Source organism: Vibrio sp. VP6, assembly GCF_028823755.1.
In the GTDB taxonomy this organism is placed as follows: domain Bacteria; phylum Pseudomonadota; class Gammaproteobacteria; order Enterobacterales; family Vibrionaceae; genus Vibrio; species Vibrio parahaemolyticus.
This window is the reverse complement of record NZ_JAPEID010000002.1, coordinates 229,263-275,366: the sequence shown is the minus strand read 5'-3', so window position 1 is coordinate 275,366 and position 46,104 is coordinate 229,263. Positions and strand designations below refer to the sequence as shown.

Genomic DNA, 46,104 nt, shown 5'->3' with positions numbered 1-46,104 from the left:
TGATTAGTAGGAATTCTTGGATTAGATAGAATTATTGATAGAAAATCTCGGCTTTGGCACCGACCAAATCGAGTTCAGAACCATGAAAATTAGCTAGGTATTCCGCGACTAGGTTATACCCCACCCAATACCCCATGTACTTCGGCCAGCGGCTTTCATCGCTTCCCAAAAAATAAGCATCAAAGTTGTAATCCAAGCTCGTTAACTTATCTTTCATCTCTGTGTAAAACGGCCGCCAGTCGCGGTCTTTTATCAACTCAAACAAACTCGGAATTATGCCGCCGTTGACCTGACGTTCAAAATGACAAGCCAAGCCTTCCATGATCAACACCTCTCCCAGAGTGAGTCCATTTTCTCCCGCTCGCATCCGAAACAGATGATGCAATTCATGCGCGAGCACTGCCGCCAGTTCGTTTTCAATGACGGTTTTTATATCCGTGCGCTGGGTGTCTAGCAAGACTTCAACTCGATAAGGGCTCAAGCAGTAACCACCAATGCCACTTTGCGGCGCATCACCGTGACCAAACGGACTGATGGTGACATCAATATTGGTCAGCTCAAAATGATCGGCGAGTTGCAGACTCAGGCTATTCAGCTGTTCATACAAATAGTCAGCAACAGGAGACAACGCTCCCGTCGCATTTAATAAAGTCACACGATAAGTCATTTATCTTCCTTGATAATTTAGATGATGTGGGGCGAGTTTACAGTGTAAAGAGTGAGCAGCAACGGATTAGGGAAAAGTTACATGCCTTTAAACAAACTTTGAGAAGCGCGGCTCACTGGCAACTTAGTTTCACCAACATAAACAAACATTCTTCCTGCAAAGTCTTTGTTTACTTTACTGATTTTAGACACTTGCACCACGCTTGAGCGATGCACTTGCCAAAACTGCTCTGGGTTGAGCTGCCCAATCAACTCTTTGAGCGATGTGCGGATCAAATATTCTTGCACTTCCCCCTTCCCTTGCTGCGCATACACCGAAACGTATTTTTCTTCCGCTTTGAAATACAGTACATCAGACGTCGCGATGAGATGAATATCGTCACCTTGCGTGGCTTTAATCCACTGTAAGTATTGCGGTGTTTGAGGCGCAGACAACTGTTGCAGTTGTTCCAACAAACTATTCATCTGAACATGGCTGTTGTCGCTTCCTCGTTGGCTGAGTCGAGCTTTGACTCGTTCACAGGTCGTTTGCAAACGAGCATCGGAAATGGGTTTGAGCAGGTAATCTGCCGCGTTTTGCTCAAACGCTTTAATGGCATAGTCATCATAAGCAGTAACAAACACGATCAAAGGCGGGTTGGCCAAACGATTGAGTTTTTGCGCCAAACTCATGCCATCTAACACGGGCATACGAATATCGAGAAAGGCAATATCAGGTTGGCTTTGCTCAATGGCGAGCAAGGCTTGTTCGCCATCAGCTACCTTGGCAACGATGTCCAACTCCGGCCACACTTCCGCGAGGCTTTTGTCGAGATGATGCCGCAATAACGGCTCATCATCGGCGATAATGGCAGTAAACCCTGTATTCATTTCACTGTTCCTTACTTATCATTGGCCAACTCAAACGCACACTCACACCGCCTTCGGAAGATTCACTGATCGACACCTGACCTTGGCCAGCAAATAAGGCATCCACACGCTGTTTAAGGTTACTCAATCCAATCCCCGAACCAGAGTGATTGCTGACGTGACTCAACCCCACGCCAGTGTCTTTCACTTCAATTTGCAACAGCTGTTTCTCTTGCTTTATCAGCAATTGGACTTCACCACCTTCACGTTTTGGCTCGATGCCGTGAATAATGGCGTTCTCAACCAAAGGTTGCAGCATCATCGGAGGCAACTCTGTATTTCCTAACCCTTCTTGCACCTCGATTGTGTAGCTTAAGCGCTCGCCTAAACGAATTTTTTGAATACCCAGATAAGCGTCAATCAAGGCGATTTCATTCTCAACCGTGGTGTGCTCTTCACGCGAGCTTTTTAGCGTTGCACGCAATAACGCCGTGAGTTGATCCAACATTTGTTTGGCTTTATCGACGTCTTGCGACATCAACGCGCTGATATTGGCAAGCGTATTAAACAGAAAATGCGGCTCAATTTGGCTTTGCATCTGCTTGAGCTGGCTGAGTAAAAGGGCTCGCTCTTGTTCGGCGTTTTCACGTTTGATGCTCTCTAGCTCACGCTGTGCAATGGCTTCTTTTTCGCGTGAATGAAAATAAAAATAACACATACCGCTAAACAGCAGGCCCATCAGTAAGACAGGCAACATGCCCGAAATACCGAAGTATTCACCGAGCCAAAACTGCGCATTAATTACACCAAACAACAAACACGCGGTCAGTGATAGCGCAATTTCTAGCATGCGTGGGATGGTAGGAAACAACTTGTCGATCAACCACGAGAAGAACAGCGCAGAGTAGCCAAAACCAAAGCTCACCAGCACATGCACGTAGTACGGACCGCCCCAAACTGAGAGCGTCATTCCCGAGATAAACAAACAAAACAACGTGGTGACAACCACACTGCGCTGCCATCCACTTGCTACCATTGACTTAGCTGAACACATTTAAAATTTCCCTTTGATGTTAAATACAATCATATTCTTATCGTTGATTTGTGCGTAAGCAGAATGGTCGTCTCCGGTTAAAAAGCGTGCGGCAACTTCCACTTCTACACTTTGATCGCCAGTGTCAATCCATTGGTAATTCAGCCATTGCGTCACAATCACACCGCCATCTTGCGGCGAGTACATGACGTCCAATGTTGGAGTGATATCACTAAGCCACTCCAAATCCACTCTTCCGCGCCACGCTGTCCACGCTTCGAGATCCCAGCGCCAATGCAACATGAGATTGTGCTGAACAATATTGGCGTGTTGAAACCCTTGGGCGTAGCTAGTAGCAAGTAGAGTCGTATCCGACGATTGGGAGAGCCATTCACCACGTGCGATTGCTTGCTCCCATTGGCTTTTCGACCATGCTCGGCTGTCATACCAATATTCGGCGATCACATTGTGTCCGGCTTGGTTCGCCCAATTTAATCCCACCAACGCTTGGAAAGCGCTGCCTTGTTCTTCCACCGTCACGGGTTGATAACGATCGCTCGGCTGCCCTTCATTTTTAAACTGATAGCCAACGCTCTGCTTTTGCCACAACAACGAGCTGTGCATGGCTATAGATTCATCCAACACGGCAATGGCACTCGCACCCAACAAACCCCGACGCACATCATCGTAATAGCCTATGAGTTGGTACTCCGTATCGCCCACCAACGCATAACGGCGAATCCCAAACCCACGCTGCTCCGCGGCTTGATCAAGCGCGCTTTGCTCCTGTTGCCCCCAACTCGAGTCCGTTGCAATCGCCGTCCATACACCTGACATGTCGTAATACGAAAGTGAAAATACACCCGCTCCCTCCTCTGCCACCAAGCCAACCGGATTTTGTCGATATGGTTTGAACAAATCTAAAGGTCGATAGCCATAACCTACGCCCCAATCAACGCGCAACTTGCCCGCGCTAACATCCAAAGTGGTATCACCAACTTGCCATTCGCCCTGCCACGCCAGTTCTCGGATAAGAAGTTGATTATCCGCTTCGCCCCACCATTCATGCTCACCTTGCTGATTGAGATACAAACCTTGGCTGTACAAGGTGAATAAGCCACTGATGTTTTGATAATTCACTTGCACATCAAGTAAAGCGTTGAGCGAGTGACGCGCGCTTCCTTGCGCCTCCATAAACGCGCTATCTCGCAGCTTGGCGGTTTCGTAACTTACCGCCCAATCCCATTCAAAACTCCACTCATCATTGGCCGCAACAGGTGCAACCATCCATAATGAAGCGGCAATGAAGCTAATCGCAACGCTGTTTACATTGATGATGGCGTTAAAGAATCGCACTTTCATAAAACATCCTTGATGGCGTTAATAACCTTAAATTACAGCTCCGATGTATTGGCTTTCGGCAAATAACTCGGGTTGTAGAATTTGTTATCCAACTGCCAAGGGACGATTTCTTGATACTCAATCACCGTCTTTTTGCTCGGTTGAATGCTGTCGAGCAGGGTCATCTCACTGACGTAATCTTCGCCGCGGTTGGTCGCTCGTCCGTATTGCGCTTGCTTGGCAAGCTTGCCCGAACGCAAATAAAGATCCGCTTTGATCGGGAACGCATCTTGCTCAGACAACCACAAATCGATCTTCTGATAACTCGCCCCCTTGGTCTTGGCCGTTAGGGCAAGGCGATAAACCGCGATGCTCTGTCCATTTATCGTGAGGGTTTCCGTCGCTTTCCACTCGCCTTGGTAATCCTGGCTCCACGTCAACGTTGAAATATCACCAATTGAGGCTTCACCAAGCAGCTTTTGCATTGGCGTAATACGAATTGGGCGGCGGCTCTTTGGCATTTGCAGCCAGTAGTTATCGCCCATCATCAGCATCTTCTGCCCCGCTTCGACCGCCGATTTGAACACCACCAGCGATTCACGGTTTGGCCGCGTGTACACATGGTAGAGACGCGTTTTATCCAACTCTTGGTCTTGATACAAACGCACCAGCGACACCACTTTAGAAGAATCATCTTGCAAGCGGTAGCTGTCGGCTTTCTCAATTAATTGCGCAACTTGTTGTACATCCGGCGCTTGTTCAGCAGCACTCGCAACGCTGCTGACAACCAATAGTGTGATGGTTAGCAATGGTTTGAAATTAAACATAAATCAGTGCCTCCGTAATTGGCTTGTTCACGCCTTTACGCGCCGAGAAAAACGCCGCGACCAAACAAATCAGCAATACTGATAACCCTGCAGCAGCCACCAGCTCCCAAGAAAAGTAAATCGTCAATGGGTAGCCTTCTGTGCGCCCTGGCGGTGGCGGCATTTGTACGTCCACCATCATCAAAAAAATGGTCACCAGCGCGGTAAACAAGGCGCCGATTAAACTGCCAATCACCGCGAGTAAACCCGCTTCGCGTAAAAATCCGGCGATGATTTCTCGGGGATAACTGCCCAATGCGGACAAGGTACCGATTTCACGTGTACGCTCGGTCACAGACATAGTCATGGTGTTGAACAACGCAACAAACACGACCAGAGCCATCACAGCGCCCATAATGCCGAAAATACGGTCGTACAAATCTTTCACTTTTAGATAGAAAAACGCACGCTCTTGCCAAGGCGTAATTTCAACCTCTTGATCACCAAAGCTCGGTTTTTGTTTGTTTAGAATCGTCGCGACTTGCTGTTCAACCTTGTTGGTTAAGCTGGTGTCGAACAGAAATACTGACAGCGCACTGACTTTGTCCGACCCCAGCAGAGACTGAGCACTGTTGATGTGTACGTAAAGTTGGCGTTTATCCAGCTCAGGCACACCAGTTGAGTAGATACCGCGAACTTTAAAGTCGTAAGCGTTCAAAGCGCCATCTGTCGTAGTAGCAAGTAAGGTAATCCAATCTCCCACGTTGACGCTCAGATTACTGGCGAGATCCACCCCAAGCATCACTTCTGGCTCAGAAGCGTCGTAGCGAGAGGCATGAATGTTGGAAAGCGTCTGCCCATCACGCACGTCCAAAAACGGCCCTTTCATATCGAACTCGCGTTCGTTAACGCCGATACCAATAAAAATCGAGGACTTGTTGCCGTTAGAGATCAAACCGCTGAATTCCACTCGTGGCTGTACGCCTCGCACCTCACTCAAACCAATCAACTGTTTGGTGATCGCATCTGCATGGCTCAAACCATTGCTCAATGGCATCTCTTCTTCTTTAGCGAAATAACCCGGCGTGGTTAATGTCAGATGCCCCGTGTCACGCGCTGTGGATTCTTTCAAACTGTCGTAGGTATAAAGGCCAAAACCACCTGCGCTGGTCAGCGCAAAAACGGCAATGGCGATGATCAGCATCGACAACAAACTGCGTCGGCGATTACGTTGTAGGTTCAGCCAAGCAAGGCGAACCGAAACGGGAATCAACTTGCCCATGAGACCTCCTTCACACTGGCGTGCGTTTGGATGATTTTGCCGTCCACCAGCTCGATGGTGCGATCACAGCGTGATGCCATGCGAGGGTCGTGAGTGGCGACAATGAAGGTGGTACCAAACTCGTGCCCGAGCCCTTTCATGATATCGATGACTTTGTTTGCGGTTTGGCTATCGAGGCTTGCTGTTGGCTCGTCGGCAATCACTAATGCAGGTTTGTGAACCAAAGCGCGAGCAATCGCTACCCGTTGCTGCTGACCACCAGACAAGTTATCGGGCATGTGATGGATAAATTCGCCCAGCCCCACATGTTCCAACATTTGTGTGGCAAGTTCGGTTTGTTCAGTTTTTGAAAAACCGTTGAGATGCAACGGATAAGCGACGTTCTCCAAAGCCGTCATCACTGGCACCAAATTGAATTTTTGAAATATAAAACCCAGCTTTTCACGGCGCATTTTCGCAGCCTGCATTTGTCCGTTCGGGTAAGGTTGGCCAGCAAACGTTACCTGACCTTGATATTGAGAATCCAGCATGCCAAGCACATTGAGTAAGGTACTTTTTCCTGAGCCGGAAGGCCCACACAGCGCCACCATTTCACCGGCAAACACCTCACCAGAGACTTCTTGCAACGCGCGTACGGTTTGGCTGCCAAGGGTGTAATCGCGACTAAGTTGACTGAAAACGATCATGACGCCTCCTTAATGTTTAGCCAGTAACGCTTTGGCAGTTTGCGTTTCTAAGTGAGCGCTATCGAAACTTTCCATTTTCGCCAACCATTTCTGCGCTTGCTCCATGTCCTCTGCACGCAGCGCTGCTTCAATGGCGTAAAGGTAAACCCAAGCCGTTGCCGCGAACGGTTGTTGATTGAAGCTCGGTTCATCAAGCAGAGTCAGGTACAGCTCGTACCCACGCTCAAAGTGATTAAACATATCCGGAAGCGAAGTGTAAGTGGTGGCCGCCATCGCAGTGGCCAATTGATATTCTGGTAGCCCTTGTAAACGCTGCTGCTCTTGAATCGGCATAGGTTGGTTTGCCATTAAATCCAAACCTTTCTGAATGGTGGCAAGCCCGCGTTCAGTGAACTTCATCTTGTTCCATGGCATAAACGCATCGCGCCCTTGCAAGGTTTCACTGCTGCCAAGGTAAACCAATGTCACAGGCGTAGCGCCTTGCTTTTGAACTAATTGTGAAAGCTCGTCATGTACAGTATCCACCAACCCCGTGTCGCCCTGTGCGGCTTGGTTAAAGCGAGTTAGTAACTGCTCAGTAGGGTTTGCCAACGCCAAGCTGCTACTCAAGGTAAACGCAGCCAATGCCGCGCCGAGCAAGGTTGTGGCTCTGGATAAATGAAGATTGAAAACCATCATGGTGACTGTCCTTAGTTGAACGTGATTTGATGGTTTCAGATTACGCCATAGCTTCATAGTCAGCTGTAGGATGCGACCAATGGTATTTTTAGGGAGTAAATGGGCGTGAGCGGCGATAAATGGTTTTGAGTGAAAACACAATAACATCCGAGCGAGTTATCAATTATTGCTGGATTCAACACTAAGTACGATAAAAAGAGTGGCGAAAATATCAAGGCTGGTGTATTTATCCTCTTCACAACATTCCCAGTCGACGTACCACAACAGATGATGCTGCACCTCCTTTCTCGCACTCCTTTGCGCCGCATCTGTGAACAGGCCTGTTGTGCTTTCACTTTCAACAAATCTAAGAAAGCCAACATACCCGACCTATTGGATTCTTAGCATCGGAATAGTTTGAACTCTCTTGAGTTCTGGTTGTTTTCGCTCTTTTGAGAGCGTTTTTAGGTTGTAGTAAATGAACAAGCGTTTCTTTCCAAGAATCGATTTGCCACTTTTGATGGCGATAATTCCGATCATGTTATTGAGCTCGCTGACGCTATGGAGCGCCAGTGGCTTCGATGAATCCATGCTCTTTAAACACTTAGCCCGCTGCGCACTGACACTGGTGTGTATTCTGGTGATGTCATCCATTCCAGCAGCCAGTTATCAACGCTCGGCACCGTACTTGTATTTTGTCGCCGTGTCGTTACTGCTGGCCGTCGCTCTGTTTGGTGACAGCACTAACGGTTCACAACGATGGCTAGATATCGGCTTTTTTCGTTTTCAACCTTCGGAATTAATTAAGCTGTCGATTCCGATCATGATAGCTTGGATGCTGCATCTGGAAGGCGGCAGACCTGACTTTCGTAAAATCACGCTTTGTTTGATGATTACCTTGGTTCCCGCCGGGTTGATCGCTCTGCAACCCGATCTGGATGGTGCGATCTTTACCGTGATCTACGCACTATTCGTGTTATTTTTCGCGGGTATGAGCTGGAAAATCATTGGCGGATTTGTGGTGAGCGTTCTAACGCTCGCCCCGATTCTGTGGTTTTTCGTGATGGAAGCCTACCAAAAAAGCCGTGTGACTCAGTTCTTACACCCAGAATCTGACCCACTTGGCTCTGGTTACCAAATCATTCAGTCGCTGATTGCGATTGGTTCAGGCGGTATGAAAGGCAAAGGTTGGATGAACGCCACACAAGGAACACTGGGCTTTATTCCAGAAAGTCATACCGACTTTATCTTTTCAACCTATGCGGAGGAATGGGGGTTCATTGGCTGTGTGGTATTGCTGGCGCTATACCTATTTATTACAGCACGGGTGATGTTGCTAGCATGCCAATCTGAGCACTTTTTTAGTCGCTTAGTCAGTGGCACCTTGGCGATGAGCTTCTTCCTCTACGCCTTTATTAATACTGGAATGGTGAGTGGATTGTTGCCAGTAATGGGAAGCCCGCTCCCATTCTTTAGTTACGGCGGAACAGCCATGCTGACACAGGGCATCTGCTTTGGCGTAATCATGTCTCTGTGTTACTCCAAATACCGTAATACTTAGCGCTACTCGCAACATTCAGCACGATCAAAAAAGGCTTCCCTCGGGAAGCCTTTTTTACAACAACGAAAGCTAAAAATTATAGCTCAGCGTTGTGGTATACCTGCTGAACGTCGTCACAGTCATCTAGAAGGTCTAGGAACTTCTGGAATTTCTCTGCGTCTTCACCCGCTACTGGCGTTTGAGTTTGAGGAACGAAAGTGATTTCTTCCACATCAATTGTCAGATCAGGGAATGCTGCGTTTAGCGCTGTTTTCGTTTTGAAGAACTCAGTGTGAGGAGCAAATACTGTGATCACACCATCTTCTAGTTCAACGTCAGTTACGTCTACGTCTTCCATCATTAGCGTTTCAAGAATCACTTCATCGTCTTCGCCTTTGAATTGGAATACCGCTTGGTGATCGAACATGTGAGACACAGAACCTTCCACACCAATTTTCGCGCCAACTTTTACAAAGCATTGGCGAACATCTTGGAAAGTACGGTTGCCGTTGTCTGTTAGACAGTCGACGATCACGCTTGTGCCACCAGGACCAAAGCCTTCGTAGCGTGCAGGTACGTAGTCTTCACCACCGCCGCCGTTTGCTTTGTCTAGTGCTTTTTCAATAACGTGCGCAGGAACCTGGTCTTTTTTCGCTTTTGCGATTAGGTGTTTCAGAGACAAGTTCATGTCTGGGTCACTACCACCGTTTTTCGCACACATGTAAATTTCTTTACCGTATTTGGAATAAACTTTAATTTTTGCGCCTGCAGTTTTCGCCATAGAGGCTTTGCGCACTTCAAAACTTCTTCCCATCGGGATGTCTCTCTAAGTTCAAATTTAATGCGAAGGATTTTAGCAAAGAGTGAAACATTGTCCATTTCACTCTGCAAAGGAATGGGGAGGAAACCTCATTCGCCGCTACGGTTTACACCGAGCCACGGTTCGCATCATGCGACACCCATTACTCGTTTGTACTTTTCGACTGCCTGTTGAAAAAAGACTTTTTCATCAGCATCGTTAATCTTAGACAGCTGTTCTTCTATTGCTTCAGGACCAGATTTGGCCTCTCTGAGTTTCCAAACCAAAAACGACGCTTGTTTATCCAGTTCGATCTTGTTTTTTTCATCAGGCGGCAACAGGGATAGATTAAACGACATTCACAGCCTCAAGGTACTTTAAAATACTAGCCGCGCACTATAGCATACAGAGTTACAATTGCAGAATAGAAACGCACTTAACTTGATCAATTTCAAGTTACTCACTTGGGTGTGGCGATATTTTTGAGGGCTTTTGGCAAATATTGTTCAAAGATTTGCTGTAATCGCGCCTTCGTCACAGGCTTAGCAACAAACTCGTTCATGCCCGCTTCAAAGCAACGCTGCTGATCTTCTTTCACTACATTGGCAGTTAATGCGATGATCGGCACGTGAGCGCCCCACTCATTCATGTCACGGATCTGCTCTGTCGCGATAAACCCATCCATCACTGGCATTTGGCAATCCATAAAGATGAGATCAAAGGCGTGCTCGCGGCATAACTGCAATGCTTCTTCACCATGGCTCGCGACACTGACTTTAAGCCCTAGCTGCTCCAGCATAATGCGAACAACCCTCTGATTCACTTCCGTATCTTCGACAATCAAAACCCACGGCTTATCTGGATTTTTGTTCGTTGCCTCGTTCGCCTCTGTTCGAGGAAAATCGAGCACATTGAGCGGATCGGTATATGTTGGAAGACCGCTCACCACTGTTAAAGGAATGGTGAAATCGAAACAGCTTCCCAAGCCAAGTTCACTGGTTAGCTTGATGTCTCCACCCATGATGTGGACGAGTTGGGCACAAATCGCCAAACCTAACCCTGTACCACCATATTTGCGAGTTGTACTGCCATCGGCTTGTTGAAAGCGTTCAAACACCGCTTGCTGGTGCTCTTTGGCAATACCTATCCCCGAGTCCACAACGCGAAAGCGAACTTGGGCGATATCGTTGTTTTGCTCGTGCAATGAGACAAGTAATTTGACATGACCACGCTCGGTGAATTTGACCGCGTTGCTAAGTAAGTTATTGAGCACCTGCTTCAGACGCCCTTCATCTCCTTGTACTTCAGCGGGCAACTTAGGGTCGATATCACTCAGCAATTGCAAATTCTTTTGCTGCGCTTTTACTGTGTGTAAGCTGATCACATCATCTAATAACTGGCGAAAATGATACGTCTCGCTGGCGAGTTCCACCTTCCCCGCTTCGACTTTGGAGAAATCGAGGATGTCATCAATAATGGTCATGAGCGATTGCGATGAGTTATCGATGATCTCCACAAATTCTTTTTGCTGCGGATCGAGCTTAGTATCACTAAGCAGCGACGCCACACCAATAATGCCATTCATAGGGGTGCGAATCTCGTGGCTCATGGTCGCGAGAAACTCACTTTTCTTGCGATTGGCGACTTCCGCCTTATCTCGCTCGGCTTCTAACTCGGCTTGATGCTCTCGCACTTTTTGCACGCTTCGATTGTATTTTTGCGCCAACAAGCTGACTTCATCAAAACACCAACGTTTGGGCAGCGTGACCGTACTCGGCGCATTACCGCCGCTAAAATCACTCACCGCACCGGAAAGCAACTGCAAAGGATTCACCAATAAACGGAAGGCAACCCACAACACCCCAACCATCAACAGCAAAATTTTTATCGCTTCTGTCGTGAGTAGAAAAAAGAACTGTTGCCATAAATCTTGATAGACGGCGCTAAGGTCAGATTGCACAGTCAGCTCTGCAAGCTCAAACGTTTTTTCACCCACACTAAACTGCATCGGCCAACGCCTCTCAACCACATCTTGCGTGATTTCTGTTCCGAGCTCGATGATAACTTCGTCTTTGGTAGCAATGCGTAGGTAATCCACCGAAGGCAAACGCATCGCCCCCAGCGCTTGGGTGAGTAACAGCTCACGGTCTTCAACCCACAAACTGGCTGAAAAGCTGGAGAGGTAGCTCGACTCCACTTGTTTTAAGTCGGTGTCGAGATGGGACAACTCTTCTTGAAAATCACGATATAAACTGATGGCAGAAATGACTAACGTAAAGATCAAACTCAACGTTAAAACCGCCAGCATAAGCTGGTTACCGATACTAAACCGGCGTTGAGTTCGCTCTTTTACATCCATATGAAATCACTCCGATAATCTTGCGCTACTCTAAATATAGTCGTGAGCAAATAATAATCGAGGATAGGATGAAAGGACTTCTACGTGTATTGGCTTTTAGTTGTATGGCTGTCAGTGCTGCGACCGCCGCTGAAGAGGTGAATTATTACGTTATCGCCGACCAAGCAAGGCCATTTCAAATCGAACAACAAGGACAACAACATGCCGGGATCGTGACGGATATTGTGAACGCGATTTTTGCCAACTCAGATTATAAGGTGAATTTTCACACCTATCCGTTTAAGCGCATGATTTCATTATTAGAAGCGGGTGGGGAAGAAAACTGGCTGACATACGGCAGCCCTGATTGGGGCCGAGTTCAGTCAGAAAACTTATCTAAAGAGCCTATTTACACTGTAAAACACGTGTTGGTATCCAGCAGTGATGCGCCTTTTAAATTCAATACCATGCAAGACATCAAAGGTCGTTCCATCGTGTTGCTGCTAGGTTTCGACTACCCAAACTTAATGCCGTTTTTTGAAGATAAAACGACGCCGCATATCGCGTAATTCAGAGAACGCCAGGCGATACGGCGTTTGTCGAGATGGAATCGCGGGTGATGTACAACTTAAAACGTCTGGAACTGCCACTCGAACAATTTGAGATTCAATCTTTTAGCGCTGTGATCCCCGACTATTCGATCTATCTGGCCTTTTCTCCAGAGATGAAACCTGAAGTACAACACTTTATTAATCAACGCCTGTCGGATCTAAAAGCCTCGGGAGAGATCGATAACATCGTCAAACACTATCTTTAACGCGCCTAGCCCTTTTACTGGTGCAGCTTTTGAGATCCCCACTAAAACGCCAGCCTTCTCAAGCTGGCGTTTTTGTCTATTCGATTTGATACACGCCAGAAACGATCATTCCGTTTGATCAACAAAATTGGGATCAAACATGTGCCCTAATTTGTTTGCTTTGGTTTTTAGATAGTGTTGGTTGCTTGGATTGCGACCTTCTTGCAGTGGCACACGCTCAACGACATTGATGTACGCGTTTTTCAAAGCCGCAAGCTTACGGGGGTTGTTGGTCATCAGACGCACTTCGTCAATCCCTAAATGCTCTAACATCCCTTTGCAAAACGCATAGTCTCGCATATCAGCAGCAAACCCTAAACGCTCATTCGCCTCAACGGTATCCGCACCCTCATCCTGCAAGTGATAGGCGCGAATTTTGTTGATTAAACCGATGCCACGTCCCTCCTGACGCAAATAGAGCAGCACGCCGCAGCCCTCTTCGACGATGTTTTGCAACGCACGATTTAACTGAAAACCGCAATCGCAGCGGGTACTAAATAGTGCGTCCCCAGTGAGACATTCAGAATGGAGCCGAATCAATGGCGCAGGCTGAGACGTCGGGTCGCCATACACCAGCGCGAGATGCTCCTTCCCTGTAGCCGTCTCGATGAAGCCGTGCATCATGAATGTGCCCCACTGAGTTGGCAGCTTGGCTTTGTCGATGAACTTAACCAAATTGTAAGGCTCGACATGTCGCAGCTCTGCGCGTACGTTCATCAGAATTTCTCCTAGGTGGTTCAAACCTTTACCGTCTCCCCCATCTCCCCAAAATGCGTCCTTGTGCGAATGCTCAGTAAGGCAAGCATTGCCCGTGCGCATCAGTTTCTGAGCAAGTTTCGGGTTTTGGAGGAATTTTTCTCGCACAATGAACGCCATGACTGAGAGCTTCATGTTGTCCCACTCACTGCGAACGAGATGCTCGTACTGACGGCTTAACGCGAACGCTTCATCCGGCGATTGGGCTTTCTGAATTTTGGTTTGCAGTTGGGCATCAACAAATTTCTGAGCTTGATAGTAGTGTTCGCTGGTGGGCCAAGATTGGGAAGATATTTCGACGGGGGCATGACAGAAGTTGGAGAGGAAGCCGTGCGGCTCATCGGGCTCGTAGAAAAGGATCTGATCAACCATATTCGCGCTCCTGCTTAGGTGATATGGATAGTCAACAAAAGGCATATCATACTGATATATCTTTTAGTAACGCCTCTACCATTTGTCAAACCATAGTAAGCAAGCAAAATGACTTCAGACTGAATAAAAATAAGGTTGGAGAACAAACAAAACGAGCAAGAAACTTCGGTTAAATGATGGGGTTAGCAAATAAAAAGGGCAGCCAGTTGGCTACCCTATGGAGTGGTACACCGAATTGAGAGAATCAGTGAATCAAGCCAAGTTCTCTTGCTTCTTCAATGCTTAACCCGCTTTCGCGGATTTCACGCAGTGCCTCAATGCGACGTCTGGCTTCTGCTGATTTCATTGTTTTCTCTGGCTTCACAACGGTTTCTTCTTCTTCGGGTAATTCCCACTTGTGAGCGATGTTGGTCATCTCTTCATGGTCGATAGAATTAATGGACATATTTCCTCCGAACACACCATGTTTTGGACAGCTAATCTATAGCAAACCCACTGTGCGGAGGTAAGAAAAACAGTGAGGAAATGTGACCCCTCCCGACCTTTCATCAACTCGTTAATAGATTCATCACTTACCTTTTGCCAAAGGCCAAATTTACGATTAAATTTGAAAAATTCCCCCTAAGAAAAGTGTGCTGATCCAGCTCTCACTTTTGCCTTTTTTTATCACACTCTCGCAACCAAAATTCGACTTTTTCTTTCATTCAAGTTTCGAGTCACTTCACCTATTCGGTCGATTACGCTTTCTTCTCATTTGCACATACGATAATGATAATAATTATCTTTTGTATTGGTTGAGTGTTTTTAATGAGTGAGATTAATTTAAGTCACGCCTTTCACAGCGATCCGGTCATCCAGATCCGAGATTTGTGCGTGGACTACATCACCGACAATGGTGACTTTAATGCGGTGAAATCGGTCAGCTTTGATATTGGAAAAGGCGAAGTATTCGGCCTTGCTGGGGAATCTGGATGCGGAAAGAGTACCATCGCTTTTTCGATCAATCGTCTGCACAAGCCGCCCGCGTTTATCTCTGGTGGACAAATTCTGTTCCAAGGTAAGGACATCTTACGTTTGTCCGATAAGGAGCTAAGCGCGCTGCGTTGGAGCGAAATCGCCATGGTATTCCAAAGTGCCATGAACTCGCTTAATCCGGTACTGACCATTCAAGAGCAGTTTGCAGACGTCCTACGTCATCATCAAGGACTCAGCAACGAGCAAGCCAAAGATCGCGCCGAAAAACTGCTCGATTTGGTGAACATCCCTCGAGATCGACTGGGTGAATATCCGCACCAGTTCTCTGGGGGAATGCGCCAAAGGCTGGTTATTGCCATCGCGCTGTCTTTAAACCCTAAGCTCATCATTATGGATGAACCAACGACAGCGCTTGATGTGGTGGTGCAGCGAGAGATCCTGCAACAAATTTATCAGCTGAGAGAAGAATTTGGTTTCTCAGTTCTTTTCATCACTCACGATTTAGCTTTGATGAGCCAACTGTGCGACCGCATCGCCATCATGCGCCATGGTGAGATCGTAGAAGTCAATCACGCTTACGAGATCCGCAATCACCCACAACACCCTTACACCCAAAAATTGTGGGCCTCGTTCCCCAATATTCACGATGTTCACAAGCAGCCAGAGCAACAAGGAGCACCAGCATGAGTCAACCGATCATTCAAATGAAAAACGTGATCAAAGAGTTCACTGTGGGCGGTGTCAGTTTTGATCTTTACGCTGGGCGAACATTGGCTCTCGTTGGCGAATCAGGCTGCGGTAAAAGCACGTGTGCAAGGCTAATCACAAAGGTTTACCCAGCGAGCGAAGGGGAAATTCTATTTAACGGCACCAACATCAATGACATCACCTCACGACACGATATTCAAGATTATCGCAGTAAGGTACAAATGGTGTTTCAAGACCCTTTTGGATCGCTGAACCCGACCCACACAATTCGTCATCATCTAACTCGCCCGTTGAAAATCCACAAGCAGGTGCAGCATGACCGCGAGATCCCGACTCGATTGGACGAACTTCTCAAGCAGGTGGAACTGCCAGAAGAGACGTTAAACAAGTATCCGCACGAGCTCAGCGGCGGTCAGCGTCAGCGAGTAAACCTCGCACGCGCACTGGCCGTCGGTTCACAAATAATTTTGGCCGATGAACCAACATCGATGCTGGATGTGTCAATTCGCTTGGGCGTATTGAACTTGATGCAGCGTATGAAACAAGAGCTTGGGATTGGCTTTTTGTACATTACCCACGACCTCGCCACCGCGCACTACATCGCTGAAGAAACAGCGGTGATGTATAAAGGGCAAATCGTTGAATGGGGTGACACGAACGCGATCTTGAAAAATCCACAGCACCCATACACTAAGTTGTTGATCTCAGCCGTGCCCGATCCTGATCTGCCATTTGGAAACTTGGTGAAAAATGAACCAAACTACTCAATAGACGCCGATGAGATCCGTCATCGCAGCAGTGTTGTGGTTGATGAGTATAATCAAATTGGTCCGAATCACTTTGTTAAACAATGGATTGAGGCTGCATGATGGAACTGACCTCCTGGCAAGATCAAATCTCGCATTGGCATGAAACTAGGAAGCATGATCAAGTAAACGTGTTAGAAGCGATCTTGTACGAAGCTCCTGATACCGTGTTTGGTCCTGAGCTGTCTGATCAACAAAGTAAAGCCATCGCCTGCTGGCTAGATGGATGTTTGAGAGTATTTCAACACGCCAGGTATCAAGACCATCACAAAGCTTACCAAACTCTGCTCTATGCAAGCGCGAAGCTCGAACAAGCGGCATGCCACCCCATGAGTGATATTCTGCTTAAAGATTGGTGCTTAAAACGTTTACAGCATTTGACCGTATTAGCGTTGGAATTTTGCAATCAACAGCAAGATCAAAACCAATGGCAACAACAGGCCAATAACTTGATCGAATCACATGTCGCCTTAATGCGATCACTTAACTGGAACGAGGCAGGGAAACATGATCAAGGACAGCGCCATTAATACGGAAGAATGATCAAGAGTGTTCAGGAAAATTAGGCAAAAAAAAAAGCGAGTTTCTTGAGGAGAAACTCGCGAAGTCTATTCAGAATGAATGTAACAATATGAGCCAATCTATTAATCATCAGAAAGGACAAAAGGTTGTCTATTCGAGATAAATCTTAGTCTTCGTTCAGACATCTAATGTCAGTGGTTTGTTAGAGTTGAGTCTGTTTTCTATCATCGAAAGACATTGTTACATTTTAAATCAATCAGTCACGGCTATTACTCACCCTTGCTTGCGCGAGATCATATTAAATCGCCATTTCATCCAAAGCACGGAACACCATCTCATCCATGTGACCATCAAACACTTGTCGGCAAACTTTACGGCGCACCGCTAAACCAGCAATCAAACGTTCAATCGTGAGATGTTTAACCTCGTTTTGAGTGTTAAACAGCTCTACAGTTTTGCTCAGAGTCTCATAAGGAATCGGGTCATCCCCTACTCTCAGCCAATCTAGCTTCTCAATGTACTCAGAACACTCTTCTTTGATTGAGGCATACGAGTGCCCTGTCATTGCAGACAACGCCGTTATACTGCGTTCTAGCGCCTCTGGAGAGGTGTATTTCGACAGAGTAATGGTGATCTCATCTGCGTTGATCTCGACAAGGTGCTTTCTTTGCTTCACTCGACGCCCCAAATTTCCACGCGGAGACGGGGCTTTGCGTTGAATAGGCTCAAATTCGCCGTCAATGATGCCTGAGAGCGCTTCAAGCTGCTGTCGGGTTACCATTTCATTACGAAGCGGGTTTGGCAGCGTAGGCGCCATGTTGCGCTTGCCTGCGTTGGTTGTACGAGCACGTGAGTAACGCAGCACCTCTTCGACGTCACATTTGATGTCGATCTGGTAATCCATCACTTTATCATTCTCGATCATAGTTTCGATCGTTAAGTGATAGCCCCATAAGTTCACAACAAAAAGATCGTCTGTCCCTTTGCCGTCTGACAAGCGTTTCAGCTCACGGATCAGATCCATTGAGAATCGACGCCATTCAATGTTACGTGCAAGCTTCTGATTTAACTCGCTCAACAGCATGCAATCTGTGTGTCGGCGCACCATACGGCTACGGAAAAACGAATACAGCTGGAACACCAACGTATGCTGTTTCAGGATTTCTGGTGGGAACAAGAAGAAATAATCGCGTGTTAGTAGTTCTTCGTAGAACGACGGTTCCCACACCAAGATGTATAAGTTGGGTTTAATACGAATTTCGCCATCACTGCCTTCAACGGGCGCTTCTTCTGAAGCCGTGATGGTACGGGCTAAGAAGCGGAAGCGGTCACTCTTAAAGCCTTCGGGCATATTTTCACTGAGCCATCGGCCAGTGAGTTCATGCAGTTGGAAATCGGTAAACTCGATACGATCGATACTGTCACGGATGGAATCACGCGCTGGGCCACTGTCTTTTTTGCCACGTAATGACAAAATATCGGTGATGTAGAGCGGCGTTTTATTCGGAACGTGCGCGGCATCCATTTGATATTGATCTTTATGATGATCATGGTATTGCACAGTCAGAGTAAACAACGCAAACAGCGTCATCAGATCATCGACTGTCATGATATTTTTGGAAGATCGCGTTTCAATCACCGCTTTGGTGCCTGAGATCGACACCATGGATTTCTGATAGCTTTTACGAGTGCGAGGTGGTGCGAGTGCTTGGTCAATGATCCCCGCCCAATTTGTTGGTGAAACGACAAATTGATCCGCTTCATCCTTCATCATTGGTGGCGTATTTAAGCCGTGCTCATTCAACAAGCGCTTGTTCACTTGGGTTTGTGCGAGTGCCTTAGAACGTTTTTGCTTTTCATTCTGACGAACTTTGTCAGTGACTAAGCTTGTTGCCCCCAAAACCGAAATGAGCTGGTTTGGGTTTACAAACTTATGCAGCATGGTTTTGCCTGCTAGGCCTTCCTCAAAACGTACTGGAGTCTGGGTAAACAAGCCGATATTGACAGCCGCTCGTAAACGTTGCTGAAGTGCAGCACGAGTCAGTTGACCGTCTGTGGCTTCAACAATCTCAGTTGTTGAAACAAGCCCATCTTTGCTGCTGAAACCTCGCAATGAGATCAGATTAAGCAACTCTAAGATGCTTTTGGTCACCCCTTTGAAATGTTGGTACTGCTCTACCCAATCAGCAGAGGATTCATGTACCTCAAAAAGATGGCCATCCTTATGGCTTCTTGGTGCTTTAATCAGAATTTTTTCATCAGCCGTCATTTTAGATCCAGATCACACTAGCCGTAGTTGTGCTATGGTTCCGAAGAATAAAGAAAAACAGATCATAAATAAAGAAAAAATCTTGTTTTTTAAATAAGTGATCTTTTTGATTATTCTGATCTTAATTGATTATATGATCTATTGATCTGGTTATTTTTACAAACCTAAGTGACTGTTATTAAAGAGTATTTTTTTGATATGTTTCGGAACTATGATCATAGCTTTATCGAAACGATGATCAACAAAACCTTGAAAGCATGATCACTTCATTCCGCAAGCATGATCATTAAGTTCCTGAAAAGATGATCAAAACAATCATGAAACGATGATCATGATGTCTGTACAGGTTATCCACAGAAATCCGTGATTACCTCGATCTTGATTTGTCGATCCTCTGCTATTGTGAGTGTTTCGAGGTTGCGGATCAATGATCAAGCTAAGGTTATTTCGTCTCTCTTTACCTTCAATTGTTGCCAAATTAGCCAAACGATTAAAATGACGTCAATTTGGGTCCTTCGCCTCAAAGATTGCATGATTATCAGAATTAACGGAAGCATGATCATGAAAGACACTATGTCTTGTTTGCCGATACTGTATTTCATCGTTCCGAAGGTTGAGAGGCGCATTTATGCTTCAATCCCCCATTCCGTCTGCATTCAGCCGTAAATAGCGCATTAAAAAGCATGCTTCCGAGAAACCTACTTGCTTGATCATTTTTCCGAGAAATGGATCCATGTACTCAAGCCTTGATTTACCTTCATTCGTCCATTATCTGCCATGATCATGCTTTCGTATTTACAGTTATCTTCGAAAACATGATCAAGAGTCTTCCTTGATCATGGTTCCGTTCTTATTCGTTGTCTTCTCGCTGATTTTGCTTCGGATGCATGATCAAGGTCGTGACGCGACACGATTTCCTCTCTTTTCCTCCACAATCAGTATGTAAAATGATTTAAGTCGATTGAAATCACATAATCCGTAATTTAGCCCACTTATATAATCGTTCCGGATAAAATAGATTTACATTGTAAATAAGTGACAATGTAACACTTTTAATTTTGATAAGAACTAACCTCTTTTATTTGGAATAAATCGATTAAAAATTGATATATTTTTCTTCTTAAATCATAAAACAGCCAATTTTGATGGTTTTTTATGTGATGGTTGTTCAAAATGAATGTGCACCTTTTTGTTGTTTTTGAAGTTTACTGCTGTACAATTGGATGCAGATATCCTTCCAACGGAATTTGGCATGAAAAGAGAAAAAACGATTGAAAATCTTCAAGAGTTAGCTGAGCTGACGCAACAAGTTCAAGCTGACCGTATTGAGATTGTTTTGGAAGAGCGAAGTGACAACTACTTCCCACCAATGTCTAAGGCGATGATGGAGACTCGCTCTGGTTTAACTCGTCGTAAACTGGATGAAGCGATCGGTAAGATGGAAGCCGCAGGCCACCAATTTACTAAAAACAACGCGAATCATTACTCCATTACGTTAGAAGAAGCACACATGCTGATGGATGCGGCTGAAGTGCCAAAATTCTATGAGCGTAAGAAGAATAACGGTAATAAACCGTGGATTATCAACGTACAAAACCAAAAAGGTGGTACGGGTAAATCAATGACGGCCGTACATTTGGCTGCTTGTTTGGCGCTTAACCTAGATAAACGCTACCGCATTTGTTTGATTGACTTGGACCCTCAAGGTTCATTACGTCTGTTTTTAAACCCGCAAATCAGTGTGGCTGAGCACGACAACATTTATTCAGCGGTAGACATCATGTTAGGCAACGTGCCTGATGGAGTAGAGATCGACCGCGAATTTTTACACAAGAACGTGCTGTTGCCGACGCAATATCCGAACTTGAAGTCAATCTCCGCATTCCCAGAAGATGCTATGTTTAACGCAGAAGCGTGGCAAACGCTGTCTGAAGACCCATCACTTGATATCGTTCGTCTATTGAAAGAACAGCTTATCGACAAGATTGCGAATGACTTCGATATCATCATGATTGATACCGGTCCGCACGTCGACCCTCTGGTTTGGAATGCGATGTACGCGTCCAATGCACTGTTAATTCCTTGTGCGGCAAAACGTCTAGACTGGGCATCTACGGTTAACTTCTTCCAGCATTTGCCTACGGTTTATGAGATGTTCCCAGAAGATTGGAATGGCTTAGAGTTTGTTCGTCTAATGCCAACCATGTTCGAAGACGACAACAAGAAGCAAGTTTCGGTATTGACGGAAATGAACTATCTGCTTGGTGACCAAGTGATGATGGCAACCATTCCACGTAGCCGTGCATTTGAAACGTGTGCAGACACCTACAGCACTGTGTTTGATTTAACCGTAAGTGATTTCGAAGGCGGCAAGAAGACACTTGCAACTGCTCAAGATGCGGTTCACAAAAGCGCATTGGAACTGGAGCGCGTATTGCACTCTAACTGGCCGTCATTAAATCAGGGGTAAACAGTAAATGGCTTTGAAAACGTCTGAATTAAACGCGAAATTATTTGGTAAAACGAATAAACGTCGAGTAGCGACTCCACAAGAAGCGCAAACGGCAGCAAAAGAAAAAGCGCAAACCATCGAGTTGGCAGTGGCGGGTGAGGGCACGGTTCAGTTTGAATTAGTTCGTATTCCCGCAGATAAAGTGGCAAGCGAGACGCGTGTGTTCGCGGACAATGCCCGTGAACAATCATTCTTGAATGAGCATGCTTTATCTGATGTTTTGGTGACACTGAAAGAGCGTGGTCAACAGTACCCAGCTGTTGGTCGTCGCACTGACGATGGCAAAATTGAAGTGCTAGACGGTAGCCGCCGTCGTATGTCTTGTATCTTGGCGGGTAAGGATTTCTTGGTTTACGTTGGTGATGGCATCAACACTGAACACGCGAAATTCCTATCTGACGTCGCGAATGCTCACAAACCGCTGTCGCTTTACGAAAAAGGCAAAGAGATGCAGGCTAAGCTGGAAAGCGGTGAAGCTGAAGACCAAAAAGCGCTAGCGAAAATGTTCCAATGCAGTGAAGCATTGGTAAGTGGTGCGCTTAAAGCCGCGGCATTGCCGCTGCAATTGCTACAAGCGTATCCAAATGTTGGCGATTTAGGTCGTCCAACCATCGTTAAACTGCACAAACAGTTCTCAACATTGACCGTTGAGCAGCAGCAAAACTTGTTGGATAAATGCCGTACATCTGAAGGTTACTTGTGGCAACGTAGCAAGGCACAAGGTGTGGCTCGTTTGACCAAAGAAGTGACGGAAAGCATCGAAAGTTGGATCTCAGAGTTAGCACCAGCTAAACCTGCAAAAAAAGCTGAAAAAGTTGACCTTGTCAAAGGTCGAGCAAGCTACAGTCGTAAAGGCAGCAATCTTGCTCTCAATCTGAAGAAAGTCGATGACAGCTTGATGGAAGAAATCCTTACTTTTGTTCAAAGCAAAATGCAATAAAATTAAGCTTTAACGATAACCGCCTTCGGGCGGTTTTTTTATGTCTGCGATCTTGAGCGTGTGGAAGCATGCTCCGAATAGCAGATGTGATAACATGGCGGCAGTTCAACATCGGATAGACCCCATGCACGCACAATCTGAATTTCTATCTTCACTTCAACGCCAATCTCAACATGCTTTTCAACGCTCAGGCATTGTTTTGCAAGGAGAGGCCGGTTGGCAAGAGTCCATTCTCTCTGCATTTCTTCAAACTCAAACCACACAACGTTGGTTCTGTGTTGGGGATTGGTCATTCGAGAGTGCCTTTTGTGTTGGAATGAAGCAGGGAAATCGACTACTCGGAAGAGAATGTGATGTGCTGCTGTTTGACGCGCGAAAAGAGTTCGATGCTAATAGCTTTACGGCGGCAATTGGCTCTCTCGTTGGCGGTGGAATGCTACTTGTTGTGACAAATACTGCTCAACCACAACACTTCGCTGAGCAATGGATGCAGACCCAATGGCAAAAGCTGATAGTGCTTGAGCAGGGGAAAGTCATTCCTCAGGTTTCTGAGCTTGCTATTGCGCAGAGAAATACAGAATACATAGAGCAGACTCACGCTGTTTCATTAATCGAGAAAGTGGTGAATGGGCATCGCAAGCGTCCTTTAGTGCTCACGGCTGATCGCGGTAGAGGTAAAAGCAGCGCATTAGGCATTGCTTGTGCTCAGTTGTTGCAGCACAAGCCGCTGCGTATATTACTTACCGCGCCTTCTATTAACGCTGTTGAGCCAGTCTATCAGCACGCGCAGCGTTTACTTACGGATGCCAAACAGATGAAGAAAGACCGTTTGGAAGTCGGCTATGGGTATATTCAGTTTATTGCGCCTGACGAATTGTTGTCTTCGCTGCCTGAGTGTGATTTGCTGCTAGTCGATGAAGCGGCTGCGATTCCCGTCCCGATGCTCAAACAAATCACCGAGCATTATCATCGTTTGGTCTTTTCTAGCACGATTCATGGCTATGAAGGCTGCGGACGTGGCTTCACGTTGAAGTTCATTGAATGGTTGCAACAACAACGACCTGGCATGAAGACGTATCACATGCAGCAGCCAATTCGTTGGAGCGCAGATGATAAGTTAGAAACGTGGTTGTATGACGCTTTTATCTTGAACGCTGAATTATCGCCGCAATCCATTGAAGGCATGGCGAACGTATCGTTGAACAAAGTGGACAAGCAAGCACTGGTTCACCAACCCAACTTACTACGCGAATGCTTTGCTTTACTGGTTAACGCTCATTATCAAACCTCACCGAATGATTTGCTCCATTTACTGCGAGATGACAACAGCTCCGTTTATCTCGCGATGGATAAACAAAATATCATCGGAGTCATTCTCACGGTTGAGGAGGGCGGTCTTGATGACGAGTTAATTGAAGCCGTTCAACTTGGTCAACGTCGTCCTAAAGGGCATTTGACGCCAATCACCATCATCAATCAACTTGGTTTGGTAAAGGTAGGCAAGCTTATTACTTCACGAGTGATGCGAATTGCGGTGCATCCTGATCTACAAGGTTCGGGCATTGGCAAGCGCATGCTAACACTACTCGAGGAAAGTGTTGGTGCCCATGTGGATTACCTATCGACGAGTTTTGGTGCGACGGATGAGTTGATTCAGTTTTGGCAACAAGCTGGTTATCAATCCATTCGTTTAGGAACTATGCGCGATGCCGCCAGCGGTTGTTATTCATTGTTGATGGTTCGCCAACTTGCGAATAAATCACAAACTTGGATTGATGACGCACAAGCATTGTTTCATGAGTTTTTGTCTGCGAGCCTTTCCCTTGTTTATCCTAAGTTAGAGCCGAGTCTGGCTAGAAGCTTGTTGCGTCAACCGATTCAACATCAAACCTTACATCCGACTAAGCGAGTATTGCTTCAAAGCTATGCGCAGGGTGGTGCAAGCTATGAATCGATTTTTGTGTGGTTACAACAGTGGCTGCGTCAACATGGTTTGGAGCCTGTTTCTGATTTGATGATAAGTAAAGTGTTCTTAAACCATGATTGGGGCATTTGTGCCAAACAATTTGGATTATCGGGAAGAAAGCAAGTTGAGCAACAGTTAAGAAGTGAGTTAGAAAAGTTGTTGAGTCAATTTACAGTGTAAACGCAACGCCTTATGGATTTACACTGTAAATAGAGACGAGCTGAGAGGAGTGACTTTACACTGTAAATTCACTCCTTTTTTGTTTTTGATGAATGATAAAAAGCAAACTCATGACCGACTAAGTTCAATGTTGAGCTGTAAACAAAATCGCCAATAAAAGGGAAGGAGTGGCGTCGCCACTTTTATTGTATTGAAGCACTATAACTACAAGCTACAACTTTCTCATGCTGTAGAGTGGAGCATGAAGTGAAACGAGAGTGGAATGATTTACGCGGATGAATCACCATGCCTAATACTTTATTTACTCAATAATACCAAGGCTTCGACCTTTAGTGACCTGAGCCCTATTCTTCGAAGTGCGAGGTTTGTTCAGAAAATGTTTTTGGTTAGACTGAAAGTGTTGATGGGAAGCAAAGTGGTAAGGGTATGTGGAAGCTGTGTCTTGAGTTATCTGAAGATAAGACCAAGGTGATAGCCCGTCTTCCGGGAGAAGTGGACCTCGGTGGTGAGCTAAATCAAAATGAATTAAACGAGCAGCTCGTCGCAATGAACGCTGAAAGGATGTTTGTTGTTGAGGGGGAAGTCGTGAGATTCATTAACTGCGCCAAAGAACGTAAAGCCGAAGCTTACGAAGGCATCGTCATTGCGGAAAAACGCAACGCGCAAGTTGAGGTCGAATTATCGAATAATGACATGCTCGCCAGTATGAACGTTGTCGGCGCTTACGGAGGCCGAGGTTTACGTGGCCCCGAGATTGTTCAAGCCCTTGCTCAAGCGCGAGTTTCGAAAGGCATCAACAAACTGGCTTTGAAGAAAGTGTTGGTTGTCAGCACTCAGCTCAAACCCGGCGAAACTTTTTCTCAACCTGTAGCGGTTGGTAAGCAACCTATCAAAGGCAAAGACGCTCTTTTTACTCCTCTCGTTAAAGACATCACCAAACGCATTCTCAAACCCAAAGACGGCCAATCTGCTAGCGACAAAATTGATTTACGTAACCTCGGTGAAACTATCGCGGTTGACGTAGGCGATGAGGTGATGCGCCGCACGCCTGCGACCAAAGGTACGCCTGGTTTTACTGTTCAAGGGCGAGTGATTCCTCCACAAGCCGGGAAAGACAGCCCAATGAAGCCTGGTAAGGGCACCGAGATAAGCAAGCACGACCCAAACCTATTGATTGCATCGGTATCCGGTACGCCTCTGATTAAAGACAAAACCATTGAAGTTGATAACGCACTCTGCCTCAATAGCGTTGGCGTGAATACAGGCCACGTGAAATTCAAAGGGAATGTAATTATCGGTGGCAACATTGAATCCGGCATGATTGTTAAAGCGACGGGTTCTATTACTGTAGGCGGCTTCATTGAATCGGCTGACGTACAAGCGCAAGACGACATTCAAGTTGGTAAAGGGATCATTGGCCACACCGTGAGTGATGGCCAGCCAAAGAGTTGTCACGTCAAAGCCAAAGGTTCGATTCGTGCCAGCTACGCCCAATATTGTGATTTGCAAGCTGGCGAAGATATTGAGTTGGCGGTGCACAGCATGAATAACGATATTGTTTGTGGGCGCAATCTGACGGTGCTGGATGCTAACGGTAGGAACGGTACGCTCAGCGGCGGAGATGCAAAAGTCGGTGACAAAGTGGTGTGCTTACAATTGGGCGTAGAAGGCGACACCGCCACTAAGGTAGAAGCGTTCGCGCGCTATTCTGCATTTAAGGAGCGATTAGCAGAGCTCAAAGATCAATACAAACGCGCTCAAGAAGGCACGATGGATGTGATTCGTAAAGAGCTCGAATTTAAGAAACGTCCTAAAGCCGAACGTACCGACGAAGAACAAGCTCAGATTGATGTGATGAAAACACAAAACAACGAGCAGCTTGAAGCGATAAAGCAAAAGCTAGAACAAACGGAACATGACTTTGAAGTCGCGTTAGAAGAAAATATTGTCGAAGCCAAAGAGCGTGTCTTCACTCGCGTGACGGTGCTGTTTGGCGACGAACAAGTAACGACAAAGCGCACTCATGGCGGTTGTTCGTTCCGTTTCAATCAATACGAAATTAAAGTCTCGGCGAACTTGGAAGAAGAGGACGTCGCTGCGGTTTAAGCTTTCTTACTCACTGAGCCCACACGTTGCAACAAGATGTGTGGGCTTTTGTTTATCTACAAATCGACAATGTGCTCTTGATAGTAGTCCGCAAGCGCACCGACTTGGCTGCTACACATTACTTTCATTGCTTGTTTAATGTGTTCTATTGGCCAGTTCCACCATTGGATATTGAGTAGAGTTTCAATCTCTTTATCGCCGAATCGTTGACGTACGACTTGGTTGTTTCCAACCACCACCGAATAAGGTTGGACGTCTTTCGTCACTACGGCGCGTGCTCCGATGACGGCTCCATCGCCGATGTTTACTCCGGGCATGATCATCGCCTCGCTTCCAATCCAAACATCGTTCCCCACCACCGTGTCTCCGGCACGCTCGAAACCGTCTTGTACGCCTTCTCCAAATTCTTCAGGAGAGAAGGGGAAGGTCGAAATCCAGTCAATGCGATGACCTTGGTTTCCTGCCATCATGAAGGTGGCTCCAGAAGCGATGGAACAAAACTTGCCAATGATTAATTTGTCGATGCTATCGGGTTCTCTACTTTGCCATTCTTGAAGTGTGACGGGGTCACCCAACAAGTAGCGTACTGCTTGCTCTTCGAAGCTTTTTTGATGATAGAAGCCCGAGTAATAGCTGTAATCGCCAACGATGATATTGGGATTAGTGATGTGATCTTTAATGACTTGACCTTTTAACCACGTGTCGAAAACACTCATAACTCATCCTTTCAAATTTAGGTTGTACAGAGTTTAGAGGCTTTCTATTATTTCCAGTAGTTTGATTTTAGAGATTCAGAATTACTGTATGGAAATAAAATGGCTCAGCTACGTACCACTTTACGTCGCTTTGTGCGAGGAGCGAAGTATTGCTGGCGCAGCAAAGCGACTGAATTGTTCGAATGCGCATGTAAGTCGGCAACTTAAACAGCTTGAAGACATATTGTCGGTGCAGCTTATTCAGCGAACTACGCGCCAGTTTAATTTGACCTACGATGGTTTGCGGTTTTATCAGCAGGTAAAGCAACTGCTCGAAGGCGCTGAGCAGATCAATGAGCAAGTCATGGCAAACGAGATCGTATCGGGAAAATTGAGAATAGCGGCGTCCGCTTCTTTCGGAGCCGCGTTACTCAGCCAAACATTGATCGAGTTTCGATTGCAACATCCACAAGTGAGCGTCGAAGTGATCTTCACAGAGACACCTCTCGACTTGATTGAGGCTGGGTTTGATATCGCATTCTACTTTACCGATACTCCCCCAGAGGGATACGTCGGCCATCAGCTACGCACTTTACACTGTAAACCGATCGCTCATCGCTCGTATTTAGCGGATAAACCAAATGTAAGTACGCCAGAGGATCTTGGTGACTTAGAGCACATCCTTTATAAAAGTCGTGACTTGGTGTTAGACAAGTGGACGTTTACGCATAAGCAAACTCAACAGCAGTGCAGCATTGAGTTAGAAAGTACGCTGAGTTTTAATCTTGTCCAGTCCATGTTGGATGCTACTTTGGCTGGCTGTGGTGTAGCCATGTTAGATGAATTTGCACTGGCTAAACTCGACCCTGCACAAAAAGAACAACTCGTGAGTTTGCTGCCAGAATGGCAAACGGATGCGATTTTGCCGCTTTATCTGCTCTACCCAAAACGTGAGCACTTACCAAGAAGAACGCGAGCGTTCATTGATCACTTTAGGAACATATATTCTGTCGGCGAATAGCGACAACAAACTTAGCAACAATTGAGGAAGCAAAGGAATGCGAAAACACTGTATTGCGATTGGTGGTGGTGGCTGGATGATGGGAGAGAACCCGAGTCCGCTCGATCAATACATTTTGTCTTTGTCTGGTAAGGAGAATCCAAACATTTGTTTTCTACCGACAGCCACGGGAGACGCCGATGAAGTTATTGAACGTTTTTACAATGCGAAGCTTAGTGAAAACGTAACCCATTTTCCGCTGTTTAAGTTTGATGCTGGTTGGAAAGAAACGCTATTTGAACAAGACATCATTTACGTCGGTGGCGGTAATACGCGTTCGATGTTGGCCATTTGGCGCGAATGGGGAATCGATAGAATACTCAAGCAGTGTTATGAACAAGGCATCATCATTTGTGGCATGAGCGCTGGTGCAATTTGTTGGTTTGAGTTTGCGGTGACAGACAGTGATCCCGAAGCATACCAAGTTATGCGTTGTCTTGGATTAATTGACGGTTTGGCTGCGGCGCATTTTTCTCATGTAGGTGAGAAGTTCGAGGTTTTCCAAGCCTTTGCTCGTTCTCAACCGAGCATCACTTGTTATGGCATTCACGATTATGCGGCATTGCACTTTGTCGATGGAAAATTGTTAGCTACTGTCACCAGCTTTCCTGATGCAGGCGTGTTGGTTAAAATAGGTAACGAAGAAAACATATTGCGAGGGTGAGCTTCTTCAAATCAGCATTAAAGGCAATAACTACTGACCGGACACAGAAGAAGCTCATGGATTCAGCTAACTTACATTAAGTATCGTGCTTACAGCTCGTAACGCAGACCTAAGTGGTAGTAGCTTTCGTCTGCGTGCGCACCGCCAAACGAGACTTCTTGTCCATTGCTGTAGCCACGCGAACCGTTACGATCAACGTAGTTTGTGTAGATAGAAGAACGAGGCGTCAGTTTGTATTGCACTTCTAGCGTTGTATCTTTCAGCTCTAGCTCGTCACCCTCACTGTTTTCTAAAGAACGATAACCAGCACGCAGTGCCCATTTGTCATTTACACTGTAAACCGCCGTCAATTCCATCACTTTGTCGGTACTGGTTTGCGAGTAATAGCCCTCTAGTTCATCTTCCGAGTACAACGCACCCAACATTAAATCACCTAAGTAGTAACGCGTACCTGCGCCCCAGAATGTGTAATCGGTGTCGTTGCTTTCACGTGCATCACCTTTATTTTTCTGTATCGCCACCACTGGTGCCAAGGTACCCAAATTCCCCATGTCTAGCGTATAACGCAGTGCAGCGTTGTAACCGTAGTCGAGCTCAGAAGTGTTGTTTCCTAAAATGTACGCGACAGAAAAATCGAAATTACCTAGGCTGTTTTGGTATTGCAACGTGCCATCTTGACGGAAAACTTGCGTCGCGGTTTTGTCGACTTTATTCGCTTGGCGCGCCATAGAAACATCGGAAGAGGCGAACACATCACCAATGTCGGTAAACATAATCAATCCAGATGCCACGCGACCACCAGTAATGCGACCATAATCTTTCGCATCAATACCCGCCCATACATAACGTGCGGTCAGAGACGGTTTGTCGTTTACTTGGTTTGCGTATTCAGCGGCACCCACTTGGTATTGCGCTTGGCCGATGATCGACGCGTACTCGTTGATGGTTTGTGAACCGTTTAAACCAATACGGCCATCAAACTCACCATTTGCATCGCCGTGCTCGTCATTTTTACTGGTGACATTGAAACCAAGACGAGAGTAAATATTTAAAACTGACCCATCTTCCGCTTGATACAGCTGCGCTGCCATTGCGTTTGATGCCATCAACGTAGGGAGAAGTAGAGTCAAAATGTGCTTTTTCATGATTAACGACCTTTCATTTCTATTGTTTTAGGTACGACAAAGCCCCTTCCGAGTAACGGAATAAGAAAAATTGTCGTGAAGTAGAGAGAGGGTGCGCCCTTGTTTGCCAAGGGCGCGAGCTAGTCCATTCCTATAGGGGAAGAATGATTTAGCTTAAATCGACGTCTTTGCAGCCAAAGAAGTAAGTCGCGAGGAAGCCAACGATGTAAGAGATAAGCAGGCCAGCAACAAACACCATCATGCCCGGGAAGATGCCATTTTCTGATGTCATGAGAGGAATCGCCACGATACCGGACGGGCCAAACACCGTATTAAGACCAACTGGCAAGCCAAGGTAAGAAACTAAGCCGATAAAGAAGCCGCCCGCAGCACCACCAATACAAGCGGTAACGAATGGTTTTACGCGTGGTAATGTCACGCCGTAAATCAATGGTTCGCCAATACCTAGAAGGCCAGGAATAATAGCGCCTTTAACTTGAGTGCGCAGTAGAGCGTCTTTTTTGGCTTTGAAATACAGCGCCATTGACGCGCCAACCTGACCGCCACCAGCCATCGCCAGGATAGGAAACAGCGAGTTAAAACCCTGTGCTTCCATCAATGCGAAGTACACAGGAACGAAACCCTGGTGGATTCCAAATACCACAGAAATTAAGAACAAACCTGCCAAGATTGCAGCACCTAATGGGTTATCGTTCAAGTTGAGGAACAACCAAGACATCCCTTTAAACAGCTCGCCGCCGATTGGCATGATGATCAAGAAGGTTACCGCACCCATGATCAACAGAGTGATAACGGACGTTAAGATCATGTCCAGATCATCTGGCATGTATTGACGAACCTTACGCTCGACTTGCGCACCGATGATCGCCGCCAAAAGTACGCCGATAATGTTGCCGCGCGGATCAATCGCAAAGCCGAAAAACTCGTTCATGCCAGAGTAAATACCGGATGTAGCCTCTGGGTTGTAACCCAGTACAAACAAAGAGGCGAGAATTGCACCATTAACACCAGAGCCGCCAAACGCTTGCTGCGCGTTGTAACCAATCAGAATACTTAAGAAAGCAAACAGACCCTTACCAAAGACTTTCATGTAGGCGATCAAATCCAACATAAACTGGCTTGGTGTCTGGTCGAGAACAAACATCTGTTCCAATAACGTCGCAAAACCTAGCAACAAACCAGCGGCAATAAAGCCAGGGATCAACGGCGTAAAGATGGTAGCAAACTTGCTTAAAAAACGCTGAACCGCACTGGTTTGCTTACTCTTCATCTGTTTTTTCTGCTCGGCCGCGACGGCAGAAAGATCTTGTTGCGGCATATCTGGTTCTTCACTGTAACCAGAAGTTAAGCTGTCGATCAATTGATTCATCATCTCTGCCGCTTGTTGAGCTTTTCCGGGACCGAGAATGATCTGAAATTGCTCATCGCTTTCCACCACACCCATTACGCCGGGAATTTGCTTGATAACAGACTGGTCAGCCAAGCCATTGTTGGCGAGCGATAAACGCAAACGCGTCATACAGTTACCACATTTGCTTACGTTGCTGCTGCCACCCACTGCGGACAGCAACTGCGATACTGTGTTTGAAGTTATTTTTGCCATAGGGTCTATCCTTCAGAACTCGGATTATTTAGTTATTATTTAGTGCTGCGCGAATAAAACCGTTGTGCGCGGCGAGGCGTGATTTGGCTTGTTCGGCATCCAAATTGGCCAAAATCATTAAGATGGCGGTTTTACAGTGGCGATCGCAGGCATTTAATGCTCGCTCTGCTTCTTCTTTTGATGCGCCAGTTGCTTCTACAACAATGTTGGTTTGGCGTTGGATGAGCTTGGCGTTGGTGGCCTCTACATCCACCATTAAGTTACCAAATACCTTACCGCTACGAATCATTGCGCCTGTCGTGAGCATGTTTAACACCAGTTTTTGTGCGGTGCCGGCTTTCATGCGAGAAGATCCAGTAACGACCTCTGCGCCAACAATCGGCAGAATCGCGATGTCGGCCGCTTTTGCCATGGCACATTCCGGATTACAGGCGATAGATGCAGTCGTAGCTCCGATGGATTTAGCGTACTCCAAACCACCTAGCACATAAGGCGTGCGGCCACTTGCAGCTATGCCTACAACCACGTCATGCTTGGTGAGGTGAAGCGCTTTTAAGTCGTCTTGACCCATTTGCGCGTCGTCTTCGGCGTTTTCTACCGCTTTCAAAATCGCCTGATGTCCACCAGCAATTAAGCCAATCACCATATCTGGATGCGTGCCGTAGGTTGGAGGACACTCGCTCGCATCAAGAATTCCTAAGCGGCCTGATGTGCCAGCTCCCATGTAAACTAAGCGGCCACCATTTGTAAAAGCTTGGGTAATCGCATCAACCGCCTTTGCAATTTGTGGTAGCACTGCTTTGACCGCGAGCGCGACTTTTTGATCCTCTTCATTAATGACTTGTAGCATCTCGATGGTCGAAAGCGTATCAATCTCTGCACTGGCTGGATTACGGCTTTCTGTCACCAATCGGCTTAAATCAATTTTCATGTTTTACACTCTTCGCAATGTTCAATCTGAGGGCGATTCTATGGAATAAAATATTCTGTTTTGGTGATAAAAATCACACTTGAGGTTATTCTTTGTGCCGGGGAAATTTGGAATAATGAGAGAAAATATACGTCCATTACATCCGGTATAAACTGGCTTGGTTAGAATAATCATGGAGTTAAATCAAACTCCAATTATTTTTGTTTTGGAATAAATTATTTAAATTTTTTGAGGTTTTTGTTGTGTCAGTTATCAATAAGATAGTCGCGAGGCGTACTCAGCTTTCGCAAAGTGGTCGTTTGGTCGGCGATTGGATTGTTGAAAACGCAGAAAAGGCGGCGCTGCTCACTAGCCAAGAACTTGCGGCGCAAGTAAAAGTGAGTCAATCGAGCATTGTGAAATTTACTCAGCGTATTGGCTTTAAAGGCTACAGCGAGTTTAAGTTAGCTCTGAATGAAGAGATTGGCCGTAAGCATGCGATGCAGTCGACACCGTTGCACAGTGATATTTTGGCAGATGATCCCATCGCGGTTATTTCACAGAAACTGGTGAAAGCAAAAACAGATGCTATGTTTCAAACCACCAATGCGCTGTCTTATGAAGCTTGTCACCAAGCGGTGAAATGGTTGAGCGAAGCGCGTCGAGTGCAAGTGGTCGGGATTGGGGGCTCAGCCCTGACCGCGAAGGATTTAAGCTTTAAACTGCTTAAACTCGGTATTACGGCGCTTTCCGAACAAGACAGCCACGTGCAGATTGCTGTTGCTCGTACCCTCTCTTCAGAAGATGTGCAGATTGCGATTTCGTATTCGGGCGAACGCAAAGAAATTCTCGTCGCGGCAGAAGCGGCAAAAGAGCAGGGCGCGAAGGTGATTGCGTTATCTGCTCCTGGGAGAAGCCGCTTGCGTGGTATTGCCGATATTACGTTTGATACGATTGCCAATGAAACGGAACATCGCAGCTCATCCATTGCTTCGCGCACCGCGCAAAACGTGATCACCGATTTGCTGTTTATCATCTTGGTTCAGCAAAGAGACGAAAGTGCACGTCAGTTGATCAGCGATATCAGTACCGACATCAAACAGATCCTCACATGATCGCTTAACCAACAGCGGACTAAAGATCCGGATCGTGCATCAGTAAAGCAATAAAAGCGGACAGATGCTTTTCAATGGTGAGATCGGCAGAAATCGCGGGCAATTCCAACGTGATGCAAGGTAAATCACGTTCACTACACCAAGTGCCGAATGAGCCGGGTGTTTCGTAGTCGACATCGTCAACGATTGGCAGCTGAAACTGCTCGCCGAGCCATTTGGCAAGGTTGGAATGTTTGGGATCATCTACAAACGCAAGCGGTTCGTGAAACGACACTACAAACTTTGGCCTGCGCAGTTCAATCAAGTTAATTAATGCGCCAACTTCTGGCTCTAGCTGGTTTTTAGAGCCTGTTTTCACCTTTACGTCTCGAACGGGTGTGTGAGAGCTCCATCGATACACGGTGCCATGCTCAGTCCAATTTTGGGTTGGAAACGCGCGATTGAGATCCACTTGGTTTGCATTTGCGCGTGTGCCTAGCTGGTTGCCGTCAGGATTCATTGACAGAATCACATCATGTCGTAAGTTTTTAGCTGGCAAGCTTCTTAGCGCACAGGACAAACCTGCAATCGAGGCTGTCTCATCCCCGTGAGTGCCTGCCAAAATCAAACCTCGCGAAGCACTTTCGACTTGTGCCGGAAAATACAGTAATGGCGCACCAAGTACGGATTGACCGTATGTTGTTGGCCGAATTAAAAATGCCGCTCTTTCCGTTCTTGGAATTAGACTCACCGTAATCTCCTGATTGATGAAGTAATATCAATATCTAAGCTAATTAAACCTAGCTAAACCGAACCGTTTAAACTCGTCAACGGTTGAAATGTTAATTGTGGCGCTTGCTTCACAAGACGCGTTAGGAGAACGAAAAACGATATGGATTTTAAAAAACATTCAACGGCGTTGCTGATTTCCTCTTTATTCACCCCTTTTCTTTCTGCATCTGTCGTTGCGGATACCTTACTTAACGGTGTTCAGCTCGCCGCAGAGCAACATTTGGTACGTGCGAATGACGCAGAGGCGGCAACGCTTGATCCAGCGAAAGCCGAAGGTCTGCCAGAAATGCACGTGATTCGTGATTTATTTGAAGGGCTGGTGATTCAAGATCGTGACGGAAACATCATTCCCGGTGTGGCGGAGTCGTGGGAAACCAAGGACAACCTAACCTTTGTTTTTCACCTACGAAAAGATGCGAAATGGTCGAATGGCGAGCCTGTGACGGCGGATGATTTTGTCTATTCACTGCGCCGAGCGGTAGATCCGAAAACCGCTTCTCCAAATGTTTGGTATCTCAAACTCACCAAGATCAAAAACATCGCCGATGTGGCAGAGGGTAAAAAGCCTTTGGACGATCTCGGTATCACGGCGGTGGATAAATACACCTTACGTTTTGAGTTGGACAGTCAAGTTCCGTACTTTGTTGCCATGACCGGGCACACGTCCATGATGCCAGTGCATCAAGCGACAGTGGAAAACCGCGACAAGCCGTGGAGCGATCCAGACCAATTTGTTAACAACGGTGCATTCACATTGGATAAGTGGGTCGTGAATGAGCGTATTGAACTGGTCAAGAACCCAAATTACTGGGACAGTGCTGATACGCATTTAAACAAAGTGACTTACATTCCGTTTGAAAACCAAAACGCGTCGATCAATCGCTATGCGGTAGGTGAGGTGGATATCACGTCAGATGTGCCGACTCATATGGCGCAGAAGCTTAAACAAGATTACAAGCAGGCTTACACGGTGGTGCCATTGTTGTGCACGTATTACTACGCGTTCAATACCACTCGTCCACCATTTGATGATGCGCGAGTGCGTCAAGCGGTATCGTACTCCATCATGCGCGATGTGATCACGACTGGTGTCACTCAAGTCGGCAACCTTCCTGCTTATACTTTTGCGCATCAGTACACCGCAGGGTTTGATGCAACGCCGCCAGAATACAGTAACTGGAGTCAACAACAACGTGATGAGAAAGCACGTGAACTGCTGAAAGAAGCGGGATACGGTGATGGCAAACCTTTGGATTTCAAATTGCTGTACAACACCAGTGAGGCAAATAAATCGATCGCCGTTGCAATAGCCTCGATGCTACACAAGAATCTCGGTGCAAACGTTGAGTTAGAAAATCAAGAGTGGAAGTCGTACTTAGTGGCGCGTAAACAAGGCAATTTCGATGTGATGCGTGCGTCTTGGTGTGGTGATTACAACGAAGCGTCCACTTTCTTGAGTTTATTGCGTTCAGGTTCTTCGGGTAACTTTGCACGTTACAGTAGCCAAGCGTACGACAACGTGATGAACAGTGCATTGGCTGCAACCGATGAGAAAGCGCGCCAAGGATTTTATGACCAAGCAGAACAGTTGCTGGCGGCAGATATGCCCATTGCGCCAATCTATTACTACATGCAAGCGCGTTTGGTTCGCCCTACAGTTGGCGGTTTTGCCAAAAACAACGTAGAGGGGCGCATCTACTCGAAAGATCTCTACATCAAGAAGTAGCGCTCAAAACAAGCGATAAATACGAAGCCCCGAAGATGTATCTTACGGGGTTTCTTTTTATTGTTAGCGAGTGGAGAGCTTGTCAACTAGCATTGCGACTCGTTTGCCAAGATACTCCGCCGTTGCAACATCAGAGGCATGCAACTGACCATCTTCACCGCCTTGAGCAACAATGCCACCTTGCACACCGTAGCGATTCAGATTTTGCTCCCCAGAATTGCTGATCTTATCCAATCCGACCCACATCATGCCATGCTGACCAGCAAGGGTTTGTAGATACTGCAACGTCATTGACTGATCGCCATTCATTGCCCCACCACTGGTAAAGCCAGCCGCGATTTTTCCCGCCCATTTTTGGTAATACCAAGATTCACTGCTTGCATCGGCAAATGCTTTAAACTGCGCTGCTACGCTGCCCATATAGGTCGGTGAGCCAAAGATAATCGCATCGCACTCAGCAAGTTCATCCATTAGATTAGGGTTCACAAAACGTCCCTCAATAATCTCACTGCCTTCAATACGGTGAGAGAGAATTTCAAATCCACCTTGCTGCTGAATGCTTTGTTGTTCAACGCCGGCGGCAATCGAGCGAGCAAGCTGACCAGTAACGTCGGTTTTAGAGAAATAAATAATCGCAATTTTGGACATGAAAGATTCCTTCTTTTTTCTGATTAATGTGTAATGTTGAGCATGCTAAAACCTCAAGTTTGGTTTAGGTCAACACTAAAACTTAAAAAGAAGTGCATTAAAAAAGCCGATGTAGATACATCGGCTTTTTAGTGGATTATTTCTTTCTTCGAGTATAAATCCGAGATTTTGTTTTACTTGGCTCTGGCTTATTTTTCGCCAGCTTTAGTACCGCTTTTTGCAAAATCTGGTTGTTTGGGTAAGTGATCAAGTTTCCGTTGTCGTGCTTAATTAACACGTGAAACATGCTGATTTCTTGAATCTCGCCACTGATGTCTTCGTCTTTGTCTACGACTTTAATACGATCGCCCACTCTGTATGGGAAGACAAAAAAGATCAAAAAGCTGGCGGTGATATTGCTCAGAATTGACCACTGCGCGATAAACGCCACACCCAATACGGCGAAAATGGACGACAGGAACAATGACACATCGCCATAGCCAATACCGGTGATAATGGCAAAAACAGAGGCGGTCAAAAACAGCAGCGCGACATTGAAACAGCGCTGAATAAAACTCAGGCGGGCCTTTTTTACGCCCTTTGAGGTTGCTAAGTTTAAGATGGCTCGATTGACGATTCTCTTCAGGATACGATAAGCGATCAGGACAAAAATGCCCATCAACACTTTGTAACCGAGGGAGCCTGTAGTGAAATACTGGCTCACTTGTTCTAATTGGATCCAATCATTCATTTCTTCAACTCGACGATATTTAGAAAGCGGCTTTTATAGCTGATTTTCTGCTGTAAGTAATCACAATTTTTCTACTCTGTTTACCCTGTATCAGCATTCAAACGCCTTACATGTTACTGAAATAGCGTAATGAAAGACTGCGATGGGTAGTATTTCGTTACCATACCTAATATTCAACCAGAGTCGACGTCTCTTTCATGTGCTCAATGTTTGAGCTTCATCCCATATCCGAAATTACGCCAAGTGAGGCGCGTCATAAATTTGATGAATATGACCTTCGTCCTGCTAACCTAGTAGTGGTTGAAAGAAGTTGGTAGGAGAGGCGCGGGCGTATGGAAGAAGATGAAAAGGCGATCATGATGCTGGTGGTGATTGTGGGGTTCGTGCTTATTTGGGTTGTGCTTGAAGAGCTGAACTATCTTGGTTTACCGATCAAATAAGCCCCGTGAAACATTCGATTCAACGGGGCTTTGTATTTCAATAATGGCTTTCTTGCTTTCAGAGATTAGCTAACTGCTCTAACCTTACCTTGCTTCAAGTCGTTCAGCACTTGAGATTTTGGACCGTCTGCAATTACGCTGCCTTTTTCCATTACAATCACGCGATCTACGATGTCGAGCATCGACGTTTTGTGTGTAATCAAAATCAGCGTTTCGCTCGGTTTTAACTGCGCCAATTGATGCTTGATGTGCATTTCTGAGCGGTTGTCCATTGCACTGGTTGGCTCATCCATCAAGAGTACCGGAGGACGTCCAAGGAACGCGCGAGCAATCGTCACCGCCTGACGTTGACCGCCAGAAAGCATTGCGCCCCCTTCACCAACCTGACGCTCCAAACCTGCTGGGTCCGATTGCGTAAAGGCGGTCACACCCGCACGATTGGCTGCATCCATCACGTCACGGTCATCGGTTAATGGACGGCCTAACGTGATGTTGTCGCGGATGGAGCCAAAGAACAGATTGGAATCTTGCGCCACACACCCGATATTGCGGCGAATATCGACATGATGAAGCTGCGCGATGTCGGTGTCATCAATGCGAACATGACCTTCTGTCGGTTGGTATAAGCCCATGATGAGACGCTCTAACGTGGTTTTACCCGAGCCGATACGGCCGATAATCGCCACTTTCTCGCCAGGATTAATCGTCAAACTCAAATCTCGAATTGACGCGACTGGTGAGTCTGGGTAGTGAAAGGTAACGCGTTCTAGCTCAATCTTACCTTGTACAATAGGGCGGTGAATGTAGCGTTTGCCTTCTTCCTGCTCGTCCGGCATTTCCATCACTTGGTTGATGATGGTCATCGACGATTTGGCTTGGTTATAACGCGTTGAAAGTAGCGATAGCTGAACCAAAGGCCCAATCGCACGACCACTTAGCATGGTTGCGGCAATCAAACCACCCATGGTTAAGTCACCTTCTGCAATCAAGTAAACGCCTAAGATGATCATTCCGACGTTACTACTTTGCTGCACGAAACCCGCAGCGTTTTGGATGCTATCGGTAATGCGACGGCTCTTGATGTTCCAGTTTGCCATGTGCGCCACCGCTTCTTCCCAGCGGTATTGGAACTGGCTTTGAGCACTCAACATTTTCACCGTTTCTAAGCCTGCCAAGCTCTCAATCAGGTTGGCGTATTTTTGAGAAGCTAGACGTGAGCCTTCCTCGATAGAACGGCGTAGAGGGCCTTGGATGAGCAGTGAGTGGATAATCAGAATGAGAACACCTACCATCGGCACAAATACCAAATTGCCCGCCATCAACCAAATGATGATTAAAAACAGAATCGCAAATGGTAGGTCGATCAACGCGCTGACGGTAGCGGAAGTGAAGAATTCGCGGATGGATTCAAACTCCTGCAAGTGACGTGCAAATGCACCCACTGACGGCGGTTTGGATTCCATTCGAATCCCCATTACTTTGCTAAACAGTTTAGAGGAGATCAGAATATCCGACTTTTTACCCGCCACATCGATGAAGTAGTTACGAAGTGACTTGAGAGAAAAGTCGAAAATGAACACGACGAAGATACCGCTTGCCAACACCCATAAGGTTTCAAACGCGAGGTTTGGCACCACTTTGTCGTACACCAAACGAGTGAACATTGGTGCGGCAATGGCGAAGATGTTGATCAAAAGAGAAGCGATAAGCACATCGCGGTAGATGCGTTTAGATTGCCACAAGGTTGACCAGAACCAGTGACCTTCTTTGGTTTTGAGCACTTCGGGAGAGCGCTCATCGAAACGGAATTGCTTTTTAACTAAAAAGTAGCGACCAGTGTACTGCTCAAGTAGGTCTTCTAATGGAATGGAGATTGGCACCATTCCACTTTCTAAGGTTGTGACTTCTGCTTCGCGTGTCTCCATATTGATGCTATTGAGAACGCAAGAGTCACCACCTTTAAGAACTAAGATTGCCGGCAGAATCAGGCTGGAGATTTTCTCCAGCTCTGCACGGTTTTCCTTGGCAACCAATCCGGCCCTTTCCGCCGCTCTTGGTAGCAGGAACGGGGTCAATTTACCATCTGACAGCGGAAGCCCATTCACAAGAGCTTCCGGCGAGTTGGCTAACCCATAGTAACGGCTAACGTAGATGAGCGAATTCAGTAAAGGGTCTTTCATCGTTGGTGAACCTTATTATTCCTTGTCGACGATGAATCCTTGGAATACCTCTACGAAGTGCTCGGTGAGGAAATCCAATTGGATCTGAGTTTCAATACGCGATGCAATCGTAGTAATGCCCAAGTTGTGAGCGGTACGAGAGATCGACGTGAGTGTGAACTTCTGTTTTTCGTCGTGTAAGTTGTGTGTGAACAAGTAATCCAGCTTCACATAGTTCGGACGGAACTCTTGGATGTATTCCAGCGACTGGAAGTTACGACCATAGTTGTCGACACCAAACTCAGCACCAGACTGACGAATTGCGTTACAAAGCAGTGCGGTATGGTGCGGATGATCAATGAAGCATTCTTCAGGGATCTCAAAGTGAAGTTTAGACGCCACTTTTGAGTGTTTCTCCAACATGTTGGTTGTCCAGCGAATGAACGATGGCTGAGACAAGCTGCTTTGCGCGATGTTAATCGCGACTGGATCGTTAAGCTCGCCGCTTTCTAGCATCTTAATCATCGACTCAATCACGTATTGGTCGAAGATGTTGGTCGCATCCAACTGTTCCAATGCAAATAAGTATTGGTTAGCACGGTAAGTCTCGCCATCTTTTTCGATGCTTGAGAACACTTCGTTATGGAACACTTTGCCCCAAGTATTCTTAGCAGCTTGGAAGCGGAATTTCACCCAATCGCTGTGGATTGCTTCTTCAACCAACGCTTTCCATTGCTGTTTACCCATCAAGTTAGATGGCGTATCGCTACCAATGAAGCCGTATGGTTTGTCTGGCTGTGCTTTGGCTTTCGATAGTGCGTTATCCACCATAGAAAGGACTTCAGAACGCGTTTTCTGATCTTTGCTGTGTGCCACACCAAGCGAGGCTTTTGGTTTTGCTAAGCCAGTTGGATCAGTGTTTAGGCCATTGACACAGTTGACGATGCTGTCCGCGAGAATGCGCAGTTCGCTCTCATCCATGTGCGGGAAAAGCAGACCGAATTCATCACTAGAAAGACGAGCAATGGTGGCTCCCGGAACATCAATGGTGTTTTTCAGACGTTGAGACAACTCTTTCACGTGGGCATCAGCGCGTTGGTAGTCTTTTGTCTCGTAAATGTCGCCAATATATTCTGCATGGAGTAGCGCGATACCCCCTTGCGTTTGTTCTGCCAACCATTGGTCAACTTGGTTGATGTAGAACGAGCGGTTACCTAGTTTGGAGATAGGATCTAGGTATGCTTGAGCACGTAGGCGTTGTGCTTCTTTGGCCTGTTCTTTAAATGACAACTCAATCTGTGCCGACATCATGTTGATGCCATCCACGACCGCGATCAGGTCTTTGGTTTTAGGGCGAGTGAGTGGCTCACCAAACTGGTTGTTTGCGATGTCGTGCATTTTCTTCACGATAGCAGCCAGTGGCTTTAGAGAACGACGCAGAATGTAAGAAATCGCAATCAATCCCGCTAGGAAGATGACGCTAAACGCAGATAGCAAACGGACAAAACCTTGCCATAGCTGTTCATACGCCGCGCCTGGGTGGCTGATGATTTCGACTTCGGCCAGTTGCATCCAACCACTGGTGACCACGCGTTTATCGTGAATCGCTTTGAACAGATTCATGTCGATAAACCATTGCGGAACGGTGCTTGGTTTTACTGGGTAAGAGCGTACGATCTGGTAATCAGAATCTAACGCGGTGAGACGCACCACTGAGTAGGTACTGCCGTCAAATAATGCATTGATTACCGATTCAACGGCAACCTTGTCTTTATCTTTTAGGTAAGGTGCTAACGCCAAACCCACGGTGTTGATGGTGTTGTTGACCTCTGAACGTTGCTGTTGTTCCAAGCTCGTTCGAGTAGTATTGAATTCGATTACGAATACTGATGCCATCAAGAGTATAAAGACCGTAACCATTCCCACTACAAGCTTCTTATATAGGGTCATGTTTCTCACTCGTCATAGTTAATTTTAGGTTTATTTAACTGCAACTTACGTTCGCGCGAGCGTAAGTCATTCCAAAGGCTCAAACGTGATGCTTTCCCCGCTAGCTCTCCAGTGCCAGCAGAGGACTTCATTAACCACAGGTTTGTACCATTAAAACTGTATATCGGTAGCAAATCGCTACGTTTAGAGGCTCGGACAATTTCTGGATTGATATTGTCGAGGATGAGCGGCTCAGAACTTGGGGTCGGGTAGTAGGCTAATACCATGTGAAACTGATTCAGTTCGATGGCTTTTACGTAGATCAAACGCATCTTTGAATCTGGTATTCCTAGCTCGAGTAACGAGAAGTACTTAGCGATGGTGAAATCCTCACAATCGCCGCCGTTGCTCCCTAAAAATTCGAGTGGCGTAGCCCAATAGTCTGTCTTTCCCCACAGTTTTATGTCGTCAACGAAATAGAGTTGGTTGAAAAAATCGTTAACGCCCACGAGCTGTTCATGAGTCTCCAATTGTTTAAAAAGGTCGATGTTCTGTCGCCATGTATTTACGCGCAATCCGGCGCGTTCGCCATACACCGCTGTGACCGCATCGACCCATCGTTGTTCTTTTGTGCTTAACGCACCAATTTGGAACGAAAAACAACTTAAACTGATTAATAATGTAACTTTACGCTTCAAATTGGATCGCATATTCGACTCACATCACAAGTGTACTCTTCCAATGGGCTCGTTGGTGAGAAATAAGTGCTTTTTATTTAACCACTTATCGAGCTTAACTGCACATTGTGAGTGCCTTTGTATCAGTTACTCCTTCAAGGCGTTGGTTTTGGCGCTTAAGATCGGCTTAAGCAGATACTCCAAAACGGTTCGCTTCCCTGTGATGATATCGACCGATGCTGTCATTCCTGGAATGATTGGTAAATCGGCATCCTGACCAAAGCTGGTTTTTTCTGTGCGCACACGCACGATGTAGAAACTGTTGCCTTCCTCGTCTTGGGTGGTATCTGCACTGATGTGCTCCAGTTCACCCACTAAGCCGCCGTATTTTGTAAAGTCATACGCGGTGAATTTTACGATGGCATTTAGGTTCGGGCGAAGAAAAGCGATGTCTTTCGGGGCGATTTTCGCCTCAACTAACAAGGTGTCTTCGGTTGGTACGATTTCAACGATGTCCATACCCGGTTGGATAACGCCGCCAACGGTGTTGACGTTCAGCGTTTTGATTTTGCCTGTCACCGGAGAGACCACCACTGTGCGGTTTACGCGGTCTTCCAAGCCAACAGCCGATTCAACTAATGCAGACAGTTGGTCTTGAGCATTATTGAGTTTCTCTTGTTGTTCGGAACGGAACTTCAACGCCACATCGATGCGATTGAGCATAGATTCTTTGATGGCGGATTTGATCACTGGGATTTTCAGTTCGCTAGATGTCATTTCACGGCGAGTGTCGTTCACTTGGCGCTGCAATTTGAGTAGCTCAATGCGCGGAACAACGCCTTCATCCGCCAACGGTTGGGTGATATCTAGTTCTTTCTTCGCGTATTGGTAGCTTTGGCGTAAGTTACGCACTCGCGCTTCAATCTCGACCAAGTCTTGCTGTTTTTGCTCAACTTGTTGATCGATCACCGACAGTTGGTTGCGTAGGTTATCCAAATCTTCGCGGTATTCTGCTTTTTGACGCTGAGTTAATTGTGGCTGCGTCTCTTCCAATACAGGTGGGAAAGTCAGTTTGCCGTAATCGAGAACGACGCTTTTTTCCCAATCTTGAATATTAAAATCGCGATTGACGGCAACGCTGTTGATAGAAGCAGAAAGTTGTAATACCGAGGCAGTCAGGTTGGCAACTTGTTGTTCACGTTCGCGGTAGTCCGAGCGAAAACGAGTATCGTCGATCAACAGAAGTTGCTGGCCTTTTTTCACCAGTTGTCCTTCCTTCACCAGAATTTCTTTGACGAGACCACCTTCCAAGTTTTGGACTACTTGGATTTGAGAAGAGGGAATTACTTTACCTTGACCGACGGTGACTTGGTCGATCTGTGCCCACGATGCCCAACCAATGGCTGCAACAAAAAACAACACCATAACCCACAACATTAGTCGGGCACTATTTGGGGTGTTGAGAAGCAGTGCGGCGGTTTTGTCATCGACAAAATCCAGCTCATCATTGCTGAGTTTGTTGTAGTTGTCTCGGCTCATCACATTCTCTGCTTATATAAATACGGATTATCTTTTTGATCTTATTATTATTACCCGATCATGTCAGCATTCCGGCTAATAAAAATAAGTAACAGAGGACATTCGCTCAGGTTACCCGTCTGGCTTCAGCCCGTTCTTGCTGAAAGGCTGAAGAGATTTTGAGGTATTGCTACTGAGCCTTAAACTTCGATTTGTCCAACTGATGTTTTTTTAGTTTGTCGTACAAGGTCTTGCGTGACACCTGTAATTCTAGTTGAACCTCTTTAAGTCTGCCTCTGTGTCGCTGTAATGCATCAAATAACAGACAATATTCAAAGTGTTCTGTGCGTTGAGTCATGCTCTGAATTTCGATGCTCTTTTCACTGTCCCAATCTTCCATGCGAAAAGTCTCAGGTTTGAGAGCGCGCAGCTCCGCAAATTGGCGCAGTTGTTTAACGTTTTCTGGCCAAGAAAGCTCTGTAATTCGGCGTACTTCGTCCAAACTGATGTGCGGTGGTTGCAGCTGATAACGGCTTGCTGCATGACGTACGAAGTGTTTGTAAAGTGGGCCAATATCTTCTTTGCGTTCATCCAGCGTTGGTAAGTGGATGAGCGTTGCGAACGTTTTAACATCGGCATCAACCTTGGTCGTCGCACCAAATACGCGCTCCAATTTCGGGTGGTTAAACAGGCATTGCCACTGTGCGAGCGAGATATGTTCTGCGCTGTGCAGGTACAAACTGCAACGATTTGAGTCTTCCGTCAGGTGGTCAATGGCTTTGTCGAGTGCATCTAGCGACAGTTCGTAAAGGTCTTCACCTGATGCTGCAATCAGCTCGCTGTCTGGTGTGGCGTGAATATCGTGAGCAAATTGCGCAGCTAATCGGCGACCAGTGCCGTCTTGTCCCACGAAAATCAGAGGTTGGTTCGTCGGTGCGCTGATTAAGGCTCGGCGAATACTCACCATGACTTTACTGTGACCAATCATTTTTGGGCCGACATGGGTTTGCATGTCGAGCTCTTTCTTTAGCCAGATGTTTTCTTGCAACAAGTTCAGCTTATCGCTGGCGTTGTTCAGTGATTTCATCAGTTGATCGGTTGAAAATGGTTTTTCCAGAAAGTCGTACGCGCCGCTTTTCATTGCTTCGACCGCCGTTTTAACGTCGCCATGCCCAGTTAGAACGATGAATTGAAAGTGGTGATTTTTGCTCAGCAGCGTACGCATAAACTCTAAGCCATCCATGACCGGCATGTGAATATCGGTAATGATGATGGCTGGAGAATTGGCATCGATAACTCTGAGTGCTTCAACGGCATTGGGAAAGCAAGTGACTTCAATGCCCTCGATA

General features: G+C 46.4%; 38 protein-coding genes and 1 pseudogene (1 of these 39 cut by a window edge). 13 read left to right on the top strand and 26 right to left on the bottom strand.

What is annotated here, in order from left to right; translation table 11 throughout:
• Window positions 1–31: 31 nt before the first annotated feature.
• The 8 genes from OU793_RS02490 to OU793_RS02455 form a co-directional block, all read right to left on the bottom strand.
• A complete protein-coding gene (locus OU793_RS02490) occupies window positions 32–667 on the bottom strand; it encodes a DUF2268 domain-containing protein (RefSeq protein ID WP_025555869.1) in 636 nt (211 codons plus the stop codon).
• Window positions 668–744: 77 nt separating this feature from the next.
• Window positions 745–1,536, bottom strand: a complete 792-nt coding sequence (locus OU793_RS02485) for a LytTR family DNA-binding domain-containing protein (RefSeq protein WP_005481713.1) — start codon at window positions 1,534–1,536, stop codon at window positions 745–747.
• Window position 1,537: 1 nt separating this feature from the next.
• Window positions 1,538–2,569, bottom strand: a complete 1,032-nt coding sequence (locus OU793_RS02480) for a sensor histidine kinase (protein ID WP_129830709.1) — start codon at window positions 2,567–2,569, stop codon at window positions 1,538–1,540.
• Window positions 2,570–3,910: a hypothetical protein gene (locus tag OU793_RS02475; protein ID WP_159404246.1), complete on the bottom strand. Its 1,341-nt coding sequence runs from the start codon at window positions 3,908–3,910 to the stop codon at window positions 2,570–2,572.
• Between the two features lie 32 nt (window positions 3,911–3,942).
• Entirely contained in the window at window positions 3,943–4,716 is a 774-nt protein-coding gene (locus OU793_RS02470; protein WP_159404245.1) for an outer membrane lipoprotein-sorting protein, read from the bottom strand.
• Window positions 4,709–5,977, bottom strand: a complete 1,269-nt coding sequence (locus tag OU793_RS02465) for an ABC transporter permease (RefSeq protein ID WP_029822153.1) — start codon at window positions 5,975–5,977, stop codon at window positions 4,709–4,711. Before OU793_RS02465 ends, OU793_RS02470 begins: the two co-directional genes overlap by 8 nt.
• The gene (locus OU793_RS02460; protein WP_025522568.1) at window positions 5,965–6,663 is read right to left on the bottom strand and encodes an ABC transporter ATP-binding protein; all 699 of its coding nucleotides are present in this window, start codon (window positions 6,661–6,663) and stop codon (window positions 5,965–5,967) included. The genes OU793_RS02465 and OU793_RS02460 overlap by 13 nt, the downstream gene beginning before the upstream one ends.
• 9 nt (window positions 6,664–6,672) lie before the next feature.
• Complete coding sequence (locus OU793_RS02455) at window positions 6,673–7,341, bottom strand: hypothetical protein (protein WP_159404244.1); 669 nt, start codon at window positions 7,339–7,341, stop codon at window positions 6,673–6,675.
• A gap of 457 nt (window positions 7,342–7,798) precedes the next feature.
• Between OU793_RS02455 and rodA the strand changes: the two genes are divergently transcribed.
• On the top strand, window positions 7,799–8,881 hold the full coding sequence (rodA, locus tag OU793_RS02450) for a rod shape-determining protein RodA (protein ID WP_063517853.1): 1,083 nt from the start codon (window positions 7,799–7,801) through the stop codon (window positions 8,879–8,881).
• A gap of 76 nt (window positions 8,882–8,957) precedes the next feature.
• On the opposite strand, the gene OU793_RS02445 is transcribed toward rodA, so the two are convergent.
• From OU793_RS02445 to OU793_RS02435, 3 genes are all read right to left on the bottom strand, one after another.
• A complete protein-coding gene (locus OU793_RS02445; protein WP_005464874.1) occupies window positions 8,958–9,674 on the bottom strand; it encodes a YebC/PmpR family DNA-binding transcriptional regulator in 717 nt (238 codons plus the stop codon).
• Between the two features lie 134 nt (window positions 9,675–9,808).
• Window positions 9,809–10,018, bottom strand: a complete 210-nt coding sequence (locus OU793_RS02440; protein WP_005464888.1) for a DUF3283 family protein — start codon at window positions 10,016–10,018, stop codon at window positions 9,809–9,811.
• Window positions 10,019–10,119: 101 nt separating this feature from the next.
• The gene (locus OU793_RS02435; RefSeq protein WP_025552886.1) at window positions 10,120–12,018 is read right to left on the bottom strand and encodes an ATP-binding protein; all 1,899 of its coding nucleotides are present in this window, start codon (window positions 12,016–12,018) and stop codon (window positions 10,120–10,122) included.
• 68 nt (window positions 12,019–12,086) lie between these two features.
• Here OU793_RS02435 and OU793_RS02430 point away from each other — a divergent pair.
• Window positions 12,087–12,814: pseudogene (locus OU793_RS02430) on the top strand (substrate-binding periplasmic protein).
• A gap of 105 nt (window positions 12,815–12,919) precedes the next feature.
• Here OU793_RS02430 and ribA read toward each other — a convergent pair.
• Window positions 12,920–13,981 (bottom strand): GTP cyclohydrolase II, encoded by a 1,062-nt coding sequence (gene ribA / locus OU793_RS02425; protein WP_159404243.1) that lies wholly within the window; start codon window positions 13,979–13,981, stop codon window positions 12,920–12,922.
• Window positions 13,982–14,225: 244 nt separating this feature from the next.
• Window positions 14,226–14,426, bottom strand: a complete 201-nt coding sequence (locus OU793_RS02420) for a PA3496 family putative envelope integrity protein (protein WP_005477395.1) — start codon at window positions 14,424–14,426, stop codon at window positions 14,226–14,228.
• Between the two features lie 362 nt (window positions 14,427–14,788).
• Here OU793_RS02420 and OU793_RS02415 point away from each other — a divergent pair, with 362 nt between their 5' ends.
• Genes OU793_RS02415 through OU793_RS02405 form a run of 3 tightly spaced genes read left to right on the top strand, consistent with a single transcriptional unit; the run spans window position 14,789 to window position 17,000 of the window.
• A complete protein-coding gene (locus OU793_RS02415) occupies window positions 14,789–15,643 on the top strand; it encodes an ABC transporter ATP-binding protein (RefSeq protein WP_005497621.1) in 855 nt (284 codons plus the stop codon).
• On the top strand, window positions 15,640–16,533 hold the full coding sequence (locus OU793_RS02410) for an ABC transporter ATP-binding protein (RefSeq protein WP_274647721.1): 894 nt from the start codon (window positions 15,640–15,642) through the stop codon (window positions 16,531–16,533). Before OU793_RS02415 ends, OU793_RS02410 begins: the two co-directional genes overlap by 4 nt.
• Window positions 16,533–17,000, top strand: a complete 468-nt coding sequence (locus OU793_RS02405) for a transcriptional regulator (protein ID WP_193237419.1) — start codon at window positions 16,533–16,535, stop codon at window positions 16,998–17,000. Before OU793_RS02410 ends, OU793_RS02405 begins: the two co-directional genes overlap by 1 nt.
• Window positions 17,001–17,290: 290 nt before the next feature.
• Here OU793_RS02405 and OU793_RS02400 read toward each other — a convergent pair whose 3' ends face one another.
• Window positions 17,291–19,261: a replication initiator protein RctB domain-containing protein gene (locus tag OU793_RS02400; protein ID WP_025508105.1), complete on the bottom strand. Its 1,971-nt coding sequence runs from the start codon at window positions 19,259–19,261 to the stop codon at window positions 17,291–17,293.
• A 1,252-nt stretch (window positions 19,262–20,513) separates the two neighbouring features.
• Here OU793_RS02400 and OU793_RS02395 point away from each other — a divergent pair.
• The 4 genes from OU793_RS02395 to OU793_RS02380 all read left to right on the top strand — a co-directional run bounded on the left by OU793_RS02395 (window position 20,514) and on the right by OU793_RS02380 (window position 26,965).
• Complete coding sequence (locus tag OU793_RS02395; protein WP_005500197.1) at window positions 20,514–21,731, top strand: AAA family ATPase; 1,218 nt, start codon at window positions 20,514–20,516, stop codon at window positions 21,729–21,731.
• Between the two features lie 7 nt (window positions 21,732–21,738).
• Complete coding sequence (locus tag OU793_RS02390) at window positions 21,739–22,713, top strand: ParB/RepB/Spo0J family partition protein (protein WP_159404241.1); 975 nt, start codon at window positions 21,739–21,741, stop codon at window positions 22,711–22,713.
• Between the two features lie 124 nt (window positions 22,714–22,837).
• Complete coding sequence (locus OU793_RS02385; protein ID WP_193237418.1) at window positions 22,838–24,859, top strand: tRNA(Met) cytidine acetyltransferase TmcA; 2,022 nt, start codon at window positions 22,838–22,840, stop codon at window positions 24,857–24,859.
• A gap of 426 nt (window positions 24,860–25,285) precedes the next feature.
• Entirely contained in the window at window positions 25,286–26,965 is a 1,680-nt protein-coding gene (locus tag OU793_RS02380; protein ID WP_025788639.1) for a DUF342 domain-containing protein, read from the top strand.
• Window positions 26,966–27,021: 56 nt separating this feature from the next.
• On the opposite strand, the gene catC is transcribed toward OU793_RS02380, so the two are convergent.
• Window positions 27,022–27,681, bottom strand: coding sequence for a type C chloramphenicol O-acetyltransferase (catC, locus tag OU793_RS02375; protein ID WP_021450425.1), 660 nt, complete (start codon window positions 27,679–27,681; stop codon window positions 27,022–27,024).
• Window positions 27,682–27,769: 88 nt separating this feature from the next.
• Here catC and OU793_RS02370 point away from each other — a divergent pair, with 88 nt between their 5' ends.
• Entirely contained in the window at window positions 27,770–28,681 is a 912-nt protein-coding gene (locus tag OU793_RS02370; RefSeq protein ID WP_053812320.1) for a LysR family transcriptional regulator, read from the top strand.
• A gap of 37 nt (window positions 28,682–28,718) precedes the next feature.
• Window positions 28,719–29,384 carry a peptidase E gene (locus OU793_RS02365; protein ID WP_025552528.1) on the top strand — a complete coding sequence of 222 codons (666 nt, stop codon included), beginning with the start codon at window positions 28,719–28,721 and terminating at the stop codon, window positions 29,382–29,384.
• An 89-nt stretch (window positions 29,385–29,473) separates the two neighbouring features.
• Here the strand turns inward: OU793_RS02365 and OU793_RS02360 are convergent, their stop codons facing one another.
• The 3 genes from OU793_RS02360 to murQ all read right to left on the bottom strand — a co-directional run bounded on the left by OU793_RS02360 (window position 29,474) and on the right by murQ (window position 33,063).
• Complete coding sequence (locus tag OU793_RS02360) at window positions 29,474–30,529, bottom strand: porin (protein ID WP_077671875.1); 1,056 nt, start codon at window positions 30,527–30,529, stop codon at window positions 29,474–29,476.
• A 148-nt stretch (window positions 30,530–30,677) separates the two neighbouring features.
• Complete coding sequence (gene murP, locus OU793_RS02355; protein ID WP_025535440.1) at window positions 30,678–32,132, bottom strand: PTS N-acetylmuramic acid transporter subunit IIBC; 1,455 nt, start codon at window positions 32,130–32,132, stop codon at window positions 30,678–30,680.
• 28 nt (window positions 32,133–32,160) lie between these two features.
• The gene (murQ, locus tag OU793_RS02350; RefSeq protein ID WP_042764417.1) at window positions 32,161–33,063 is read right to left on the bottom strand and encodes an N-acetylmuramic acid 6-phosphate etherase; all 903 of its coding nucleotides are present in this window, start codon (window positions 33,061–33,063) and stop codon (window positions 32,161–32,163) included.
• A 242-nt stretch (window positions 33,064–33,305) separates the two neighbouring features.
• Here murQ and OU793_RS02345 point away from each other — a divergent pair, with 242 nt between their 5' ends.
• Window positions 33,306–34,157 carry an SIS domain-containing protein gene (locus OU793_RS02345; RefSeq protein ID WP_021452841.1) on the top strand — a complete coding sequence of 284 codons (852 nt, stop codon included), beginning with the start codon at window positions 33,306–33,308 and terminating at the stop codon, window positions 34,155–34,157.
• Window positions 34,158–34,176: 19 nt separating this feature from the next.
• Here the strand turns inward: OU793_RS02345 and mpaA are convergent, their stop codons facing one another.
• The gene (gene mpaA / locus OU793_RS02340) at window positions 34,177–34,887 is read right to left on the bottom strand and encodes a murein tripeptide amidase MpaA (RefSeq protein WP_025520416.1); all 711 of its coding nucleotides are present in this window, start codon (window positions 34,885–34,887) and stop codon (window positions 34,177–34,179) included.
• Between the two features lie 141 nt (window positions 34,888–35,028).
• Between mpaA and OU793_RS02335 the strand changes: the two genes are divergently transcribed.
• A complete protein-coding gene (locus tag OU793_RS02335) occupies window positions 35,029–36,654 on the top strand; it encodes an ABC transporter substrate-binding protein (protein WP_025520418.1) in 1,626 nt (541 codons plus the stop codon).
• 63 nt (window positions 36,655–36,717) lie between these two features.
• Here OU793_RS02335 and OU793_RS02330 read toward each other — a convergent pair whose 3' ends face one another.
• The 7 genes from OU793_RS02330 to OU793_RS02300 all read right to left on the bottom strand — a co-directional run.
• On the bottom strand, window positions 36,718–37,302 hold the full coding sequence (locus tag OU793_RS02330) for a flavodoxin family protein (RefSeq protein WP_063518406.1): 585 nt from the start codon (window positions 37,300–37,302) through the stop codon (window positions 36,718–36,720).
• Window positions 37,303–37,438: 136 nt separating this feature from the next.
• Window positions 37,439–38,032 (bottom strand): mechanosensitive ion channel family protein, encoded by a 594-nt coding sequence (locus OU793_RS02325; RefSeq protein ID WP_020838327.1) that lies wholly within the window; start codon window positions 38,030–38,032, stop codon window positions 37,439–37,441.
• A 505-nt stretch (window positions 38,033–38,537) separates the two neighbouring features.
• A complete protein-coding gene (locus OU793_RS02320; protein ID WP_005464845.1) occupies window positions 38,538–40,652 on the bottom strand; it encodes a type I secretion system permease/ATPase in 2,115 nt (704 codons plus the stop codon).
• Window positions 40,653–40,667: 15 nt separating this feature from the next.
• Window positions 40,668–42,581, bottom strand: a complete 1,914-nt coding sequence (locus OU793_RS02315; RefSeq protein ID WP_140103544.1) for an EAL domain-containing protein — start codon at window positions 42,579–42,581, stop codon at window positions 40,668–40,670.
• A gap of 5 nt (window positions 42,582–42,586) precedes the next feature.
• On the bottom strand, window positions 42,587–43,270 hold the full coding sequence (locus OU793_RS02310; protein WP_005464869.1) for a transglutaminase-like cysteine peptidase: 684 nt from the start codon (window positions 43,268–43,270) through the stop codon (window positions 42,587–42,589).
• A gap of 114 nt (window positions 43,271–43,384) precedes the next feature.
• Window positions 43,385–44,776 (bottom strand): HlyD family type I secretion periplasmic adaptor subunit, encoded by a 1,392-nt coding sequence (locus OU793_RS02305; RefSeq protein ID WP_005464847.1) that lies wholly within the window; start codon window positions 44,774–44,776, stop codon window positions 43,385–43,387.
• A gap of 169 nt (window positions 44,777–44,945) precedes the next feature.
• Window positions 44,946–46,104 carry the 3' portion of a sigma-54 dependent transcriptional regulator gene (locus OU793_RS02300; protein WP_024702249.1) on the bottom strand. The gene runs 68 nt beyond the window's last position, so 1,159 of the gene's 1,227 nt are visible here — the last part of the coding sequence; its start codon lies off the right edge, out of view; it ends in the stop codon at window positions 44,946–44,948.

What these genes read in the sequence shown, in the direction of transcription:
- OU793_RS02460 (WP_025522568.1), bottom strand. Translation starts at nt 6,663, where the DNA reads ATGATCGTTTTCAGTCAACTTAGTCGCGATTACACCCTTGGCAGCCAA.
- OU793_RS02310 (WP_005464869.1), bottom strand. Translation starts at nt 43,270, where the DNA reads ATGCGATCCAATTTGAAGCGTAAAGTTACATTATTAATCAGTTTAAGT.
- OU793_RS02435 (WP_025552886.1), bottom strand. Translation starts at nt 12,018, where the DNA reads ATGGATGTAAAAGAGCGAACTCAACGCCGGTTTAGTATCGGTAACCAG.
- OU793_RS02325 (WP_020838327.1), bottom strand. Translation starts at nt 38,032, where the DNA reads ATGAATGATTGGATCCAATTAGAACAAGTGAGCCAGTATTTCACTACA.
- OU793_RS02380 (WP_025788639.1), top strand. Translation starts at nt 25,286, where the DNA reads ATGTGGAAGCTGTGTCTTGAGTTATCTGAAGATAAGACCAAGGTGATA.
- OU793_RS02395 (WP_005500197.1), top strand. Translation starts at nt 20,514, where the DNA reads ATGAAAAGAGAAAAAACGATTGAAAATCTTCAAGAGTTAGCTGAGCTG.
- OU793_RS02360 (WP_077671875.1), bottom strand. Translation starts at nt 30,529, where the DNA reads ATGAAAAAGCACATTTTGACTCTACTTCTCCCTACGTTGATGGCATCA.
- OU793_RS02330 (WP_063518406.1), bottom strand. Translation starts at nt 37,302, where the DNA reads ATGTCCAAAATTGCGATTATTTATTTCTCTAAAACCGACGTTACTGGT.
- ribA (WP_159404243.1), bottom strand. Translation starts at nt 13,981, where the DNA reads ATGGTTGATCAGATCCTTTTCTACGAGCCCGATGAGCCGCACGGCTTC.
- OU793_RS02475 (WP_159404246.1), bottom strand. Translation starts at nt 3,910, where the DNA reads ATGAAAGTGCGATTCTTTAACGCCATCATCAATGTAAACAGCGTTGCG.
- OU793_RS02405 (WP_193237419.1), top strand. Translation starts at nt 16,533, where the DNA reads ATGGAACTGACCTCCTGGCAAGATCAAATCTCGCATTGGCATGAAACT.
- rodA (WP_063517853.1), top strand. Translation starts at nt 7,799, where the DNA reads ATGAACAAGCGTTTCTTTCCAAGAATCGATTTGCCACTTTTGATGGCG.
- OU793_RS02470 (WP_159404245.1), bottom strand. Translation starts at nt 4,716, where the DNA reads ATGTTTAATTTCAAACCATTGCTAACCATCACACTATTGGTTGTCAGC.
- OU793_RS02315 (WP_140103544.1), bottom strand. Translation starts at nt 42,581, where the DNA reads ATGACCCTATATAAGAAGCTTGTAGTGGGAATGGTTACGGTCTTTATA.
- OU793_RS02455 (WP_159404244.1), bottom strand. Translation starts at nt 7,341, where the DNA reads ATGATGGTTTTCAATCTTCATTTATCCAGAGCCACAACCTTGCTCGGC.
- OU793_RS02485 (WP_005481713.1), bottom strand. Translation starts at nt 1,536, where the DNA reads ATGAATACAGGGTTTACTGCCATTATCGCCGATGATGAGCCGTTATTG.
- OU793_RS02445 (WP_005464874.1), bottom strand. Translation starts at nt 9,674, where the DNA reads ATGGGAAGAAGTTTTGAAGTGCGCAAAGCCTCTATGGCGAAAACTGCA.
- OU793_RS02410 (WP_274647721.1), top strand. Translation starts at nt 15,640, where the DNA reads ATGAGTCAACCGATCATTCAAATGAAAAACGTGATCAAAGAGTTCACT.
- murQ (WP_042764417.1), bottom strand. Translation starts at nt 33,063, where the DNA reads ATGAAAATTGATTTAAGCCGATTGGTGACAGAAAGCCGTAATCCAGCC.
- murP (WP_025535440.1), bottom strand. Translation starts at nt 32,132, where the DNA reads ATGGCAAAAATAACTTCAAACACAGTATCGCAGTTGCTGTCCGCAGTG.
- OU793_RS02480 (WP_129830709.1), bottom strand. Translation starts at nt 2,569, where the DNA reads ATGTGTTCAGCTAAGTCAATGGTAGCAAGTGGATGGCAGCGCAGTGTG.
- OU793_RS02385 (WP_193237418.1), top strand. Translation starts at nt 22,838, where the DNA reads ATGCACGCACAATCTGAATTTCTATCTTCACTTCAACGCCAATCTCAA.
- OU793_RS02415 (WP_005497621.1), top strand. Translation starts at nt 14,789, where the DNA reads ATGAGTGAGATTAATTTAAGTCACGCCTTTCACAGCGATCCGGTCATC.
- OU793_RS02400 (WP_025508105.1), bottom strand. Translation starts at nt 19,261, where the DNA reads ATGACGGCTGATGAAAAAATTCTGATTAAAGCACCAAGAAGCCATAAG.
- OU793_RS02440 (WP_005464888.1), bottom strand. Translation starts at nt 10,018, where the DNA reads ATGTCGTTTAATCTATCCCTGTTGCCGCCTGATGAAAAAAACAAGATC.
- OU793_RS02305 (WP_005464847.1), bottom strand. Translation starts at nt 44,776, where the DNA reads ATGAGCCGAGACAACTACAACAAACTCAGCAATGATGAGCTGGATTTT.
- OU793_RS02365 (WP_025552528.1), top strand. Translation starts at nt 28,719, where the DNA reads ATGCGAAAACACTGTATTGCGATTGGTGGTGGTGGCTGGATGATGGGA.
- OU793_RS02420 (WP_005477395.1), bottom strand. Translation starts at nt 14,426, where the DNA reads ATGTCCATTAATTCTATCGACCATGAAGAGATGACCAACATCGCTCAC.
- OU793_RS02490 (WP_025555869.1), bottom strand. Translation starts at nt 667, where the DNA reads ATGACTTATCGTGTGACTTTATTAAATGCGACGGGAGCGTTGTCTCCT.
- OU793_RS02320 (WP_005464845.1), bottom strand. Translation starts at nt 40,652, where the DNA reads ATGAAAGACCCTTTACTGAATTCGCTCATCTACGTTAGCCGTTACTAT.
- OU793_RS02335 (WP_025520418.1), top strand. Translation starts at nt 35,029, where the DNA reads ATGGATTTTAAAAAACATTCAACGGCGTTGCTGATTTCCTCTTTATTC.
- catC (WP_021450425.1), bottom strand. Translation starts at nt 27,681, where the DNA reads ATGAGTGTTTTCGACACGTGGTTAAAAGGTCAAGTCATTAAAGATCAC.
- OU793_RS02370 (WP_053812320.1), top strand. Translation starts at nt 27,770, where the DNA reads ATGGAAATAAAATGGCTCAGCTACGTACCACTTTACGTCGCTTTGTGC.
- OU793_RS02390 (WP_159404241.1), top strand. Translation starts at nt 21,739, where the DNA reads ATGGCTTTGAAAACGTCTGAATTAAACGCGAAATTATTTGGTAAAACG.
- OU793_RS02465 (WP_029822153.1), bottom strand. Translation starts at nt 5,977, where the DNA reads ATGGGCAAGTTGATTCCCGTTTCGGTTCGCCTTGCTTGGCTGAACCTA.